52 protein-coding genes and 1 other annotated feature (2 of these 53 running past the window's edge) are annotated in these 57,671 nt (G+C 38.6%); of the genes, 6 read left to right on the plus strand and 46 right to left on the minus strand.

What is annotated here, in order from left to right; genetic code table 11:
* The 5 genes from IGJ00_RS14535 to yfmF form a co-directional block, all read right to left on the minus strand.
* Positions 1–542 carry the start of a competence/damage-inducible protein A gene (locus tag IGJ00_RS14535; protein ID WP_071866531.1) on the minus strand. The gene continues 703 nt to the left of window position 1, outside the view, so 542 of the gene's 1,245 nt are visible here — the first part of the coding sequence; its start codon is at positions 540–542; the stop codon falls past the left edge of the window.
* Between the two features lie 226 nt (positions 543–768).
* Complete coding sequence (gene pgsA / locus IGJ00_RS14540) at positions 769–1,347, minus strand: CDP-diacylglycerol--glycerol-3-phosphate 3-phosphatidyltransferase (protein ID WP_019723896.1); 579 nt, start codon at positions 1,345–1,347, stop codon at positions 769–771.
* Positions 1,348–1,518: 171 nt separating this feature from the next.
* Positions 1,519–2,409 carry a helix-turn-helix domain-containing protein gene (locus tag IGJ00_RS14545; protein WP_438844560.1) on the minus strand — a complete coding sequence of 297 codons (891 nt, stop codon included), beginning with the start codon at positions 2,407–2,409 and terminating at the stop codon, positions 1,519–1,521.
* 294 nt (positions 2,410–2,703) lie between these two features.
* Positions 2,704–3,993 carry an EF-P 5-aminopentanol modification-associated protein YfmH gene (gene yfmH, locus IGJ00_RS14550; protein ID WP_142433066.1) on the minus strand — a complete coding sequence of 430 codons (1,290 nt, stop codon included), beginning with the start codon at positions 3,991–3,993 and terminating at the stop codon, positions 2,704–2,706.
* The gene (yfmF, locus tag IGJ00_RS14555) at positions 3,986–5,254 is read right to left on the minus strand and encodes an EF-P 5-aminopentanol modification-associated protein YfmF (RefSeq protein WP_071866528.1); all 1,269 of its coding nucleotides are present in this window, start codon (positions 5,252–5,254) and stop codon (positions 3,986–3,988) included. The genes yfmH and yfmF overlap by 8 nt, the downstream gene beginning before the upstream one ends.
* 222 nt (positions 5,255–5,476) lie before the next feature.
* On the opposite strand from yfmF, the gene mscL reads away from it, so the two are divergent.
* The gene (mscL, locus tag IGJ00_RS14560) at positions 5,477–5,941 is read left to right on the plus strand and encodes a large conductance mechanosensitive channel protein MscL (protein ID WP_010734070.1); all 465 of its coding nucleotides are present in this window, start codon (positions 5,477–5,479) and stop codon (positions 5,939–5,941) included.
* Between the two features lie 35 nt (positions 5,942–5,976).
* On the opposite strand, the gene IGJ00_RS14565 is transcribed toward mscL, so the two are convergent.
* From IGJ00_RS14565 to IGJ00_RS14620, 12 genes are all read right to left on the minus strand, one after another.
* The gene (locus IGJ00_RS14565; protein ID WP_023520523.1) at positions 5,977–6,414 is read right to left on the minus strand and encodes a GNAT family N-acetyltransferase; all 438 of its coding nucleotides are present in this window, start codon (positions 6,412–6,414) and stop codon (positions 5,977–5,979) included.
* Positions 6,415–6,507: 93 nt separating this feature from the next.
* Positions 6,508–6,753 carry a Veg family protein gene (locus tag IGJ00_RS14570; RefSeq protein WP_010734068.1) on the minus strand — a complete coding sequence of 82 codons (246 nt, stop codon included), beginning with the start codon at positions 6,751–6,753 and terminating at the stop codon, positions 6,508–6,510.
* A gap of 116 nt (positions 6,754–6,869) precedes the next feature.
* Positions 6,870–7,445, minus strand: a complete 576-nt coding sequence (locus IGJ00_RS14575) for a sigma-70 family RNA polymerase sigma factor (protein ID WP_019724411.1) — start codon at positions 7,443–7,445, stop codon at positions 6,870–6,872.
* Between the two features lie 77 nt (positions 7,446–7,522).
* Positions 7,523–8,053, minus strand: a complete 531-nt coding sequence (locus tag IGJ00_RS14580) for an NYN domain-containing protein (RefSeq protein ID WP_104872235.1) — start codon at positions 8,051–8,053, stop codon at positions 7,523–7,525.
* Complete coding sequence (gene rlmB, locus IGJ00_RS14585) at positions 8,050–8,919, minus strand: 23S rRNA (guanosine(2251)-2'-O)-methyltransferase RlmB (protein ID WP_142433067.1); 870 nt, start codon at positions 8,917–8,919, stop codon at positions 8,050–8,052. Before rlmB ends, IGJ00_RS14580 begins: the two co-directional genes overlap by 4 nt.
* Positions 8,903–9,307 (minus strand): Mini-ribonuclease 3, encoded by a 405-nt coding sequence (locus IGJ00_RS14590; RefSeq protein ID WP_010734064.1) that lies wholly within the window; start codon positions 9,305–9,307, stop codon positions 8,903–8,905. The genes rlmB and IGJ00_RS14590 overlap by 17 nt, the downstream gene beginning before the upstream one ends.
* A complete protein-coding gene (cysS, locus tag IGJ00_RS14595) occupies positions 9,304–10,716 on the minus strand; it encodes a cysteine--tRNA ligase (protein WP_438844561.1) in 1,413 nt (470 codons plus the stop codon). The genes IGJ00_RS14590 and cysS overlap by 4 nt, the downstream gene beginning before the upstream one ends.
* The gene (gene epsC / locus IGJ00_RS14600) at positions 10,700–11,248 is read right to left on the minus strand and encodes a serine O-acetyltransferase EpsC (RefSeq protein ID WP_010734062.1); all 549 of its coding nucleotides are present in this window, start codon (positions 11,246–11,248) and stop codon (positions 10,700–10,702) included. Before epsC ends, cysS begins: the two co-directional genes overlap by 17 nt.
* A gap of 82 nt (positions 11,249–11,330) precedes the next feature.
* Positions 11,331–11,563: a binding site (T-box leader), on the minus strand.
* Positions 11,560–13,020 carry a glutamate--tRNA ligase gene (gltX, locus tag IGJ00_RS14605; protein ID WP_010734061.1) on the minus strand — a complete coding sequence of 487 codons (1,461 nt, stop codon included), beginning with the start codon at positions 13,018–13,020 and terminating at the stop codon, positions 11,560–11,562. (Overlaps the previous feature by 4 nt.)
* A gap of 325 nt (positions 13,021–13,345) precedes the next feature.
* Complete coding sequence (locus IGJ00_RS14610; protein ID WP_019723035.1) at positions 13,346–14,494, minus strand: PIN/TRAM domain-containing protein; 1,149 nt, start codon at positions 14,492–14,494, stop codon at positions 13,346–13,348.
* 26 nt (positions 14,495–14,520) lie between these two features.
* On the minus strand, positions 14,521–15,891 hold the full coding sequence (radA, locus tag IGJ00_RS14615) for a DNA repair protein RadA (protein ID WP_019723034.1): 1,371 nt from the start codon (positions 15,889–15,891) through the stop codon (positions 14,521–14,523).
* Positions 15,892–15,956: 65 nt separating this feature from the next.
* Positions 15,957–16,484, minus strand: a complete 528-nt coding sequence (locus tag IGJ00_RS14620) for a dUTP diphosphatase (protein ID WP_438844562.1) — start codon at positions 16,482–16,484, stop codon at positions 15,957–15,959.
* A 214-nt stretch (positions 16,485–16,698) separates the two neighbouring features.
* Between IGJ00_RS14620 and proB the strand changes: the two genes are divergently transcribed.
* Positions 16,699–17,502 (plus strand): glutamate 5-kinase, encoded by an 804-nt coding sequence (proB, locus tag IGJ00_RS14625; RefSeq protein WP_074801434.1) that lies wholly within the window; start codon positions 16,699–16,701, stop codon positions 17,500–17,502.
* Positions 17,502–18,749, plus strand: a complete 1,248-nt coding sequence (locus IGJ00_RS14630) for a glutamate-5-semialdehyde dehydrogenase (protein ID WP_142433068.1) — start codon at positions 17,502–17,504, stop codon at positions 18,747–18,749. The genes proB and IGJ00_RS14630 overlap by 1 nt, the downstream gene beginning before the upstream one ends.
* Positions 18,750–18,930: 181 nt before the next feature.
* On the opposite strand, the gene IGJ00_RS14635 is transcribed toward IGJ00_RS14630, so the two are convergent.
* Both IGJ00_RS14635 and IGJ00_RS14640 read right to left on the minus strand, forming a co-directional pair.
* Positions 18,931–19,239 (minus strand): hypothetical protein, encoded by a 309-nt coding sequence (locus IGJ00_RS14635; protein ID WP_029594010.1) that lies wholly within the window; start codon positions 19,237–19,239, stop codon positions 18,931–18,933.
* A gap of 84 nt (positions 19,240–19,323) precedes the next feature.
* On the minus strand, positions 19,324–19,764 hold the full coding sequence (locus IGJ00_RS14640) for a DUF2798 domain-containing protein (protein ID WP_019723030.1): 441 nt from the start codon (positions 19,762–19,764) through the stop codon (positions 19,324–19,326).
* Positions 19,765–19,983: 219 nt separating this feature from the next.
* Between IGJ00_RS14640 and IGJ00_RS14645 the strand changes: the two genes are divergently transcribed.
* The gene (locus IGJ00_RS14645) at positions 19,984–23,472 is read left to right on the plus strand and encodes a glucosaminidase domain-containing protein (RefSeq protein WP_142433069.1); all 3,489 of its coding nucleotides are present in this window, start codon (positions 19,984–19,986) and stop codon (positions 23,470–23,472) included.
* A 67-nt stretch (positions 23,473–23,539) separates the two neighbouring features.
* Here IGJ00_RS14645 and IGJ00_RS14650 read toward each other — a convergent pair whose 3' ends face one another.
* Together IGJ00_RS14650 and IGJ00_RS14655 are read right to left on the minus strand one after the other, a co-directional pair.
* Positions 23,540–24,700: a glycoside hydrolase family 73 protein gene (locus IGJ00_RS14650; protein WP_010734052.1), complete on the minus strand. Its 1,161-nt coding sequence runs from the start codon at positions 24,698–24,700 to the stop codon at positions 23,540–23,542.
* Between the two features lie 329 nt (positions 24,701–25,029).
* Positions 25,030–25,875, minus strand: a complete 846-nt coding sequence (locus tag IGJ00_RS14655) for an SDR family oxidoreductase (protein ID WP_142433070.1) — start codon at positions 25,873–25,875, stop codon at positions 25,030–25,032.
* A gap of 121 nt (positions 25,876–25,996) precedes the next feature.
* On the opposite strand from IGJ00_RS14655, the gene IGJ00_RS14660 reads away from it, so the two are divergent.
* Both IGJ00_RS14660 and IGJ00_RS14665 read left to right on the plus strand, forming a co-directional pair.
* On the plus strand, positions 25,997–26,464 hold the full coding sequence (locus tag IGJ00_RS14660) for an Rrf2 family transcriptional regulator (protein WP_019723027.1): 468 nt from the start codon (positions 25,997–25,999) through the stop codon (positions 26,462–26,464).
* Positions 26,465–26,635: 171 nt separating this feature from the next.
* Positions 26,636–28,243 (plus strand): SWIM zinc finger family protein, encoded by a 1,608-nt coding sequence (locus IGJ00_RS14665; RefSeq protein ID WP_142433071.1) that lies wholly within the window; start codon positions 26,636–26,638, stop codon positions 28,241–28,243.
* Positions 28,244–28,417: 174 nt separating this feature from the next.
* Here the strand turns inward: IGJ00_RS14665 and IGJ00_RS14670 are convergent, their stop codons facing one another.
* The 25 genes from IGJ00_RS14670 to IGJ00_RS14790 all read right to left on the minus strand — a co-directional run.
* A complete protein-coding gene (locus IGJ00_RS14670; RefSeq protein ID WP_071866518.1) occupies positions 28,418–28,750 on the minus strand; it encodes a DUF4176 domain-containing protein in 333 nt (110 codons plus the stop codon).
* Positions 28,743–29,636, minus strand: a complete 894-nt coding sequence (locus tag IGJ00_RS14675; protein ID WP_142433072.1) for a DUF4176 domain-containing protein — start codon at positions 29,634–29,636, stop codon at positions 28,743–28,745. The genes IGJ00_RS14670 and IGJ00_RS14675 overlap by 8 nt, the downstream gene beginning before the upstream one ends.
* A gap of 35 nt (positions 29,637–29,671) precedes the next feature.
* Positions 29,672–30,580 (minus strand): hypothetical protein, encoded by a 909-nt coding sequence (locus IGJ00_RS14680; RefSeq protein WP_071866516.1) that lies wholly within the window; start codon positions 30,578–30,580, stop codon positions 29,672–29,674.
* Between the two features lie 5 nt (positions 30,581–30,585).
* Complete coding sequence (locus IGJ00_RS14685) at positions 30,586–32,178, minus strand: hypothetical protein (protein ID WP_375148286.1); 1,593 nt, start codon at positions 32,176–32,178, stop codon at positions 30,586–30,588.
* The gene (locus IGJ00_RS14690) at positions 32,169–32,519 is read right to left on the minus strand and encodes a hypothetical protein (RefSeq protein ID WP_142433074.1); all 351 of its coding nucleotides are present in this window, start codon (positions 32,517–32,519) and stop codon (positions 32,169–32,171) included. The genes IGJ00_RS14685 and IGJ00_RS14690 overlap by 10 nt, the downstream gene beginning before the upstream one ends.
* Before the next feature lie 9 nt (positions 32,520–32,528).
* A complete protein-coding gene (locus IGJ00_RS14695; RefSeq protein WP_071866513.1) occupies positions 32,529–32,783 on the minus strand; it encodes a hypothetical protein in 255 nt (84 codons plus the stop codon).
* A gap of 11 nt (positions 32,784–32,794) precedes the next feature.
* Entirely contained in the window at positions 32,795–33,196 is a 402-nt protein-coding gene (locus IGJ00_RS14700; RefSeq protein WP_108173512.1) for a DUF4176 domain-containing protein, read from the minus strand.
* Positions 33,193–37,602 (minus strand): type VII secretion protein EssC, encoded by a 4,410-nt coding sequence (essC, locus tag IGJ00_RS14705; protein ID WP_142433076.1) that lies wholly within the window; start codon positions 37,600–37,602, stop codon positions 33,193–33,195. Before essC ends, IGJ00_RS14700 begins: the two co-directional genes overlap by 4 nt.
* A complete protein-coding gene (essB, locus tag IGJ00_RS14710) occupies positions 37,589–38,761 on the minus strand; it encodes a type VII secretion protein EssB (protein WP_086335481.1) in 1,173 nt (390 codons plus the stop codon). Before essB ends, essC begins: the two co-directional genes overlap by 14 nt.
* The gene (locus IGJ00_RS14715) at positions 38,758–39,033 is read right to left on the minus strand and encodes a type VII secretion protein, YukD family (protein ID WP_142433077.1); all 276 of its coding nucleotides are present in this window, start codon (positions 39,031–39,033) and stop codon (positions 38,758–38,760) included. The genes essB and IGJ00_RS14715 overlap by 4 nt, the downstream gene beginning before the upstream one ends.
* 13 nt (positions 39,034–39,046) lie before the next feature.
* Complete coding sequence (locus IGJ00_RS14720) at positions 39,047–39,532, minus strand: hypothetical protein (RefSeq protein ID WP_142433078.1); 486 nt, start codon at positions 39,530–39,532, stop codon at positions 39,047–39,049.
* 13 nt (positions 39,533–39,545) lie between these two features.
* Positions 39,546–42,944 carry a type VII secretion protein EsaA gene (esaA, locus tag IGJ00_RS14725; RefSeq protein ID WP_142433079.1) on the minus strand — a complete coding sequence of 1,133 codons (3,399 nt, stop codon included), beginning with the start codon at positions 42,942–42,944 and terminating at the stop codon, positions 39,546–39,548.
* 247 nt (positions 42,945–43,191) lie between these two features.
* A complete protein-coding gene (locus tag IGJ00_RS14730; RefSeq protein WP_019722716.1) occupies positions 43,192–43,485 on the minus strand; it encodes a WXG100 family type VII secretion target in 294 nt (97 codons plus the stop codon).
* 148 nt (positions 43,486–43,633) lie between these two features.
* A complete protein-coding gene (locus IGJ00_RS14735) occupies positions 43,634–44,518 on the minus strand; it encodes an Rgg/GadR/MutR family transcriptional regulator (RefSeq protein ID WP_115358384.1) in 885 nt (294 codons plus the stop codon).
* A gap of 364 nt (positions 44,519–44,882) precedes the next feature.
* Positions 44,883–45,779 (minus strand): phytoene/squalene synthase family protein, encoded by an 897-nt coding sequence (locus IGJ00_RS14740; protein ID WP_142433080.1) that lies wholly within the window; start codon positions 45,777–45,779, stop codon positions 44,883–44,885.
* Positions 45,766–47,256, minus strand: coding sequence for a phytoene desaturase family protein (locus IGJ00_RS14745; RefSeq protein ID WP_074801476.1), 1,491 nt, complete (start codon positions 47,254–47,256; stop codon positions 45,766–45,768). The genes IGJ00_RS14740 and IGJ00_RS14745 overlap by 14 nt, the downstream gene beginning before the upstream one ends.
* 338 nt (positions 47,257–47,594) lie before the next feature.
* Complete coding sequence (locus IGJ00_RS14750; RefSeq protein WP_086335475.1) at positions 47,595–48,560, minus strand: tRNA dihydrouridine synthase; 966 nt, start codon at positions 48,558–48,560, stop codon at positions 47,595–47,597.
* 319 nt (positions 48,561–48,879) lie between these two features.
* Positions 48,880–49,650, minus strand: coding sequence for an ABC transporter permease (locus IGJ00_RS14755; protein ID WP_071866502.1), 771 nt, complete (start codon positions 49,648–49,650; stop codon positions 48,880–48,882).
* A complete protein-coding gene (locus IGJ00_RS14760; RefSeq protein WP_034688663.1) occupies positions 49,643–50,584 on the minus strand; it encodes an ABC transporter ATP-binding protein in 942 nt (313 codons plus the stop codon). Before IGJ00_RS14760 ends, IGJ00_RS14755 begins: the two co-directional genes overlap by 8 nt.
* Positions 50,585–50,900: 316 nt before the next feature.
* Positions 50,901–52,550 carry a MutS-related protein gene (locus tag IGJ00_RS14765; RefSeq protein ID WP_142433081.1) on the minus strand — a complete coding sequence of 550 codons (1,650 nt, stop codon included), beginning with the start codon at positions 52,548–52,550 and terminating at the stop codon, positions 50,901–50,903.
* Between the two features lie 93 nt (positions 52,551–52,643).
* Positions 52,644–53,258, minus strand: coding sequence for a ThuA domain-containing protein (locus IGJ00_RS14770; RefSeq protein WP_256209303.1), 615 nt, complete (start codon positions 53,256–53,258; stop codon positions 52,644–52,646).
* 44 nt (positions 53,259–53,302) lie between these two features.
* The gene (xylB, locus tag IGJ00_RS14775; protein ID WP_438844563.1) at positions 53,303–54,838 is read right to left on the minus strand and encodes a xylulokinase; all 1,536 of its coding nucleotides are present in this window, start codon (positions 54,836–54,838) and stop codon (positions 53,303–53,305) included.
* A 41-nt stretch (positions 54,839–54,879) separates the two neighbouring features.
* Positions 54,880–55,929, minus strand: coding sequence for a sugar ABC transporter substrate-binding protein (locus IGJ00_RS14780; RefSeq protein WP_438844564.1), 1,050 nt, complete (start codon positions 55,927–55,929; stop codon positions 54,880–54,882).
* A gap of 25 nt (positions 55,930–55,954) precedes the next feature.
* A complete protein-coding gene (locus IGJ00_RS14785; RefSeq protein WP_023520548.1) occupies positions 55,955–56,920 on the minus strand; it encodes an ABC transporter permease in 966 nt (321 codons plus the stop codon).
* Positions 56,921–56,961: 41 nt separating this feature from the next.
* On the minus strand, positions 56,962–57,671 hold the 3' end of the coding sequence (locus IGJ00_RS14790) for a sugar ABC transporter ATP-binding protein (protein WP_071866497.1). 802 nt of this gene lie beyond the right edge of the window; 710 of the gene's 1,512 nt are visible here — the last part of the coding sequence; the start codon falls outside the window, past its right edge; it ends in the stop codon at positions 56,962–56,964.

Below are 57,671 nucleotides of genomic sequence, written 5' to 3' on the forward strand. Positions count from 1 at the left end.
TTTGAAATCAGTTTTTCTTCTGAAGGGAATTGTTGTTCTAACAGTGGTCGCACTTGTTCTACAAACATCGGCTTCAACTCACTTGGTGGCCCAGGAAGTAAAAGATAAGCATTGCTTTTCGTTTGATAAAACGTGCCTAACGCTAAGCCAGTTCGATTAGGTAATGGTGTGCCCCCTTCAATGATCTGAGATTGTTGTAAATTGTTCTCTGTCATTTTTCTTTTTGTCGTTTCGAAAAATGCCAGCAGTTTCTTGTACCCTTCTGTGTTTTGGATCAACTCTTTGCCGAGGTGTTGAGCGACAACTTCTTTTGTTAAGTCATCTTCTGTTGGTCCTAGTCCACCACATAAAATGATTAGTTCACTTCTCGATTCAGCTAACTGGAGTAACTCCTCCAAACGAGTCGGATTATCCCCGACAACTGTGTGATAATAGACATCGATTCCTAGATCTGCTAACTGTTCTGATAAAAATGTCGCATTCGTATTCACGACTTGTCCAAGTAATAATTCTGTTCCTACTGCTATGATTTCAGATTTCATATTTGATCGCTTCCTTTAGTTGAGGTTGCTTTTGCAACATCTCTATTTATCTGTAAATCAGTCTTTTTTCGACTAATTGTCTCTACCAAATAGTATACGCTATTTGCTGATAGAATCATTTCTCCTTGCTCAATTTGTTCTTGTGATTGCGTCTATGTCAAAAAAATAAAAATCAGACCGGGAATGACCGATCTGATTGCAAGGGTAATTAAGTGACTCTATGATTTTACATGGATCCTTTGAATACGCCACGATTTTTGATAAAGTAATCGACACCTGAATAGATGGTAAAAATCAGACAAGCGTATAACATGATTTGATCGAGGGGTACATTGATCAAGTTGAATGGGATATTATTGATAAATAATAAAATAATCGCAATCATTTGCGTAGCTGTTTTTACTTTTCCAGGCCAAGCAGCTGCCATGACTTCCCCATCCTCGACAAGCAATAATCGTAACCCTGTTACAGCCAACTCACGACAAACGATGATCGCAATCACCCATGCTGGCGCTTTCCCTTGACCTACCAACATGATAAAAGCTGTCATAACTAACATTTTGTCTGCTAATGGATCAGCAAATTTTCCGAAGTTCGTCACTAATCCTCTGGACCGAGCAATTTTCCCATCTAGCCAATCCGTCACACTTGCTAAAGCAAAAATGATGGCTCCTACTAGTTGCGTGATCGCTAATGACGTTGTTCCTACCGTTAATTGCCCCCAATCTAACGGGAGACCGACTACTAAAATAAACACCGGAATCATACAGATTCTAAGTACAGTTAATTGATTTGGTAAATTCACAAGAACGACTCCTTTCTTTCCTATTTTACGTCAGTCCAGCAAAAGTTTCCACCAATAGTCTCTCAATTGCTCAACAAATCTTTCACTACTTTATAACCTACTATCCAAACAAGAAAAGAGAGCCCAAGACGAGATTCCGGCTCTCTTTTACACGGTTGTTTTTTAAACTAATTATTCTGCATACTGCAAGGAAAGCGAAATATTCTTCAGACTTGTATTGTTTGGTCCTACGTTGATAGGCAGTTCTTCGCCATTTAATTTGACCGTTGCATTACTCGCTGCCCCAAGTGTGATCATCGCATTTGTCGTATTTTCTGGAAGCTCTGTTGTTTTTGTATCATTGGCAACCAAGGTTTCTTGATAATGATAGTCAAACGTATTGTTCAATTGGACACCGATCCAGACACGTTCACTTGCTGTGAATTCCAATGTGATCGGTTTTTTCGCATCTTTCACCTCGATCGAAAGCGCACTTCCTGTGTCTTGCCCCGGTGTGATGGTCATTTTTTTCTCTTCTTCTGTTGATTTTGTTGTCGATTCCACGGTCGATTCAACCGTCGATTCACTTGTCTCCGGTTCTTCTTCCGTGATCGAACCATCGACAGATACCGTTGAAGCTGTTCCACCAATGATCGGCTCAGATTGACGGTCTTGCCATGACATATAGGCCACTACTGTGATGATTGCTACAGCGACTAATCCTAATAAAATTACTGGCAGACTTGTCCAGAATTTTGTTAGATTCTTTTCTTCTTCGTGCATAGCTTTTCTTGAACCACTCACTGTTTCTGGTTCTGGTCGTTTTTTGATGGTTTCATCTGCGAAAGATTTTTTTCCATCAAAAACATCCACTAAATAATCACCATCTTCACCAACAGCTTCTGCATATTGACGAATAAATGCACGAACATAAAATTTACCTGGCAATTGATCAAATTCGTTTTGATCGATTGATTCCAAGTAACGTTTTTGGATCTTCGTCATTTGTTGTAATTCATCTAATGATATTTTTTTGTTTAAACGGGCTTGCCGTAATTTTTCCCCGATGGTTTCAAAAGCCACTCGTTCATCTTCTCCAGTCTGTGTATTCTAGTCAGAAGGTGTTTTCTCTACTGAGGATCGACCATTTATTCTGACTGCTTCTCATTGAATTTTTGCTTTATTCATGCTCAATGTATAGTGTTTCCTCTATATTGATCAATCTTGCACTCAATCTACTTAAGAATACCACAAAGCGAACTTACTTTGGATAACATTTCATCTGTTTTAAACTGAAATTTAAGACTTTCTTTTATTCTTACAAAAAGTATGACGAATCAGCGAGTATGTCCAAAAAAATCAGAATTTTTTACTGTTTCATTTTTTTGGCTGCATATAAAATTCACTAAACACGTCAGCATTGATAAAAGAGCGTCCTACTTGAAGAAGATCCGTCATCTGGATTGATTCAATGATTTCTGGCAGATCAAATAATGTTTGGTCACCAAATAGACTTTGTGTAAATTGATTGGCGATGTATTCGATGGAGTTCAATGATTGGAAATACTGCCCTAACATTTTCTTTTTCAATAAGTTCAAGTTTTCTTCTGTGATTCCTTCGTCATGTTCAAAGTTCAAAAGAATCTCTTTTATTTTTTGTACTGCTAGTTTTGGTTGGTCCGAATCGCCACTGAAGTCAGCAAAATGAAATTCACGATCTAAACTAAACTCAAAGCCAAAACTATCATCAATAATTCCTTCGTTGTAAAGGGCTAAATAGTTTTGTGCAGTTGGGCCTAAAAGTAATTGTAGTAACAAACGAATCGCTGTTTTATATCTAAGCAATTCTCTCCCATTTTCAGGTAACGCATCGATTCCTTTGATCCCTAATACAAATTTTTCTCGTGTGATCGCTGCTTCTAAGGTACTTATCGGCAGAACATCCGCTTGATTTTCGGAAAAGAATCGTTCGATTTTTTGAGCGGGTGGAAATTCTTTGGTAGCTTGATTGTGGCGAATTTGCTCCATCAACTGTTCTGGTTCCAAATTGCCAACTACAAATAACACCATATTGCTTGGTTGATAAAAAGTGCGATAGCAAGTATATAGATCCTCTGCTGTGATGTCAGCAATACTTTCCACCGTTCCTGCAATATCGATGTGTAATGGATGATTGGGATATAGATTGTTTAAGATACCAAAGAATAAGCGCCAATTCGGATCATCTTCATACATCTGGATTTCTTGGCCAATGATTCCTTTTTCTTTATTTACTGTTTCTTCAGTAAAATAAGGTGCTTGAACAAAATCAAGAAGCGTCAAAAGATTTTTTTCTACTTGATCTGTCGTTGAAAACAAATAGCTGGTTTTTGTAAAGCTCGTGAACGCATTCGCTGATGCTCCTTGTTGACCGAACAACTGGAAAACATCGCCTTCTTCTTTTTCAAATAACTTGTGCTCCAAGAAATGTGCGATACCGTCAGGAACTTTCACTTTTTCCGTTGCACCATAGGGAATAAATTCATTGTCGATCGACCCATAGTTCGTACTGAATAAACCGTATGTTTTGTGATAATCGTTTTTTGGTAACAGATAGACCGTCAAACCATTCGGTAAGACTTCGTGATACAGTGTTTCGTTGATTTGACTATACTCTGCTTTATTCATTTTCTTCACCCCCAGCTAAAAAGAAAATTGCTTGTAATTCGATTTGGTTTGCTACTTCTTGAATATCTTCGATCGTTACACGTTCCATGCGAGCCAGCCATTCCTCGTCCGATAGTTCAGTATCAGGAAGCCAGTGTGCTAAATAAGCGGATTCGATTGCAGCTTGTGGCGAATCCAAAGACAACAAATAGTGATTACGTAACATTGCCTTGGTTTGTTCAAGCTCCAATTCAGTGACTTCGCCATTTTGTAAACTTGCCAGTTGTTGATGGATCAAGTGCAAGACTTGATTACGATTTTTGGTCTCAATGCCTGTTTGTACAGTCAATAACCCACGAAAAGTATCAACGTTGCTAGACGCATAATAAGCTAAGCTTTCTTTTTCACGTACATTCATGAAAAGTTTGGAGTGAGGGAAGCCTCCGAATAAGCCATTAAAGACCATCAATGAAAAACGTTCTGGCTGATCGTAATAAACATTGGTTTGATAGGCTAGGTTCAGTTTGGCTTGCACCACTGGTTCTTGGATTTGTCGTTCCTTGATCACGTTGTTTTGTGTTTGTTGATAAAAGATTTCTGGTCGTACCACTTTTCGCTCAGTGAAAGGAAGCTCTTTTAACGCTTCGATTGCCATTGTTTCTTCGATATCACCCACTACAAAAATATCCACTTGGTCTTCTTTGATCATACGTGCATAATATTCTGCTAAGGCACTTGATGTGATATTTTCGAGTTCTTCAACGGACCCCATACTTGGGATTTTTTGTGCATCTGACTGTTCAAAATATAATTCTTGTAATGCTAATGAAGCCATTGTTTGCTTATCTTCATTTAAGCTTTCCAAATATTGCTTTAAGTTATTTTTCTCTAAATCAAATGTTGCTTGATCAAATGTTTGATTTTTGATGTTAGGGAAGAATAATACCTCTTTTAAAAAGGAAACGGCATTCGTCAAAATCGTGCTGTCATTGACATACGCACCATTGACGAAACTGATTCCCGCATTCATCCAATGTAGATTGCCTTTTTTCCGAACAGAAAAACCGAAACCAGCTCCATACAAATCAGCTAATTTTGCACTTAATTGTGTCTGATCCGGATAGTTCAAGCTATTCGTCTCTAATAAACTACTCAGTAATGAACGTTTGGTGACGATGTCTTTTTCTAAGGCTGTGGTGAACCGTACAAAAATACGGATCGTTTTAAATTGTTTGGTTGGTAGCACATGAAGGTTGACACCTTCTGTCAATTGATAGGCCATAAATAACTACTCCTTTTTGTCATGATCCTTGGATCTCTTAGCGATGATCGTTGTTGTTTCAACGACATAAAAGTTCTCTTTTTTTGTCCAATTTTTTTAAAAGTCACTTTCTAGTATAGCATACAAGTGATTGAACGAACGTGTGGGGATATTATTAAGCGTGTTGTTTTTACATTTTTTTATTCTTCGATATACTAGGATTAACAAGAAAGGAGAAAAACAATGATCAAAGAATTTAAAGAATTTATCATGCGAGGCGATGTGCTAGATCTAGCTGTCGGTGTAGTGATCGGTAGTGCTTTTACGGGCATTGTGAATCAAATCGTTCAAGGTCTGATTACTCCCTTAATTGGTTGGGTCGTTGCAATGATCACAGGTACCTCTGATTTGGATGGTGCATTGTCTGTTCTTGATTGGTCACCTGCGAAAGGGGTCACCTTTTCTTTTGGGAATGTTATTAGTGCAATTATTACATTTGTCATTACTGGTTTTGTTCTATTCCTAGTGGTCAAAGCAGCCAATCATGCGAAAAACTTACGTCCAAAAGAAGAAGAAGTGGTGGAAGACAAACCCACTGCGGAAGATTATCTTAGTGATATTCGCGATCTATTGGCACAACAAACAGCTGAAAATAATGCACGCCCAACTGCCCAAGCAACTTCTGAGAGCACGGATCCTAAAGCGTGAGATAAAAAAAACAGAAGGAAATTCTTCTGTTTTTTTTATGCTTGTTTTCTCATGTCTAAGTGGGGGATTCCATCTTCTAAATATACTTCTGAGATTGCCTGAAAACCAAAGGATTCATAAAATGATTGTAGATATTCTTGTGCCCCGATCACGATCGGACGTCCAGGTGCATTGGCTTCAATCGCCGCTAATGTTTGTGCCACGATTTTTTGTCCTAACCCTGACTTGCGATGCGCCTGATTGACCAAGACTCGTCCAAAATGAACTGTGTCTTCTTCTGCATAAATACGTGTATATGCCAAAATCGTACCATCTTCATCTTTAAAATAAGTATGCCATGCGATTTCATCGATCTCATCGACTTCTTGGTAAGGACAATTTTGTTCAACAACAAATACGGCGATTCGCTCTTTCACGATTGCATAAAATTCTGCTGTTGTTAGTTCTGCAAATTTTTTTACATAATGCTTCATCATCAGGACCTCCGTTCTTTCTTGCTAATAGCATAACGAGTTAGATACAAAAAAGCAAACGAACCTCATATATAATCTAGGTCCGCTTGCTTTTTAAACTGCTTCAGTTAAAAATTCGATCTCAACTGTTCGAGTAAGTACATCTGAATAACTGTAAGATACTCGTTCAAATGAATTTTCTTCAGGATCTAAGTCTACGACAAATACTGAAGGATAGGTTTCTGTTAAAACGCCTCGGCGTTCCGTTTGACGCTTTCTTCCGGTCTGTGCAACCAACATGATTTGGCTGCCGATACGACCTTCTAAATCTTTTTTGATTGTAGCTAAAGTTAGTGGCATACAATTCACCTCAATTACTATCATACCATATATAGTAAAATTTTTCAAGTTTACCATATCAAAAAAAGAAATGCAATAGAAATAAGTAAGAAAAACATTAGTAATGCTATAAAAAATCACTCATTATAATCTTTCAGATGTTTTTTTATCTTATATTTCACTCGACCGTAAGCGCTTTTTATTTGCTTCAGATCCATTGATAATTCTCTCTCCATCTCGCTAAAATCATTGCCTTGCATGTAATGTTGAAAGATTTTTGCCTCTTTTGATGAGAATTTGATATCGCAGTCCTCGAAAGCTTCTTTTAATAGTAATTGTTGCATCGCAACAGGTTCTTGGATGGTGATCTCGGCTAAAAAATCTGGTCCTTCTGTCGCTATTTTTTGTTCAATAGAAATTTCATTTTTTTGGTCTCGACGTTTTAGCGCGTTTTGCTTACGCAATAAAGAGTAGATTTGGTTACTGATAATGCTTTTGTAATAACTCCCAAAACTGACACCTTTATTATTTTCGTACGTTTTAAGTGCTTGATATAGAGCAATCCTCGCTTCTTGTTCCCAATCTTCACTTACATAATTCCTAAGATAATAAATATTTTTCAACCGTAATAATAACGGGAAATATTTTTGATACAGCATAGAAAATGCTTCTTCATCTCCATTACGGGCGGCGCACAATAACTCCTCGGACATAAAATAATTCCTCCATAACTTTCGATTATGGAGGAATCTTACCATCAAATCATTGAATAACTAATCGTATCTGGCTGTTATTTTTCTTTTCTCATTAAATCGTCCAATTTTTGGGACAATTTTTCTAATTGTTCTTCATTCCACGGAGAATTTCGTCGAAAATCAATAAAACGCATATTTATATTATCTTGGGTAATATTTTTTTCTGTTTTTTTAATTGTTTTATATAATTCGTACGCGGAAGTTCGTAAAGCACCTTGCGAAAAAATCATCCATTGTTCTGCTAAGTCACTCGTTGCGACAGTCACTTGTGTCAAACGAGTATTCAACTCTCCAGCGATGCGCTCGATATACGTATCTGCGGTTTCATCCTCTTTGGTGAACACGACTTCTAATTGGTATTTCCGATAATTTTGCTGGATACCTGGAACTAATTGCGCATCAAAGACGACGATTACTTCAATACCTTCATATTTTGCATAATTCGATAAACGATGTAACAACGCTTCTCTGGCATCAGCCATTTTATCTTGATTTTTTAGTGCGACTAATTCTGGCCAAGAACCAATCATATTATAGCCATCGACGATCAACAGCTGCTTCTTCATGCCTTATTCCCCTGACGCTGAGAAAAAGCCTGATACATCAAAAGTCCGGCAGCAACACTCGCGTTCAAGCTTTGAACATGACCGACCATAGGGATCGTCAATAGCTCATCCATTTCTTTCTTTAAGCCTGCACTCATGCCGCGACCTTCATTACCGATCACTAACGCAATTGCTCCTTTGGCATTCCAAGATTGGAAATTCGTTCCTTCCATATCCGTTCCGAATACCCAAAATTGCTGCTCTTTTAACTGCTGAACAGTCTGAACTAAGTTCGTCACACGAGCCACTGGCACGTGCTCAACGGCGCCTGTCGATGTTTTCGTCACGATGGGTGTGATTCCGACTGCGCGATGTTTAGGGATGATGACACCATCTACCCCACTAGCATCTGCTGTTCGTAAAATCGAACCAAAATTATGAGGATCTTCGATGCTATCCAAGATCAAGAAAAATGGTGCTTCTGTTTTACTCTTCGCCTGTTCCAATAGTTGATCCAACGTTAGATATTCATAAGGCGTGATGGCCAATACCACCCCTTGATGAACGCCACGATCGCTGAGTAGGTCTAATTTTTGCTTAGGAACCCACTTGACTGGTACCGATTGTTCTCGAGCAATATTTTTCAACTCTTCGACCTTGTCTCCCCGTGAATCTTCTTGAAGGAACAATTTATTTCCACGACCTTGTTGCAAAGCTTCGACTGTCGCATGATGACCAAATACAAAATTGTCTTCACTCGTTGTGTCCTCTTGACCAACATAAACTGTTTCCTTCTTGGCACTACGTTTCTCATTGCCTTTTGTAAAACGTTGAGAATCTTTTTTGTTTCGTTTTTGATAATTACGTTCTTTATTTTCTTTCCTCATGGGTTTCACCTACTTTCTCAATACACCAATTGATCAATTCTTCCATACGTTCGGTTTGTTTTGTTAGATGTAAGTAGCCCATCAAGGCTTCAAACCCTGTTGCAACGCGATAAGTGGTAATATCCGCATTTTTTGCACTCGTATGGCTTTTGGCATTTCTACCCCTGCGATAGTAAAGTTCTTCATTTTCTGTTAACAGGTTTTCTTGCAACATTTGTTGGATCAAAAAAGCTTGTGCCTTTGCCGAAACATAGTGTGTCGCTGCTCGGTGCAGTTTATTCGGCTTTGTTTCACCTTTTTCAATCAAGTAATCTCGAATATAGATTTCGTAGATAGCATCTCCAACATAAGCAAGTGCTAAACCATTTAGTTGTGTATGATCTCTCATGCTTCTCTTCTCCAACGAGTACCTTGTGGAGTGTCATCTAACAAGATACCTTTTTCTTTTAATTGGTCCCGAATTTCATCACTACGAGCGAAATCTCGGTTTTTTCTGGCTTGTGTTCGTTCTTCGATCAGTTGCTCGATTTCTTCATCCAACATTTCTGCTGTCGTAAATAAGATACCAAAGATCGACAACCATTGGGTAAATAGTGCCTCACTTTTGGATAGGATCGTTTTGGAGACAGTCGGTTGTTCCAAATACGTATTGATCCATTTTGCTAATTCATAGACAACTGTGATGCCGTTAGCCGCATTGAAATCATCGTCCATTTCTTTGATGAATCGTGTTTCTAATTGTTCCAGTTCTGTTACCTGTCTCTCATCTTCCGACTGGGCTTCTACCGCATTTTCAAAACGGAAGTTTAGATTATCAAACGTATTTTTCAAGCGTTGTAAATTTGTCGCTGCTTCTTTCATCGTTGCTTCACTATAGCGGATCGGTCGACGATATTGTGTGGTTGCCATAAAGAAGCGTAACACTTGTGGGTCTACCTCTTGGATCATTTCGTGGACAGTGATAAAGTTCCCTAAAGATTTACTCATTTTTTGATCGTCTTCACCAATCGTCACATAGCCATTGTGCATCCAATAGTTCGCAAATTTTTTGCCTGTTTTCGCTTCACTTTGGGCAATCTCGTTCTCATGATGAGGAAACTCCAAATCTTGGCCACCGCCGTGGATATCAATAGTCTCACCTAAATGTTTCGTTGCCATCACGGAACATTCGATATGCCACCCTGGACGTCCTTCTCCCCATGGCGATTCCCATGAAATCTCTCCTGGTTTTGCTTTTTTCCACAAGGCAAAGTCTAAAGGATCTTCTTTTTGTTGCTGTTCTGCGCCAGTACGTTGACTTGCACCAATCTCTAACTCGTCGATCGATTGATCACTCAATTGACCATAATCAGTAAATTTTCGCGTACGATAATAAACATCGCCATTCGATTCATAAGCAAAACCTTTGTCGATCAATGTTTGGATGAATACGCGAATATCTTCCATATTGTCCATTACTCTTGGATGGCTCGTTGCTGGCTGCACATTCAATGCTTTCGTATCTTCTTCAAAAGCTTTGATAAAACGATCAGCAACTTCAGGCGCTGTGATCCCAAGCTCATTGGCAGCCTTGATGATTTTATCGTCCACATCTGTAAAGTTCGATACGTAGTTCACTTGGTATCCACGGTATTCCAAATAACGTCGAATCGTGTCAAACGCAATCGTACTTCGTGCATTGCCAATGTGGATATAATTATAAACAGTTGGTCCGCAAACATACATTGAAACTTGTCCTTCTTTTAAAGGAATAAAAGTCTCTTTTTCTCTTGATAGCGTATTATAGATTTTTATCATTCTCATCCCCTACTTTCTCTCCATTGATTCGGACAACTTTTGCTGGTATCCCTACTGCTGTTGCCCCATCAGGTATATCTTTTAAGACGACTGCGCCTGCGCCGATTTTCGCATCTTTTCCTATGGTGATCGGTCCTAGGATTTGGGCATTGGCGGACAACATTGCACCTTTTTTGACGGTTGGATGTCTTTTCCCCGTTTCTTTTCCCGTCCCACCTAAAGTGACACCATGAAACAAGACCACATCATCTTCAATTTCTGCTGTTTCTCCAATGACGATCCCCATACCATGATCGATAAACACACCCGTTCCGATCGTCGCTCCTGGATGTATCTCTATTCCCGTAATGAATCGCCAAAATTGGGCATTCATTTTGGCAATCAAATAGAGACGATGGCGATATAAATAATGGGAGAAACGATGCCAAAATAACGCATGTAGCCCAGGATAGGTCAAAATGACCTCTGCTGTAGTACGCGCTGCTGGATCATTTTTCTTTACGGCAATGACAGCTCGTTTGAACCATTCCATCAACTTCCTCTCCTTTCTTTTTTCGACTGTATGTATGAACAACGAAAGACAACTAAAAAACGTCTTTTAATAAGTTTCCTTATTAAAAGACGCTATGAGGCGTGGTTCCACTTTTTTTCATAATCAAATGATTATCTCTAACAGGTAACGTCTGCTATTCGTTCTTCGCTACTTTCAAGGATTGATATTGATCAACCCCTCTTCGCAAAGACCACTCCCAGAGGCATTTCAAAAAAGAACAATTGACAACTTACACCACCCGTTGACTCTCTTGAAACCATTCTTTTTTTACTTCTTTCTGTTCATCGTGTTTAGTTCAATACTTGATTTAAATGTGCTAAAGATTTTTCTTTCCCTAACAATTCGATTGTTTCTGGTAATTCAGGTCCATGCATTTGTCCTGAAACAGCGACACGGATCGGCATAAATAGGTTCTTTCCTTTTACCCCTGTTTCTTTTTGTACTGCTTTGATTGCTGCTTTGACTGTGGGTGCATCTACAACTTCCATTTGAGTAAGTTGTTCTTTGAAAGCTTTCAACACAGTCGGAACCGTTTCACCCGCTAATACTTCTTTGGCTGCTTCATCTAATACAGGATGTTCGTTAAAGAATAATGTTGATACCTCAACGATTTCCGCTGCATAACTCATTTGTGGTTGATACAGACGAACGATTTTTTTCACCCATTCGATTGTTTGTGCATCTGGATTTTCTTGCACACGACCATCAGCGATCAAATAAGGTAAACACATTTCTGTCAATGCATCTAGATCCATTTCTTTGATGTAATGGTTGTTCACCCATTGTAATTTTTTCGCGTCAAATGCAGCTGGTGATTTGCTCAAGCGCTGTGGATCAAACATTTTGATCAATTCTTCTTGACTGAACAATTCATCTTCACCGACAGGAGACCAGCCTAGTAAAGCAATAAAATTGAACATCGCTTCTGGTAGGTAGCCTAATTCACGGTATTGTTCGATAAATTGTAAAATCGATTCATCACGTTTACTTAATTTTTTGCCCGTTTCAGAATTGATGATCAAGGTCATATGCCCAAATGTTGGCGCAGTCCAACCAAACGCTTCATAGATCATTAATTGTTTTGGCGTATTCGCAATATGGTCATCCCCACGTAACACGTGAGTGATCTTCATTAAATGATCGTCAACAGCTACCGCAAAGTTATAGGTTGGCATACCATCACGTTTTTGGATGACATAATCCCCACCGATATTGTCTGATTCAAAGGTGATGTCTCCTTTGACCATGTCGGTAAACGCATATTCTGTATTGCGAGGCACACGGAAACGAATCACCGGTACAATGCCTTCTGCTTCTTTTTTCGCTTGTTCTTCAGGTGACAAGTTCGCACAAGTCCCAGCGTAGTGAGGCATTTCGCCACGGGCACGTTGCGCTTCACGTTCTGCTTCTAATTCTTCTTCTGAACAATAGCATTTGTAAGCACGATTACTTGCTAATAACTGATCGATCCATGGTTGGTAGATTTCTTTTCTTTCAGATTGACGGTAAGGACCGTATTCACCTGGATTTTCAGGTGATTCATCCCATTCCATCCCTAACCATGCAAGATTCTCTAATTGGCTTTTTTCGCCATCTTCAATGTTTCGTTTTTGGTCAGTGTCCTCAATGCGGATAATGAAATCTCCATCATTGTGACGGGCAAATAAATAATTGAATAATGCAGTTCGTGCATTCCCAATATGCAAATGCCCTGTTGGACTTGGTGCATAACGTACGCGTACTTTCGTCATTTTCTTCCTCTTCTTTCAAACTAGTCTTTGAGACGCCCAAAACAACTGACAATACAACATCTGATCAGATTTTTTTGGGTTGGATCTCCTTTAGCGATAAATGTTGAAATTTAAAGCTACTCAGCACAAATTTTACCTTTTATACGTTAAATAGTAAAGAGATTATGAAAAAGTCATTCAAATCTACGTAAGAAGGCGGGAATCGAAAAAATAGTTTGGCCTACTTTTCAATCCTCGCCTGCTCTAGCTAAACTGAGGAAGCAAAAACCATCTCTCAAAAAAATCTTACGATGTCTAACTGCCTCATATTTACCATATTACGTTTTTATTTCGCTTTTTTCTCATTTTCACGCTTGTTATCGATTCCTCTACCCGCATGAGCAGGTTTTGCAAAGATCATTCGGCCGGCAGCTGTTTGTAGTGCACTCGTTACTACAACTTCGATCCGTTCATTCATGTAATGTTGTCCATCTTCAACAACCACCATTGTGCCGTCATCTAGATAAGCAACCCCTTGTTGACGTTCTGTACCTGCTTTGACCACTAGTACATTCATATTCTCACCGGGAATAACGACTGGCTTCACTGCGTTAGCAAGTGCATTGATGTTGAGAACTGGTACATTTTGAAATTCAGAAACTTTGTTAAGATTATAATCATTGGTCACGATGACACCATCTAATAGTTTTGCCAATTTGATCAGCTTACTATCTACTTCACTGATGTCTTCAAAATCGCCATCATACATCTCAACTGAAATACCTTCTTCTTTTTGTAACGCGTTCAAAATATCTAGTCCGCGACGCCCACGTACCCGTTTCAAGCTATCGCCAGAATCAGCGATATATTGTAATTCATATAGAACGAAATTTGGGATCATCAACGTTCCTTCTAGAAATCCCGTTTTTGTGATGTCGTAAATACGTCCATCAATAATGACGCTTGTATCTAAAATTTTATATTTATGAAAATGATCATCTAGTTTGCGTTCTAATAACTGGCTTTCCACCTGACTAGGTGTTTCTTGTTCGACCTTTTTACTTCTTGGTCCAAATATTTTCTTCCATTCTTCGATGCGGGTCGTTCCCATTCGCAAGCCCAAATAGCCAAGGATCACCATCAATAAGATGGGTAAAACACTGTTTACAAAAGGTATTTCAATATTGTAAAGCGGTGTTGAAATCACAACCCCCAACGTTAGGCCAATAATTGCTCCGATTGCGCCAAATAAGAGATACGTCAAGCTGACCTCACTTAATTTTTCTTCAATTTGCTTGATGACTGCTGTTATATGTTTTGCCAATAGCAAAGATAATAGAAAGAAAATAAGTGCACCTAACAAGCTATTGGTAAAGGTGTTATTCAGCCATCCATTCGTCTGTTGACCGATCGCCTGCCAAGCTGTAGGTAAAAAAGAAATCCCTAAGCTGGCACCAACGATGATCATCAGTAAGGTGATGACACGTTTTTGCATCCTGTTTCCTCCATTTCATTTTGATTTTATCGAAATACTCGTCTAAGAGTTTCATCAAGTGTAGCAACACCTACGACTTCGATACCCTCTGGAATATTCCAACCACCTAAATTATTTTTAGGTAAATATACTTTTGTAAAACCTAATTTTTGTACTTCTTTTACTCGTTGTTCAATTTGGTTGACTCTTCTGATTTCACCAGTCAGACCGATTTCTCCAATAAAACACTCCGTTGGTTGTGTTCCTTTTTCTTTGTAACTAGACGCAATACTGACTGCAATTGCTAAATCGATCGCAGGTTCATTTAATTTTACCCCACCAGCTGCTTTTAAGTAAGCATCTTGATTTTGCAACAATAATCCTGCCCGTTTTTCTAAGACTGCCATGATCAATGACACCCGATTAAAGTCTAAACCAGTCGTTGTTCGTTTGGCATTTCCGAACATCGTGGGTGTGACTAAAGCTTGGATCTCTACTAAGATCGGGCGTGTTCCTTCCATGGCGACAACGATCGCTGAACCTGTCGCTCCATCCAATCGTTCTTCTAAGAAAATCTGTGAAGGATTCGCTACTTCTTCAAGCCCATGGGCGTGCATCTCAAAAATACCGATCTCATTGGTGGAACCAAACCGATTTTTGACGGCACGTAAAATACGAAAACTATGATGTTGCTCACCTTCAAAATACAAGACCGTATCAACCATGTGCTCTAACATGCGCGGACCTGCAATCGAGCCTTCTTTCGTGACATGACCTACTATAAATATGGCAATACCGTTTGTTTTTGCGATTTTCAATAGCTCAGCTGTGGTTTCTCGCACTTGACTAACACTACCAGCGACACTCGTAATATCAGGTTGAGTCATTGTTTGGATCGAATCGATAATGACATAATCAGGTGAAATTTGTTCGATGGCTCGACTGATTTCATTCATATCTGTCTCTGCATACAAGTAAAACTCTGTGTCGATCGAACCTAATCGTTCTGCACGCAACTTGATTTGGTCCGCACTCTCTTCTCCCGATACGTAAAGGACTTTTCCACCAATAGCAGCCAGTTGCTGTGATACTTGCAAGAGTAGGGTGGATTTTCCGATACCAGGATCGCCACCGATCAAAACCATCGAGCCAGGAACCACACCACCGCCTAAAACACGGTTCAATTCTTCTAGCTTCGTCTTTACTCGTGGTTCTTTCTTAGGAACCACCTCAGCGATTTTTGTTGGCTTGGCTTTTTCTCCGGTCAAACTCGTTCGTACTCTGCGGTCCGTTGTATCTTGTTCGATTTCTTCAACCATGGTATTCCATTTGCCACAATTTGGGCAACGTCCTAAAAATTTAGGCGACACATAGCCACAATTTTGACAAACAAATTGAACTTTTGCTTTTTTGGCCATTTCGGTGTACCACCTGTCTTTCATTTTACTTTTCTTGAGTTAAAGATAACTTAAATCTACTTTGCTTATTGGTTGGATGAACCAAATCCACCTTGACGAGCATTAGCGGTTTGATCTTGGTCCGCTTTTAAGAACGGTAGGAAGATTCCTTGCCCAATTCTTTCCCCTTTTTTGATCACTACATCTTTGAAACCAAAATTCGTGAATTGGAACATGATATGCCCTTCATTTGCTTCGTTATTATAATAGTCACTGTCGATCACGCCGACACCATTCGTCAAAATCAAAAAACGTTTTAATGGATTGCTTGAACGATTGGCTAATTGTAAGAATTCATCCTCACCCATATACGCTTTGATTCCTGTAGGCACTAAAACGGGTTTGATTTTCTTTTCCTCTGCTGACATTTCAGAGATCAGCGCATCTGATACAGCTGTTAGTCCTTGCTTGAACCCGGCTTTCCAAACACTTGGAATCACCACATCTTCTGCTGCTTCAAAATCATAACCGGCAGCGTGATGAGTCGCTCTTTGCGGCAATTGGATCTGTTGATCCTGATAACATGTAATTACTTCAAAACCTCTTTTATTCACCGAATCCCTCCCAGAGTAAACTAGTTCTATTTTAACATACCAAGCGACTGAATACCCAAAGTTAACGAATTCTTCATGAAATTCCTTTCTCTATTTAAGAAACAAATTTATTGATTTTTTGAAAAAAAGTTTATTAAAACATGACTTTATGATTGAAAACAAGTAGAATAGAGCAAAATCATTTCTGTGTAAAAAAGATTAGTTGAGGTGCTCCATGCGAAAAGAAATAATAGAAGCAAAACGAATCATTATAAAAGTAGGAACAAGTACGTTGATCTATCCAAATGGCAACATCAATTTGGGCGCAATCGATCAACTCGCTTTTGTTCTCTCTGACCTTCGTAATCAAGGCAAAGAAATCGTCTTAGTCTCTTCCGGTGCAGTAGGTGTTGGGATGCACAAGATGAATTTAGCAAAGCGTCCTAATACGATCCCAGAACAACAGGCGATTGCAGCAATTGGACAAGCTGAATTGATGAATATCTATAATCAACGGTTCAGTGCGTATGGTCAACAAACTGCCCAAATCTTAGTGACGCGAGATGTTATCGATTACCCTGAAAGCCGAAAAAATGTTGTCAATACGTTAGAACAGCTACTAGCAATGGGAACCATTCCGATCGTCAATGAAAATGACACCGTCGCAGTTGATGAATTAGATCACTCCACCAAATTTGGCGACAACGATCAGTTATCTGCGATCGTTACCAAACTGATTGCCGCTGATCTACTCATCATTCTTTCAGATATCGACGGTTTTTATTCGGATAATCCAACCATCAATCCTGACGCTGAAATGTATCAAACAGTTACCGCAATCGATGATGAACTGATGGCCCAAGCAGGTGGTGCTGGTAGCACCTACGGAACTGGTGGGATGGCAAGCAAACTAAAAGCAGCTTTAAGGATCTTTGAAGCAAATCGCCCAATGATCTTAGCAAATGGAAAAAATCCAGCAATCATTTTTGATATTTTGGCTGGAAAAGAAATCGGAACATTATTTAAGGAGGTTTTATAATGACTGATCTTATCCAACTTGGGAAACAAGCAAAAAAAGGCGCACACGAACTTGCTTTGATGCCGACTAAACAAAAAAATGACTTATTGTTGCAAATGGCACAAACAATCAAGAGAAATCAACTAGCCATTCTTGAAGCCAATCAAAAAGACTTAGATCAAGCGACAGAAAATAATATTAGCGAAACAATGCAAGATCGTTTACGGCTAACACCAGAACGTATCCATACAATGGCGGAAGAAATCATTAAAGTGGCGCAACTAGACGATCCAATTGGAAAAGTCGATCACATGTGGCAAAACGAAGACGGTTTATTGATTGGCAAGAAGCGTGTCCCTCTAGGGGTCATCGGCATGATCTACGAATCACGTCCGAATGTGACAACTGATGCGGCAAGTCTCGCATTTAAATCAGGAAATGCAGTGATTTTACGTGGTGGAAAAGAAGCCTTCCATTCCAATCAACTGTTGGTTGAATTACTTCAAGAAACATTGGGAAATGCTGAAGTTTCGCCTTACGCGATCCAATTCGTGGATGATACCTCTCATGAGACCGCTGCGGAATTGATGCGTTTAACAGATTATTTAGACGTATTGATCCCTCGAGGTGGTGCTTCGTTGATCAAACGTGTGAAAGAGCAAGCCACTGTCCCAATCATTGAAACAGGCACCGGCAACAACCATATCTATATCGATAAAGAAGCACAATTAGCCATGGCAGTGGATATCATTGTGAACGCCAAAACATCTCGCCCTTCTGTCTGTAACGCTGCCGAGACTTTGCTGATCCATTCAGAGATCGCACCTTTCTTCTTGCCATCTATTGAGCAAGCACTGGTTGAACATGGTGTCTCTCTACATGCAGATGCTCGCGCGTTAGATTATTTAGAGACCGCAACCTTAGCAGACGAAACCGATTGGGATACAGAATATTTGGATTATATTTTAGCGATTAAGATCGTTGATTCTTTGGACGAAGCAATTGAACATATCAACCGTCACAATACACAACATTCCGAAGCTATCGTGACGGACAGTTACACAGCAAGCCAACGCTTTTTAAATGAAGTTGATGCAGCTGCTGTTTACGTCAATGCGTCCACTCGCTTCACGGATGGTTCAGTTTTTGGCTTTGGTGCAGAAATCGGTATCTCTACACAAAAACTTCATGCTAGAGGTCCAATGGGTTTGAATGAATTGACGACGACAAAATATATCATCTACGGAGACGGACAAATTCGTGAATAATGTTTCACGGGAAACATTTTATGTGCGAGTTGTCTTTCATAATAAAGTTACGTAAAAATCAGATTATTCTTTATTAAAAGAAAAAAAATAAGACGACATCCACAAAATTTTAAAATAAATTTCGTGGGTGTCGTCTTGTTTCTAAAGAGTGAACACTATTAGTACATTCTCCCTTGATAGACTATTCTTCCGTTAATTGATCAAATAAAGAAAAGCCATCAAACGTTTCTCCATCGTAATAGCGCAATAATTGTTCACTCGTCAGATTTGTGGTAGTTTCTTTTTCCTCTTCTGATTCAAGAAGAAGTTGTTCACGATAGATTCGGTAGGTCTCTGCTAATTGTTGTTGCATTTTTGCCCTTGAATTAGCCTCCGCATTGATCGTCGGAAGCTCCTTGATCAACCCCCGATAAATCAACTGTTCATCTACCCATTCAACAGGTAGTTCTACCATCGTCAAACCTACCTCTTTAAAATATTCTTCGATCATCATCTAAGCCTCACATTTATGTCTTGCTTGCATTTTAGCTTATCTAACTGAAAGTTGCTAGCGACAACATAGAGACTTCTTTATTTATTTTTGGATCGTCGCCAAAACTGCACGTGAAACTGGACCGACAAATAATAACTGTAATGGCAACGCCATGATCACATTCATTTTCCAAGCTGTAAGATAGGCAGAAAGAAATTGTTCTGGAATTCCTTGTTCAATAACAATACCGAATAATGACATACATGTCACCATACCTAAAACCATGAGACATGAAATCGTAAGGATCATTTGCATTTTATTTTGTTTATTTATAGGTAATTTGAAAGCAATCTTTTTCGCGACTACTCCTACGATAAAAACATCTAAGATAAATGCCACGATAAATCCTGGTATAAGGCCTACGAATAAGTTTGATACATGCAACGCATTATGTAACCATAGATTATAGATACTCATCCCTAAAACCATTAGAAAACACATCATTGTTGTAAAAATAATTCCTTCTTTTTTGTTTGTTGGCACTTCAATCACTCCTTTTCATGAAAAACAGCATAGCATAAATGAAAATTTTTCGTAAGTTTTTATTTTATTTTTTCATTGAGCCACATTTCTTGACTTAATTTAGAAAATATATTGGAAAATAATTAAATTTACGATAGAATAATATTAGTAACACCGAAATAAAAATAACATTTTCTTATCAATCAAATAAAGAAAAGATTATAATTAGGAGGATATTTGATGAAAGTAAGGATTTTGCTTGCATCGATAATGTTATTAAACGCATCATTGTCGCCATGTATTGCTTTAGCAGAAACAGTAACAAACAATAATCAGCAAACCGAAACCACCTCAAGTTCAATCACCGAAGAAAAAACAACGAATGTAATATCTCCAACTACCATTTCAACCACAAATGAAGAGATACCCCCACCCAGCACTGACACACCAACTATAATAGGAACTCCCCAATTAATAGGAGAAAGCTATAAGGATGGTGTCAGTAAACCGAAACGAATCAACTTATCAGCGACTGAAACTATGCAACAAACATTTATTGAAGATGAGGAAAACAAAAAAACAACACACAGCTACATTGGTGAAAACACAATCTATGAAATCAATTCCACAGATGTGCAAGTCCCTAACCCCCGAACTACTGATCCATCCACGATCCAGTTAGCTGTCTACACTGGAGATGTCTCACAAACCAAACAAACTTTAGCTTATTATCTTGCACAACAGTTTAAAACTTATCAACTCTCACTCGAGAATCTCACAGATATTCTTTCAATTGATCCAACTTTAGCGATCAATGAAGATAGTTTGTTTGCTTTGATCAAAGAGTATTATCCGCAGGTCACAGAAAAAACCACTATTCGAGAAATAGAAGATTTAACTGATCAATATGGGAGTGTGCAACAACAATCACTAACTGATACATTTAATCAACAATCTAATGAAAAATTATTCTCTGGAAACATTCTTTTGAGTCGAAAAATCGTATTATCCAATCAGGAAACATTCTTTTTTGTCGAAAGCGCTACGCAGTCCGGTTGGATTTTTGCAGAAAATTTAACTTATCATGCTTCTAAAATAATAAACCTTTCTGAAAAAGGAAAATTAACAGAAAATCATGCAAAAATTTATTCCACTTTAGATGATGCATGGCTTGAAAAATCTGCAATGCAAGCTGATCTTGAAACACTTTATGAAATAAATCAACAAATACAAATCAATAACCGTTCATTTTATAAAATATCCCATGACAATGTTGTGGTGGGGTATGTTGATCAGAACGACTTCAACAAATTGGGACAAGGTGATCCAGACACAACTGAAACAGAAAATATTACACCTACTATACCTTCGAATAGTAGTGTCAATGATACAAATCATTCACCTAGCGAAAGAAGAACAGAAACTTCAATTAGTTACTCAACACATGTGCGTGGACATGGGTGGATGCCCACCTCAAAAAATGGTGAGTTGTCTGGCACAGAAGGACAAGGACTACGCATTGAAGCAATACGTGCCAATCTTACTTCTTCCCTTTCTGGTTCGATTGAGTATAGTTCCTATGTTGAAGGAACTGGCTGGCAAGACTGGGTATCAAATGGAGCAATATCAGGAACGGAGGGGCAAGGTCTTCAAATAGAAGGAATTAATATGCGACTCACAGGAGAATTGGCTGAAAATTATAACCTTTATTACCGAGTTCATGTTCAAAAACTTGGTTGGCTACCTTGGGCAAAAAATGGAAATCCTTCTGGAACATCCAGTTTTGGTTTCCGAATCGAAGCCATCGAAATTCAATTAATTAGCCGCTCCCAACAAGGTCCTGAACTTGGAGATTCTTACGTCCAAAGAGCATCTATAAATTATTCTACGCATGTACGCGGGCAAGGTTGGCTTCCTGAATCTTCGAATGGGGAAATTTCTGGAACAGAAGGACAAGGGTTACGTATTGAAGCGTTACGTGTCAATCTCTCTTCTGCCTTTTCTGGATCAATCGAATATACTTCCTATATTGAAAATCATGGTTGGCAAAATTGGGTATCAAATGGAGGGATATCGGGAACAGAAGGACAAGGTCGTCAGATTGAAGGAATCAGGATACGACTGACAGACGAACTTGCAACACATTACAATATTTATTACCGAATCCATGCTCAAAATCTAGGCTGGTTACCTTGGGCAGAAAATGGAAATAGTGCTGGTACATTGGGGTACGGTTATCGTATTGAAGCAATTGAAATACGTCTGCTACCCAAAGAGCAAAATGGGCCACCAACGGGTGAATCTTATGTTGAAAAAACCCCTTCTGTCTTAGCGAACGCTCACGTAGCTTCTAGAGGATGGCTACCAGAACAAACAGCCGAGACACAAGTTGGAACGGTCGGACAAGGACTTAGCTTACAGGCACTTCAATTAAAATTAACGGAAAATAGTTATGAAGGTGGTATCGTTTACCAATCCCACCTGGCACATCGTGGTTGGGAAACTTCATGGATTCAGGAAGGACAAACTTCAGGGACCGTTGGACAAAGCTTAGCATTACAAGCTGTCCGAATTAATTTGACCGGTGATATCAGTCACCACTATGATATTTATTACCGTGTCCACTCCCAACACTTCGGCTGGTTAGACTGGGCAAAAAATGGAGAATCAGCTGGCACACAAGGTTACTCATATCGTGCAGAGAGCTTACAAATAAAACTAGTCGAAAAAGGGCAAGCTCCCCCAGGTCAAACTGCTCGTGCCTTTCGAATTGCGCCACCTAAGGTTTCCTTTGATGGTCATGTGTCTGGTATTGGTTGGGTCAATCGCAATGGTCTAAGTAATTCAATCAATCATGCGAATCAAGGGCGGCAATTTGAAGCAATTCGTGCACAATTAGAACAAAGTGATTACTCTGGTGGAATTAGATATGATTCACATATTTCAACAAGTGGATGGACAAATCCTGTTGAGAATGGAGCAATATCAGGTTCGGTCGGACATAGTCGTGCACTCCAGGCCTTCTCTTTTCAACTAACAGGTGAATTATCTGAAAAATACGATATTTACTATCGTTCATTCGTCCGTTCACGCGGTTGGTTAGGTTGGGCTTCAAATGGTCAAAAAGCAGGCTCAGTTGGAATGAGTCTACCTGTCGAAGCAATTGAAGTCACGATTGTAGAAAATGATCGAAAACCAGCGGGTTACCAAGCAAATCAACTGACCATATTAGGTCAAATTGACACTTCAACACCAGAAGGAAGATTTGTCAATTCTATTACACAAAGTGCAAATCGAGTTGCTCCAGCATATGGATTGTACACTTCTGTCATGCTTGCTCAAGCAATTCTAGAGACCGGCTATGGCACTAGCTTCTTGGCACGCAATGCGAACAATTTCTTTGGAATGAAGTTCAAAGATGGGGAAGATGAAGGGAAATATGATTACGTTTGGCATGTATCCAATGAAGTTGTCAACGGGATCACGATACCTGTCAATTCTAAATTCCGCGTCTATCAAAGTACCGATGAATCTTTCATCGACAATGCTGTGAAACTGAAATATGGCGTACCTTGGGACCCTGTTCGCTATCGTGGAACTTGGAAAGTTAATACACGTTCTTATCGAGATGCGACCCAAGCCTTAACTGGAACATATGCAACTGATCCAAATTATGGAACAAAATTAAACAACATCATTGAACGTTGGCGTTTGGATCAGTTTGATTGATCTGATCTTTTATAAAAAATATCTACCTGACATTATTTGAAAATGCCAAGTAGATATTTTTTATTTATTAATTCGCGTAAAAGCCGATTCCTTCATATCTCCAACCTAATGGTGTCAAAGAATCTCTTTCTACTGAACTTAATGTGTAATGATGTGTTCCGATAGTTTCATTTGGGTTAAATAGTCGATAAATTGGTTTAGAACCTCCAGAATAAAAACTTAGCCCTTCATATCTCCAGCCTAGTGGTGTAAGGAAGTTGATTTCTGACTGAGCCATTGTATAATGATGATCCCCATTATTTGGATTATACAGACGATACACCGGTTGACCACTATTTGGTGCTTGCCATGCAATTCCTTCGTATTTCCAACCAACTGTTGATAAATAGTTTTTCTCTCCCGCATTTAATGTGTACAAATGTTGCCCTGTACTTTTATTATATAAGCGATACATCGGTGAAGAACTAGAGTTTGGCGTATCATATTGTGTCAAATTATAGGTTTCAATAATACTATTCAATGTTGAACCATAGTTTGGTGCTGTCGCGTAACGCCCTGTTAACCATGCTGTGGCATCTTTATACGAAGAGGTATTACTTTTCCAAGCACCTGAGTAATAATACACACCCGATTGGAACGAAGTTGTTTTAAGAACAGTTACATTATCCTGTAAAGATTCTGCGTACGAAGGATATTTACGAAAAGCGGCATTTACAGTGATCCATTGCCCATTTACAAACTCAGAAGTTGGCATTGTTACGGATTGCCCATTATAACTTCCCTTTATTCCAAATAAATTGTAGTTAGGTGCCGAAGCTAGCGTACTTTTCCCCCAGCCACTTTCAACAATCGCTTGAGCGATCATAACTGAAGCATATAAGTCATTCGCGCTTGCTAAGGTCTGTGCACTTGCAGCAATGCTATCAATGAACGCTTGTTGCGCATTTGAAGAAGCACGTGCTGAAAATGCTGCTATGCCAGGATTTTCAAATTGTGATAAATCCGCTTGATGTGTGTGTGTTAGTTCTTCCCCATTTGTCAGAGGATTCGTAATAGATTCAGTTTGTTCCACATTTTCCGTAGGCTGTTCTGTCACATCGTCTGCTTGTGTCGAAACGGTGGTTTCAACAGAATTATTTGTCCCTACTTCTTCTGCAAGTACAGTAAGGTTGGTAGTCACAAGACTACTCAGAACAATTGCACTAAATAATAAATTTTTTGCTTTCATTACTTCTCCTTTATTCTTAAAAATAAAATAATTTAATGTGTTGCATATGATAACAGAAATATACACTCTCTTTAAACATCATACACTTTTTAATTATACATAGATTTCAACATTTTTCAGTATATAAATTCTTAAGATTTAGAGGAGTCTTTATGCCATTTTGTAACTTTCTATTTTTGAAGTCGATGATTATTGGCTCAAATCAAAAAATAAAAAATCTTAGAGGCTTGCCGGCATAGCTTAGAAATACATCTGCTATTTCCAAACCCGTACGCGTGCTCTAAGAGTAACATTCCTATTAAATTTGGTAGAAAAAACTAGTCCTTAATTTAGATACCTAACTCCCTTAACCCATCCTCTATCGAAGTCAATTCGCGTCCTAATACTTTTGCAAAATCATCAGAAGTTACATCTAACTGATTATTGCGAATATCATTTTGGATTGCGGTCGTCATTTCTGCGCCACCTTGAGAAAATCCCGACGCTGTTAGTTTGTCTGTAAATTCATCTGGAGCCAATGAAAGGATGTCTAAAGATTTCCCACTTACTTTAGCCACTTGTTCTGCCAAGGCTTGATAGGTGATTGGTTTTCCAGATAATTCTAAGACCTCAGGATAATCCATTCCTGCTAACACTTTTGCAGCTACTTCTGCATACTCTCTCTTTAACGCCCAACCGGTTTTCCCTTCGCCAGCTGCATAAACAAACTGACCAGTTTTCAATGCTACTCCAATCAATGGCATCTCATTTTCTAAGTACCAGTTATTTCGTAAAAAGGTATGTTTAATACCCGATTCTTTGATGATTTTTTCTGTAAATTGATGGTCTGGAGCCAGGATACTAGTCGAATGATCTGCATCCGCAAAACTAGTATAGGCAATAAAAGAAACCCCTGTTTCTTTTGCTGCTTCTACAACATGTTGATGTTCAGCTTGTCGGTTTCCCGGTACACCTGATACAAATAATAGACGATCGATGCCTTGTAGCGCCTGTACCATCGTCTCGCGATCAGCATAATCGCCGATGCGAACTTGAAGACCTGCTTCAATTAATTTCTGTGCCTTTTCTTCATTACGAGCAAGGACATAGATTTCCTCCAATGGAACCAGCTTCTTTAATTCTTCTAAAGCGTAGTGTCCAAATCCTCCAGTTGCTCCTGTTACTAAATAAGTCATATTCCCACTCCCTATTGATTGATTATTTTTGTCCATATAGCTGTACATTTTTAAAATACACCATTATCATAAAGAGTATGCTAAGATAAGTCAAGAAATCAAGTTGAAAGGATGGATTTTAATGAAATATTCTCTACAATTAAGCGATGCGATCCACATCTTAGCTTATATCCACATATTTCAAGGAACTGATTTACTTTCAAGCGACATGATTGCAAGTAGCATTGAAACGAATCCAACAAATGTTCGAAAAATCATGAGTCAATTAAAAAAAGCAGATCTTATCCATACAACAAGTGGGAAACCAACACCCGTACTTGCGAAAGCTCCCGAAAATATCAATTTATTGGAAATTTATCGAAGTATTGAAGGCAACACAAATTTGATCCAAGTAGATCCAAAAACAAATCCGAATTGCGTGGTAGGCGCTAATATCCAAGAAGTCTTGGCTGCAACTTATTCTCGATTACAAAAAAAAGTGGAAGAAGAAATGGCAGTAATCACTTTAGATGGACTCATTAAACAGATTGCATTATCAGAAAAAGAGAAACGTCCAGAAAACCAGCCGCTCGTGGAAAAATTTCTTTAGTTTGATGTAAATCAGAGTCACTTTTAGTTATCTAAAAATTAAAATAACAGTTTTATATTATTATTACTTTTATAATAGATTAAATAATCTTCGTACTGGAAAAAAATTGCTGTTTTCTTTTTATTTATTCGGTAAAATTAAACTATGAAGATAACTAAAGGAGGAAATTTTATGAAAGATTGGAAAAACGATTTTTGGGAATCTGATTTAGATCATGGCTATGAAATGTTTATTGAAAAACGCGTTCATGGATGTTTGTTTACACAAGAAAAAATCATCGCAAAAGTCACAGAAGAAAACAAGAAGGAGTATGACATACTTATCCAGTTAACAGATGACAACCAATTCTATGGTCTGTCTTGCAGTTGCTCCCACGAAGACACAGGTCATTGTCCTCATGTCGTGGCTACCTTGTTCAAATATGAACAAGAAAAAGAGCAGAGAAAAGCAAATGAACTGGTCAAGTTGATTTCATATGCAAATGAGCAAGATATTCAAGACTTTCTATTAATTATTTTAAAAGAGAACCAAGAACTAGCTCAACGATTCCAAGAACATACTGCAATCAAAAATATGGACGATTACGATAAAATGATTGTTATTTTAGAAAAACATACCCATTATTCTGGAAGCAATATTCATGATCGTACACTTCAAAACATCAATAAAGAACTGTCTGAATTTTTAAACAGTCTTATTGATACATCCATCGCAAAAAAGCAGATCCTTCATGCATTCGAATTAATGAACAGAATAGTTGAACACTTTGACTTAGCAAAGGTACATAATGTAGAAAATGATATCAGCCTTATCATGCATCAATGTTACTCTCTATGGAAAAAATTACTTAGACATGCGTCTGAGCAAGAAAAACAACGAATATATTCTAAACTTTCAGCTAAAATAAATAACGCAAGCCAGTCTAGTTTTTATATCCAACAAATTTTACATGAAGAATTCCCCGAACAGTTCTCTGATCAGGATCAGCAAAAACTTAATCAAACATCTGAAAATAACGGACACTTAAACTATAAAAACAAACGACTGCTATCCATTCGCCAAATGGAAAATTTGAATTATACAGACAACCAAATTCATCAACGTGCACGTGAAAGCTGGCAATCTCCAACTATACGTTCACAATATATCGACTATCTGATGCAAAAGAGAGCTTATGAAGAAGCAATTACTGTTTTGAATGAAAGTATTGTATTAGATCAACACTCTTCTGATATGGTCACCTTGCATCGCTATGCATTAAAAAACCTCTATCATAAGTTAGGAAAAAAAGAGCTTTATGCGGAACAAATTTTACATCTCCTATTAGAAGGAGAGACCGTCGATATGAATTTGATTCATCAATTGAAAAAAACATATTCGATTGATCAGTGGGAAGAAGTACGAGAAAACTTATTTGAAAAATTAAAGTATCGTACAGACGTTGGATTGTTCTATTCGAAAGAAAGACGATACGATCTATTGTTGGATTATGTTCTCAAGTCACCTGGACTGGAAGAAGCCAGCCGCTATTTTTCTTTCTTAAGAAAGCAGTTCCCAGAAGCACTCCTTCAAAAATATGAATATGAATTACGCCGGATGGCTGCTGAGACGACTACACGTTTACGGTATCATAAAATGGCTTTGCTGATCGCCGAAATGGCCACCCTCCCTAGTAGCACGATCTCTGTTCAATTACTGATCAAAGAACTAAAAGAAAAGTACCCGCGCAGAAAAGCAATGCTAGAAGAACTAAAAAAGTTAGAAAAAACATATAAATAATCTAGCGATAGCGACCCTATTCACAGTCATTATTTCGAAAAGCCGAATCAATAGCATTGCTTGTTGATTCGGCTTTTTGTATAGACGCTTATAAATAAATTCGTTGATTTCCTATATTTTCCTAAAAAAGAAAAAGCATTTCAACCACTTTTAAATAACATGCCGGTTCATCTGTCAATCAAATCCAACCGGAATTGATTGGGCTGGTTTACTGGTTGCTTGCTTCACGTCAGTCTCCCACTTGCTATAGATATCTAAAAATCTCACTTCTTCTTCATCACTATATCCTTCAAAAACAACTTTATCGATATTTCCATGATCAAAAAAAATCGTTGTTTCAGGATTTAATCCTGAGGGGTAAAGCACTGCCATATAGTCTGCAAACGTATCTTTTTTCGACTGTTGATCTGTATATACAGCACCTCTTCCAACGATGACTAATTTTTGTAACCCTTCCTCAAGCAACACGACACTTCCTAATGGTAATAACTTTTTCCCCTCATTCATTATATATTTCCTCCTTGTCAGTTCCTTTGATATGTTTGTTAAAATATTTCTCTCCGTACCATTCTAATTGTGTTTTCCCTTCAAAATTGCGGTATTCTTCTGAGTATTTGTGTTTATAATAACCGTGTAATAGATACGGGAAGAATAGATAGGCTTCGGCGATCATAAATCCTATATCAAACGCTAACCACATCACTAAAATATTTATAAAACCTACCATATCTGTTCGAGGTGTATCTCCATCTGGAAAAATAAAATTCCAAATTATAACTATTATGACCACTATCCAGCCGTAATTCAGTACCATTTGAATGATTTTTTCTATAAAATCATCGACTTTATTTTTTTCTTTATCTTTTATATTAAGCATTTTTATATTTAAGGAATTACATTTACTTCTAATAACGATATAACCTACTATGGTTAATAAAATCAAAACGATTATCATCCCAATAGAAGTTAATAGTTTCAGAAACATAGTAATAAAAAATAAATTTACTGTCAGTATTAACCAAATAATGTAATTGTTACAGGTGTTCATTGTAATAAAAATTCTTGTACTACTATTATTCTTATTTTTATATCTTGTATATAACCAGATAAATAAATACATAAAAAGAAATATCCAAAAAAAACTTTCTGTCAAAAAATTTATATCTGGTTCAGGAACAAGGCTATTTCTATCAGGATCTTTCATCCCTAATTCAGTAAATTTAACAAAACCATATTGTGCCATTATTAAAATTATTGATATAGATATTAATAAAAAACGCTTTTTCCCATTATATAATCCTCTTTTTTCAGTATCTTTTATCATATAATCGACTAAACGATCATCCAACAAGTTTAAGCTTTGTTCAAACGTCGCATTGAATAATTTTTTCATATTCTTCACCAATTAGAGTTAATCTCTTCTAATTTTTAAATATCTACTCCTTGTGTTTTTGTTGTTTCTTCTCTATCAGTTCCTTTGATGTGCTTATTAAAATGCTTCTCTCCGTACCATTCTAGCTGACTCTTCTTTTCCCAATTGCGGTATTGTTCTGTGTATTTTTGCTTATAATACCCCTGTAATAGATAGGGGAAATATAGATAGGCTTCTGCAAAAATTATTGCAATATCCATAGCTATCCACATACCTAACATACCTATGAATCCAACAAAATCTGTTCGTACTTCATCACTATTTGGAAATATGAACTTCCATATCATGACGATAATCACAACCATCCAGCCATATTTCATTGCTAATTTCATTACGTTATCTACCAGTATATCTACCCTGTCTTTTTTTCTCTCAACTTCATATAACACATATTCAATCGTACGTTTTTTACTCCTAAACACGACATAGCCTACTAGCCCGATTGAGCCTAGCACGAACAACATACCTAAAATGGTAAGGGGGTTAAAAAATACAGTTATGAATAAAAGATTCATCTCTATCACTAACCAAATGATATATAAGTTTAAGTTGAATTGACCTCTTATTCTTGTAAGGTAATACTCCCCTTTATCCCTAAAAATGAAAACTAAAATTAGCCAGATACAAAATAATAAATAAAACGACCACATTGGTAAAAAATTGATCTCTGGTGTAGGAACTGTACTGGGTCCTAGTTCTCCTTTACTAATTTTCGTGGATATTACGGCGATCAAATAATTGATTCCGATTAAAAAGACAAGCAATAGTACTCCTATCACTCTAGCAACTACCTTACCGCCTGTTGGATCCGGCAATTGATTAACATCTTTATTCATAAAAGTAACAAATGTATCATCACATAAATTTAAACTTTCCTCGAATGTTGCATTGAATAGCTGCTTCATTATTTTTATCCATTAACGCTAACCCCTAATAGTTTTACTGAAGATAGCACCTTTCCTATTGATTTTCCCACTACCTGAATATTACTGAACACACGTTTTACTGTGCTTATATTTTGTGTCACTGATTTCCCCATCTTTTTTGTGACATCACTTATAGCTTCAGACGCCTTATCGTGCAAACTATAAGCTCCATCTTTTGCACTATCATAGATATCTGGTTTAACAAATTGCACTAACTTGTTTATTCCACCTATAGCTCCACCAATTAGTGCACCTCCTACAGCTCCCGAAACTGTTCCCAAAAACGGAATAGGAATTGCGGTACCAATAGCCCCTCCTATTGCACTACCAATCGTCATTCCCTCTAACGGTCCAATACTCTTCACCATCTCTATTCCACCACCTATTATTCCTTTACCAACACTTCCTGTTTTTCCATATTCATTCACAGCATTGGCGGCGAAAGTGACGCCTAATTGCGCGTAAGTAGCTACTTGTCCTGCCGTTCCTAATCCTTTGGCAACACCCCAATTTTTAGCTCCTTGTATAAAGCGGGAGTTCTTTAAGCCTTCACTGACGTAGGTTTTTACAGGAGAGGTAAATTTAGTGAAATGTTGATATGCCTTGCCTATCGTATCGATTTTAGGAATCCATTTTCCTTGAGCAACAGCTTTACCGAACATTTCATATTTTGCAAGACCGCTAAATAATTTATTTTTCATACCTGATGGTAGATGATTAGCAAGCATCAAAAATTCATCGTTGGATGCCAACTTGTTTACCAATGCATCAGGATAATTGCTGAGCAACATTTCAAGTCGTCTGATTGTATCGGTTTTCCCATCTTTCAGGGGTTGGACCAATTTTTCGATCTCCGCATACAGTTCTAAGTAAGCATTGTTTGAAGATTCTTCTAACAATGCTTGTCCGTTTGGTTTGTACTTCTCAAACCAACTCCCATCCACTCCTTTCGGCAATACATAACTACCGTCTGTCTTGATGGTTGTTTGATTCAAGACTAATACGCTTTGCATGGCGAGTTTCAATTCCAGCAGACTGTTATTGAACAGTCCACTGGTTTGGGTGTTAAAGGCATGCAGTTTTTGTTGTTTGCGTTGCAACTTGTAGATATCTTCTTGCAGGCTGTCCGCCATTCGCATCAAGTTTCGATGAAAATCACTGAGCATTTCTGTAATACCTGGTAATATGCTTGTATTAGCGATCTGCCTAACCGTCTGCGCGTGGTTATCGATCGATTGTTTAGCGAATGTTTTGGCACGAATCTGTCCGCTTAAATTCTCTTCGTCCAAGTATTCTTCACTGGCAATCATTTGATGTGCGGAAGAGTAAAGATTCAAGTCTGACTGAATCCCTTGTACCGCAGTGTTTACCCGATTGATCGTAGGTATGATCAACTCAGAAAACAATCCTTTACCGGCTTGATAAGCCGCTCCGGAGAGTTTTTTGCCATCAACCGCTTGAACAACTTGTTGACTACCTGTTCGTAGTTGGGTGATCGTTGTACGAGCAAGCGATAAATTAGTGGTCAGATTGCTCATTAAATTAGAAGACTCTGTGGCTGAATAGATTAGTCCCATCGTTTATTCCTTTCTTTCTGAAGTTCCGTACGTTCTTCTTCAAGTTTTATCAAACCTTTTAAGTATTCTTGATCTAGTTGATGCTGTTGGGTTTCTACCAACTGCGTGAAGTAAGTTGATTTCCCTTCATTCTCATTTTGCTCCCAACGAGCAACTTGGCTTCCTTGAGATACTAATTCTTCTGTGAATTGTTGGATTTCTCGAAAGCTTTTTCGCATATCCATCTCTAAATAATGCATACATTGTTTTAACTGCTGTTTTTCTTTACTCAGACGCTCCAATCGTTGTTCATTGTTGCTGATTTTACGATCATATTCAGCGAGCAACTCTTCCTTTTCCATACTGACTCCTTACTTGAATCTTGATTGACTGTCTCTGACTGCGATTGCTTGAGCAAGCTGGGGAAATTTGTTTGCCTGTTCATTGACACAAGTAACTAGATTTGAAATATCGGTGAGTAGGTTGTTACTGACCTCTACGCCTGTTTTCATACTGCTGATCGTGCTCTTGCTTAAAGAACTTGTTTTGCTACTACTAACAGAAACATTTTTTATTCCTGATACGGCTGCTGTTGCAGTTGATTCCTGAGAAGCGATTTTCGTCATCTATTTTCTCCTTATCTGAATTGATAGAATGGGTCTTCTTTTAATCTCTCTTCTTCATTAATTTTTATGGTTTCTACAATCGGTACAGGTTGCTCCTCTTGCACGAGTAGTGGTCTAGTTGGCGCATCCTTAAGTTGTCTCAATAAATCGTCTAAAAATTCTTCATCAGCTTGGTTTTGGAAGCCTTCGAATAACACTTCTGTGATTTGATCCGCATGGATAGAAAAGACTTCTTGGCTTGGCACATCGCCAAACGGATGAGGGGCTACTCGATATCTCGATATCACTTTTTCTTCTTCATTTTTGGCGATGGCACGAGCAACGACAAAATAGAGCAGTTGGTCATCCTCTGTCCCTACCAGTCTTAAGATACTGCCTAGTGGCAAAAAAGGTGTGATCATTTCTTCTCTCATGCTTCTTCCTCCGTAGGAAACACCAAAGCTTCCAATTGTTCATCCTTCAAACTGTGTAGGACGTTTTTAGCAACTATTGCGTTTTTTTCTTGATAAGAAAGATTTTCAATAAATAATTGATTTTGTAAGCTTCCACCAAATAAAATATGGTCGATATTTTCTTTTACGAACATAGTGATTCCGCCAAAGGTATTGCCCACTTTCGTCATATGATCGAGAAAAACAAATTGTAAATGGTCGTTTCCGCCACTTAGCAGAGCGGTAACTTCCTCAGGGTTCAATGTTAATTTATCGATCAAGTCTGCAATACCATTGATAATGATGATCCTCTTGCCAGTTTCATTTGTTAAGAGAGCTTCTAGAGCCGTTTTTAGAGCTGTTGGTTCTTCCGTGAGGCATGAACGGTCCAAGTATAGTGAAACTTTCGGCTTTGCTGGTTCGAGTGTTCCATTTGCATCGATCAACACCACTTCTTCTTGTCTTTCTTGACAAATTTGTTGAAGTAGCCAAGGCATCATCGCACGAAGTTGCTTATTGGATTTGAAAAAGATCCCTAATCTCATTCGCTGGAACAAGTCGAATGATTCTACTGAAGAAGTGGCTTTGTTTAATCCCAAATACAGTGTGTGGTCGTCTTGTTCAAGGTAAGAAGCAAAACTTTTTTGCGTTAGGTTTTCTGGTACCATTGGAATTTTATCTGGGCGTTCGCCTGTCCAAGCTTGATTGATTTCTATAATTTCTTCTTCCAGATTTTGGAGTAATTCAGCATCATTTTTCCCATTAATCGGCAGATAAACCTGAATGGTAGTTGGCGTAGAAAGTAAGACTTGTCCGCGCCCATTGATTGCTTCAGGTGACAAAGCATTTCTGCCCATGACCATGTTTATTTCATTTTCATCGTTTAAATATAGCGTGATCTTAGTGGCAATATTGCTCATCATGTTCGTCCGAATACTTCCTGCACGATTCGTGGTCATCACAAGAAAGATACCCAAACTGGCCCCATCTCTTAGTAATTGAAGAAGCACTTCGTCGATTCTATCTTTGCGCTTATCTTCCAAGCTCAGGCCATCATAACTATCAAGAATGATTCCTAAGATCGGCAATTTTTCTCTTGTTCTTGTTTCGTATTGCGTTAGATTCGCGACACCAGCTTGCTTGAACAAATTTTTGCGCTCTGCCAATAATTTTTCGATGCGATCAAGCATTTTTTGCAGTTTTTCATCTTCTTCCAAAGTCGCTATATCCGCAATATGGGGTAATTCCTTGAGTACTAATAAGCCATTATTCCCAAAATCGATTAAATGAAACTGAATCGTTGCAGGAGTATTTTGACGGGCAAGGTTCATTACAAGTGTTTGCAACACTGTTGACTTCCCATAGCCTGGACTAGCTACGATCAATGTGTGACTCGCTTCTTCGAGATTGAAGGTATAATTCATTTGTTTTTGTTCAGAAGGAATATCTAAACAACCAAATGGGATAGCTAGATTACGAACTTCTGACTGTTTTATTTTTGGCGTCATAATCTGCTTATCTAAGTTCGGTAGCCACGGCTTATCCGGCAATTTGTAGGTAGAATCGGCAAAGGTTGTCTTGATCTTATCAATCACTGCTTCTAATTGTGTTGGCAAATCTCGTGTATCTTTTCCTTGAATGATTTCGATATCTGGATCATAAAGCAATTCTAACTGGCCCAATTCATTGATTTTGAATACCCGTTCATCGATCACTTCTTCGATCAATTGTTCTGGATCATATGGAACCCCCGCATAACCACTTTGAAATAATTCATACACCTCATTTTCGCCAACTTTCAAATAGCCTCGTCCAGGATTCGTGATTTGTGCGGCATCTGGCGTTTTGAGTAACTCATTCGAGTCTTGGACACTCGCCATTTTCAAGGCAATTTTACTCGTACTATTGGCTTCGATCTGATCATTGACTACCCCAGAAGGTTTTTGGGTGGCTAAAATCAAATGGACACCTAATGAACGTCCGATTCGGGCAACAGAAGTGAGCTCATCTAAGAATTCTGGAACATTGGCTTTAAGCTCCGCAAATTCATCCGAAACTAAAATCAAATGAGGCAAAGGTTTTTGCGGATAAACAACGTCTGGTTTTGGAGTCTTTCTTTGTTTATACAAGGTCATGTAGCCGTTGATATTATTTACGCCATATTTGGCAAACTCTCTTTGACGTTTCGCTAGCTCTGCTTTGATGCTTGCTAAGGCTCGCGCAGTTCCAGCACCATCCAAATTAGTGATTGCACCCATAAAATGGGGCAAATGATCTAAGGTATTGGCTATTCCGCCACCTTTCCAGTCAATAATCAACATGCCGATATCTTCGGGCGAAAAATTGATTGCTAAGCCGATCAAATAAGTCGTTAAAAATTCAGATTTCCCTGAACCAGTCGTACCACCAACTAAGGCGTGTGGTCCATGGACTCGTTCATGTAGATCCCAATAAGCCAAATCTTTTTTTCCACGCCAACCGATTAATGAGCGAATCGATTTATTAGGTTCAGCAGTAGCCCAGCGATTTGAAATCGCTAGTTCTTCAACTGTCTTGACCTCATATTGTTCCAATAGACTCAAGCTGTCAGGTACGGCATTTTTCTCTACTTCCACATGATGGAGATTCGCCAAACGCCGAATGGCTTTTTCGATTGGATAGGTTGTCGGCAAATGATTGGGAATAAAACGCTGGTTCACATATTCATTGTTCTGATTGATCAACGTTGCTGCCTCATTGCTTTGATATTCAATTAAAGTAGTCGTTGTTTCGGGCAACATATTCAACGTTTCTTTTCCCCAAATGACCGTAATTCCATAGTCTCCTAAGTTTTCGGCTAAAAACTCGTTCAATCCATGACCTGCCAACCAACTTTCATCCAAAATCGAAAAAACATACTGTGGCTGAAAGTGTACCTTTTCATTACCCGCTTCACGTGCTTGTTGTTTTCTTTTTGCCACTATTTGATAAAAAGAATTCAAGATCATGTCTCGACTTTGGGGGGTATGCACCATTCCTCTTAGATTTAAAGAACGGATTTTATTATGAGGTAACCAACGCCATTCTCGCCAATGTTGTTCGTACTCTTCCGACGGGATCAGTGTAATGAATTCGACGTCTCGATAAGAATGCAACACACATAACTGAAATAATAGGAGTTGTAATGCTGTTCGCAAAATACTAGGTGTTCCTGCTAAGCCAACCGTCTGTTCCAAAAGTGAAACGATGATCGGGGCATCTCCAAGTTGTTTGTAGGGGCTATTAAGATGCTCAAACGCTTCATTACTCAGTTCATCCTCTTCTACCGGCTGGAAGTTTGTTTGAAAACTAGCATTGATTTCGCCGATTCCTAAGCGGACAGTCAAAAAATCTTCGTTCACTGTCATGCGTTCATAAATCCTCGCATGATAATCTTTAGCCATCAATGCTAATTCATTCAGTGCGGGATTCATATATTCTAATGCTGTTTTTTGTGTTTGCTGTAAGACAGTAAGCTCTGACTTTTTTTTGATCATATACTGACGGAAATGCTCTTCTCTCATGTGATTTTTTCTGTTGATTTCTTTTTTGTTTGTAAAATAACTCGATACAGAAAAACCGGTTGTAAGTAAACTAGCGCCTCCCATACTGATCAACATAACTGGATTGCCTCCGCTCAAAAAACTTGTAGCTCCGCTCAAAACAACCATACCTAACGGTGGAACGATGGTTTTCAACCACTCATTCTTCCCTTCATTAGATTTCTGCTTAGGTGATTGGATCTCTATTTTTTCTTTTGGCTCTTTTAAATGGATTCTTGGACTACGCCTAAATGCTGGAAAATTTTCTGGATACTCGGGAATGTAGGGTTCTTCGAGCAACTGCCAGGGGTCCAACTGTAGCTGATTTTTTAAATCTGAGATCTTTAATTGTTTCTCGCGCATCTCAATCATGAGATAATCAATGATCAATTGATCGCCTACAGAAAATGGAAATACACCTTTTTCTACACGTTGGTGATTGTAATAAATCTTGGCTTTACTAGGATAGATTTTTACTTGATAGTCATCAGTATTATTACGATTAATAAAAATCAAGGCATCCGAATCAATACGGATTGCCGAATCTTGTGCATTTGATAGATAGACGCTTTCCCTTGGCTTATTGACGATCACCGTTTTCAAATTTTCATGATGAACGAGGAGAAACTTTTCATCCTTGACTACTTCTCCTCCACAAAAAAGCTGTCCGTCTTCACAGTAAAGCGTTTGATTGTCCAGTATTACTTGATTATTTTTTTCTGTTATTTGTTTATGAATAAACGTCGAACCAAAGTAAAAAAGGTCATAAAGAACTGAAACGGAATGTTGGATTTGATCAGTTATTGAAATTGGCTTAGTTTGCTTCATTACTATCCGTCTCGCTTTCTAAGATTTCTAGGTACTTATTGATTTCTTCCTCATAACTCGTTAATAACTCTTGCTTCTTCTGACCACTCATTTTGTTGTTTGCTCGCGTCGCATCGTATAGTTTGGTATAGGCATGTAAAATGTATTGATGATCGCCGAGGTTTTGTGCGATATCTAGTGATCGATCAAAATTTCCCCGTCCGATATAGATCCAGTAAAGCAACGTATTCTCATTTGATTTTTGGGAAATATTATTTAAGATCGCTGTCTTTTGCTCATTCGACAAATTATCCAGCTGTACAGCGCTGACTGCAGCAACATATTGAGCGCCAGAAGGGAGATCTTCGGGTTTATCATCTTTTAATGTGGTTAAAACACCAGCGTAATTATTAGCAATATATTGCGTTTCAGCAGAACTGATCCGTTCTTGTGCGGGAAGTTTATCAAACGCATAGATGCCTGTCGTAAGCGCTAAACCTATTGTTGAAATGCTTAATAAAAGCGTGCCCCACTTAAACATAAAATAGCTTTTTTTGTTCACCATTTGAATTTCTGATGCACGTTTCGTTTTCTGCTGTACGACTTGTTCGCCAATCATGCGGTCGATTTCTGCGACACTGTTTGCTCTTTGGATTCGTTTAGAAAACTCGTCCTTCAATGTGCCATTTCCTTCAATCAGTTGCTCATAATCGAACTTAGGATGTAAAATTGTCAGGATCAATGCACGATATTGCTTCAAAAATTCTTCTTCGGTTATTTCATAAGGAATAATTGAATGCGCAAAACCTCTATGTGCTATGATGATTTCTTCTCCAAATAGAAATAGATTGGCTGGATGGATGAAAGGCTGGATTGGGCTACTCAAAAACTCGGATAAGAAATTGATTTTTTGTGCAAGTAATAATCGTTGAAAAAGTTCTGTTCGTTTAAGGTACTCTTGCAAAGAATAGATTTGTTTACTTTTCTGGTATTGAATGACGAGTTTTTCCTCTGAAGATTCTACGATCTGTCCAGAGAGTAAGTGCTTTTTCTGTGTTAAGAATAGTTGATACTGTTCTAAACGATCGAGTTGGTATTGCTTAGCATTCAGTGTCACTTTGACAGCATCAGTTGATGTCTCAATCATGATCGTTTCAGAAATATCTTTTATGTGGGTCACGTTCGTTCCTCCGATTTTTGTTGAGATTCATGGATCAGTAAATGATCGCCTTCACTTAATGGATAATCTGCCACATATGCCTCTTCCTTTAAGCGGATCGGTTTATTTAATACCACTAAGTCGAACGCATCTGGCAAGGACGAACCATTTTGTATGAAAGATTCCTTTAATAATTCTTTTAATCGTGTAATCGTTACTTGGATCGGGATCTGTAAGTCAATGATTTCTTCTTTGACTTGTAAACTTATCCCAATTGCTTGATTTTTTTCCAACTACAACAGTCCTTTAATCATTTTTGTATTTCTGCTGTGAAAACTTTTTACCAAGATAATTGCCTCCAATAGTCAGTAAAATACTTCCTAGTAGAAGTAAGATCCACAAAACAATCCTTCCCTGGATAGCTGTGTGATTGGGGTTAGCTGACGACTGATGTCCTACAGACATTTGCCCTTCTTTGAATAATTGGGGTGTAATTGTTTGTTCAAAGACCTGTGGCTGTGAAGTTGCTTCCGACACAAAGACGAGGTTCTGAGCAGTGGAAATCTGTTGTCTTTGTTGTTGGACACGTTCTTGGTCTAATTTTGTTTTATCTTCTAAAAATAAATCGTGTACTATAAATGTTGTTTCATGATCTTCGATGCCTTCCCTTTCTTGGTAGATCACATGGTTATTGATAGTGAGTGTACTTGCCAAAACTGTGACATTCGGGTGACTTAAAAATAGTGAAACTACCAACAAAAAGAAAAGCCCCCCTATTTTTTTCTGAACCATTTTATACCTCCGTTTATTCATTTGACCGTTCTTTCTTCTCTTCTGGCCGGACAATAAAATTCAATATCACTCCAAATATCAGGAATAGAACGAGCAATAGATAACTTCCCCAACCGATGAGACCCTCATTCATCAACACAGTAAAACCGTTTTGAATATTCTGTAAAGGTGATAGACGATAGAGCCATTCTGTCAACGAGCCATTTTTGATTGCTACGCCCAACAAAGGAGTCAACATGAAGAACAAGCCAAAAATCCCACCACATAAATACAACGTGATTTTTTTGAATTGGCGCATGAACCCTAAAAGAATCAATTGACCACTAGCAAAGACTAAAAATGCATAAACGAACCAAACAAAAGAATGGGCGGCTCCTGATACTGTGGTCGTTAAAACGCTGTAAATAAGTGACAGAACTAACGTTACGCTGAGTACCGCCACCATATTAGGCACGTTTTTCCATATACGGTTCGGTGTGACTAACAAATCGACAGAAGTCACTACACGTTTTTTCATCACGCTAGATAATTGAAAGGATACTAACAGAATCATAAAGCCTCCAATCAATGTCACGTAGTAAGGAGTCAGTGAGCTTTGTCTTGTTTGACCAAAGCTTCCTTGTCCTAAAATCGGACTTGCTAGAAAATTAAAGACCTGGGGATTATCTGCCCCTCCATTCCTTGTATTCGAAAGGACTTCACTAAATGATTCGGCATATGTTTGATTTTCAGAAACAGTCTGTGCCGATTCATCAAGAGAGGTACTTAGATTACTTAAAATAGTGGTAGCATTCTCTTGTACTTCGATGGTCGATTCTTTTAGCTGATCGATCGTAGGTGTGATATCAGCTACTTCTGCCGCAGATTGACCGGTAACTTCAGCTGCTGCTTTTGAACTTGCCATCAATCCTTGCATCGTTTGGATCAGACTGGCTGTTTGAGCTTCAATCAGGGCGTATTCATTTTCTTTGGGATGTGGATTTTCTTCTGAGATGACGGATTCCGCTTCTGTTTGTGCCGTTTGCTGCCAACTGTCGTATACTGCATGGATTTGTTGATTCGCAGAGGCGAACCAGTGGTTTAATTTGTCCGCTTCTTCCATAAATGTTTGTGGCAATGTCATTAGTTGCAAGGTACCGTACAAGGTTGGTTTTAGTTTTTCAGGTTCTCTAGTCCCTGGAGAACCAATGACTGCTTGTAATGCAATGATTTGATTCTCGGTATCGCTATACAACTGATCCCCTGTTTTTTTGTATTCCTGATACAGTTGTTCGCTGATCATCGAAGGTTTGTCACTTTCCTGAAGATTGTTATATAGCCAGTAGATTGAACGAGAATCAGCTAATTCAATAAGAGATCTCCCCGTATTTTCTGGTTGATCGATCATCTGTCGGTATGCGGGTATCGTTATAGAATGGTGCGGTGCACCAAATAGCGTGACAATTTGTTGCGCAGTCGTACTTAATAGTTGAAACTGTGCCAAGATTTGTGGCACATCGTCGATCAATGGCTGATCCATCGGAAGATAGACTGAGAATTCCCTCGTTTGTTGTACGTGTCCATTGATTATCCATGTGTAAAACACTTGATTGTATGAAGTAGTCTGTTGTTCTGGAGTCAACTGCCACTTTAAAGGAATGCTTACTTCAAAGTTCAATTTATCTGGTAGCGAAGGATATTCTATACGCTGGTGCTCTTCTTCCGTTTCTTCTTCCGTTTCCTCCTCCGGTTCAATCGTCCAAGGTTGTACGATTGTTAATGAATAATCTGTATCTACTCGGATCGCTGTTTCATAGTTGTAGGGTGCCAGTAACTGATTCAATTGATTTTCCATTTCTGTAACATCATATGTTGGATCAAAAAAGAGCATCCCTTGCTGCTCTTCTTCTGTTTGTATCGAGAGGACCGTGTCTTGTTTTAACTCAATTGACATCTGTTGATTGGTGGTGGGTAAAGAAATCGTTGCATCATGTTGCGCTTTCGGTTCAAGATAAGCAAAAGAAGCTTCACTTCCGATTGGTCGGTCAAAATCGTGGGCATAACGTGTAACAATCGCTAGCTCATCATTGAAAATAGCGGCCTGATCCTGACTGATCACTGCTTGATTTTGTAATTCAGTTAATAATTGAGCTAAACTATCCACCGAGATCTGGGGCAAAGTCTCCTCGATAACTGATTGATATGCCCCATCTAATTTGGGTCCATTACTTTGATTTGTCATCAATTTGATAATCGCATTTTTAACTTGATCTTCTGTCGCAGTTACAGGTGTACTTGTCGGATCATTATAATACGCATTGGCAATTTGACCTTTTAAGCGTTCTAGCTGTGCTACCTGACTCTCCAACTCAGTAATTTGTTGTTGGATCTCTTCAATGCGTGTTTGTTGATTGGTTTGAAACGCCGTTGCCTGGGTTAAGAAATCCCAATAGATACCGAAACTATTTTGTTCATTTTGAGTATAAAAATTGCTAAACTGAGCTGAAATTGCATCATTGAACAAGTCGTATTGATTTCTATAGTCAACTGTTGCGTTCTCCCACTGAGTGGTTAATTGATTTTTTTGTAAGGTGACTTGTTGATTGAATTGATTGATTGCTTCAGTGATTTTTTCATTCGCTTCTTTTGTATAATCAACAATTGTCTCCTGAACATTTTCTGTCTCTTTGTAGGTCTCTTCTAAACTTGAATTATTGCGCTCCAAAAGAGATTGTACCGAATCGACAAAGGCTTGTTGCTGTGCCTTGAATGCACTATTTGTTGTATCTAAAATACTAGTTGAGTCTAATACACTCGCATAGTTGTCTGGAATATTTTGGAATGGCTGATAGATACTATTTTCTAGATTTTGCTGATAATTGCTATGTGTATTCGTCATTTTATTCACGTTTTGCTGCGCTTCAGAGAGATTTCCTACAATACTGGAAAAATACATTTGCACAACACGCTGATTGAAGTTTGTTAAAATCTGATTCACTTGTTCTTCGATCATTTGGTTGGTTATTTCATTTTGTCCCTCCCGCACTTGATATTCGATGACCGCTTTTTCTGGATTGATGCTTTGTAAAGATAATAGTTTTTCCGAAAAATCTTGGGGAATAATGATTTTTGCATCGAATTGGCCGTTCTCTAGTCCTGTTGTTGCAATATTACGCGTAGTCGTTTCCCAACGATTGGTGGAATCTTTATTGATCAGTGTCACAAAATCGGTTCCTAACAAGTACTGCTGACCTTCAAAATCTGCTCCTCGATCCTCATTCACCAAAACATATTGCATTTTTGTCGTCGGGCTGGCGGTGCTCGTGATGATACTCTTTTCTTTAAAGCCGATATACGCAAAGAAAAGAAGCAAAGATAAACTTGCGATGACCGCAAGGATAAATGGCTGCTTTTGCTTCAAATGGTTTTTCAAGTTGTTCTCCTCCTTCTAAAAGAGCATGGGGTCAGAAGTGACTTTCCTGTATTTCTACCTTTAAAAATAAGCGTCAAAATCCAAAAATAGCTAGCTGATTTCGGATTTTGACGCTTATATCATGGCGATGTGCACTTCTGTCATATCCTCTTTTTAGGCTATAGCTGAGATGCTCTGTTGCACATTGTGTGTTGTTGCACATGTGATTCGTTTAAGAAAACCTAACTGACTTCTGTTTGAAATCAAGTTAAAATCCAAACGAACCTGCATCTTGACGATCGCGTTCTGCAACCGTATCAGCATACTTGTTCAACTGCTGATTGATGCTCTCAAGAAGTTCTTCCATTTGACGGACATTACCTTCTAACTGGTTGTATTGTTCCAAATAAGCTTGAAATGCTTGTCCTTTCCACTGTTGACTGATTTGTTGGTTCATTGAGTTTACTTTACGGATCGCCTCTTGGATCTGAGAGGCTGCTTGTGAATAAACCTGTGCTTGTGACTTCAGTTGTTCGGGTGTGACTGCAATTACTCCTGCCATTTTTGTACCTCCTAAAATTTTTTTGACTAGTTTATCATACTTGATTTTCAACTGGTCAAAATAAAATACGCCGAATAAGGTTGATCTTCGTCGTATACGCACAATTCTTTTCGTATAAGATCAGTTATTTTAAGACAGCATTCAATTACTAGTGGGGGGGAAACTCATTCTTGAGTTCAAAATCAACTTGGTACGCCTGCTCCACGAAGCGTAATAATTCATATTTCTTTTGATATTGTTGCTTTGAATCCAAGTAGCAACTGACTGCTAATGCGTTTTTCACATGAGACTTTCCTTTTTCATTTCCTTTGATCATATACCAGACGCCTTGCAAAAACAGTTGCAAGTTCCGCTCATAGTATAGTTCTTCTTCAAGGAAATACTCCTCTAACTTCGCCCCATATTTCCAAACCAGGCGGAGATCCTGATTTTTAATAAATAGAATGAGACCATTCGCCAACATGCGAAACGTTTCACTTTGTCCACTACGGTTTTCTTCATAGACCGCCAAACTAAGAAACGACTTTTCTAAAATCAAATCAATAAATTTAGGATGGAACGCATACATACAGTTAGTAAACAAAAAAATTTCGTAGCGAGTCCATGTTTGCGCCTTCATTAAATACTGATAAACCTCTGAAGATAGCACATCGATTTTTTCCTCTTTTAATTGAGCGATCATCAAGCGACAAAGACTGATAAGATGGCGTTCTCTTTGGGTACTAGGTTCTTCTGTTTCATACAACATGATAATACTATGTAACTCTAAACTATCTTTTTTTTCAAAAGCGACTACCGCTTCTTGCATCAATCGATTAACCTCGGATAAATCATTTGGAAAATTAAATAACTGCAATTCATCGTAGTCCAAATTTAGTTTTTTTAAAAAATAAGTTAACTTACTGACTGTCGTATCTGCTTTATTTTGAATAAAACGTTTATAAACCGAACGACTGGCTTCCTCTCCGCAAAGTTCTGCGATCGTTATTCCTTTTTGCTTTCTGACAAATTCAACGATTTCCCATACTTCCATTTTTTCACTCCTGACCTCTTTCACTGAAATTTGAACTCAATGATTCTTAGAAAGAGCTTCTATGATTGAAATTTGATAAAGCTAAAAATCCCCGTTTATTATAATCTTACCATCATTCTTGTTTGAATATTACATTTATTTATAATAACTACCGTTTTTAAAATATAAAGACTTTAATAACAAATAAAAAAAATGTAACAAAAAAATATTGATGTTATTTATAAATGTGATAATAAGGGAATAAACAATATATTTTCCGTTCAACATGTCATATTATAAAAAAGAATGAGCGCTCGCAACGGTACCTTCTGCGAGTGCTCATTCCTTTTGATGATGCATCAGATTATCAATGCTATCATACCAATTATAATGTTGATTGTTGTGGGCTATTAAGTAGGGTTTCTACATATTTTTTTGCTTTTCTTAGTAGCTGGATTTTTCTTATCTGACTGACATAGTTTTTACGGTCTAACATTAAATATTTATTTTCTCTGATTACGCTTAATTGCTCTTTATAGATCATAGCGGCAGCAGTTAATGCGAGTTGACAATTCCGATCAATAAACGGCAGCATCGTAAAAGAAGTTTCATATTTTTTCTCTGCTTCATTGGCTACCGCTTCCCATAGATCAATCAACGGCTTCGCAGGTTCATCTGCTTGTAACATGGCTTCAGTCACACCATGGGCACGCATCATTTCCTTTGGTAAATAAATCCGTCCCATTTTATTATCTTCACCGATATCTCGTAAAATGTTTGTGAGTTGCATCGCTTCACCCAGTCGTTTTGCCTGTGACTGGATTTTTTCTGCTTGGTCAGATAATAAAGGTAACAACATCAAGCCAACACTACCTGCGACATAGTAACAATAGTCTTCTAAGTCAGCAAATGTTTTTGGCTGTGTAAAGACTAAATCTTGCTTTTGACCTGCGATCATGTCGTAGAACGGAGACAAGGTCATGGGATAAACGGAAAAAACAACCGACAAGGCACGCCAAATAGGTTGATCAGGAATTTTACCCATGGAGAAAGCATCTAGTTGGTGTTTTAATGCCAACAATTCTTCCTCACTATGCGCTAAGTCAACGGTATCATCTGCCAAGCGACAAAAAGCATAAATGGCATAGACACTTTTTGCTTTTTCTTCAGGAAGTTGAGAAAACGCTGCGTAAAACGATTTTGAATATTTTTTTATCACAGTTTCACAATAGGAAAAATCGTCTGCGTGTTTTTCAAACAGTTCCTGATTAGTTTTTGTCATCTTTAACCAACTCCTCTACCGCAAGCTTAGCACTTTGCATCACGATTGGTACACCAGCTCCGGGATGTGTACTGCTACCACAGAAATAAAGATTCTCAGCAGAAGCAAATTTATTGTGAGGTCGATAATAGTTACTTTGTTTTAAGGTTGGTTTCAACCCAAATGTTGCACCATTATAGGCATTGAAGTTTTTTTCAAAGTCTTTTGGTGTATAAAAACTTTCTGAAACGATATGCTCTTCAATATCAGTAAAGTCCGTCTTTTCTTTTAATAACGTCAATACTTTTTGACGGTATTCTTGGACTTTCGCCTCTGACCAATCTTCATATTTTGAAAGTTCTGGAACTGGTACTAATACATATAAGCCTTCATGGTTTTCTGGGGCTAATGATTCATCCATGATCGTAGGTCGGTATAAATAAAAGGATGGATCTTCCGGTAAACGACCATCTTCAAATAAATCATCCACATTTCGTTTGAAGTCATCTGCGAAGTAGATGCTGTGGAGATAGTCCCCCGGATATTTTTTATCTAGACCTAAGTATAGTAAGAAACAAGAACAAGAGTATTCCATCTTATCGATTTTCTTATCCGTATATTTCCCACGATTCTTTTCATCAGGAATCAACTCTTTCATTGCATAAGGGAAATCAGCACCACAAACGACCGCATCTGCTTCTATTCGTTCCTGTCCGATTCGAACACCTTTTGCCACTTTATCTTCAATGATCAATTCATCAACGGGTGTATTGTAATGGATCGTTCCACCTAATTCTTCTAATAAATTAGCTAGTGAGGTTGCTAAAGTATACATACCTCCCTTAATAAAATGAACTCCGTAGAAGAGTTCGATCATGGGGATGATCGTATATAACGACGGACCTTGGTATGGGGAAACACCGATGTATAAGGTTTGGAACGCCAATGATTTTCGCAACCGTTCATCTTTGACAAATTTAGCAATCGATGAATACGCATCACTAAAGGTTCTTAGACGAATCCCTGCCCATAGTGATTTAGGGTTATAGAAATCCCAAAAACCACGAAAGGATTTAGTAATAAATGCTTCTTTGGCTATGTTATAACGCTTGTAGATATCCGCTAGAAACGCATAATAGCCTTGTGCATCTTCTTGGGAAATCGCTTCGAGCGTTTTGGTCAATTCGATAAGATCATTTGAAAATTCGATTGGTTCTTCTTTATTGAAATAGAGCTTCAACATAGGATCGACTTTTTCCATCGGAATGTAGTCATCCGGATCTTTCCCACAAAATTCAAATACTTCGCGATAGATTTCAGGCATCATCACGATCGTTGGCCCCACATCAAACGTGAACCCATCTTTTTTGATTTGGTTCATCTTACCACCAGGACCACTTTCTTTTTCGTACAATGTTACTTCATAGCCTAATTTTTGCAAGCGTACAGCTGCACTTAATCCCGCAACTCCTGCACCTGTTACAATGACTTTTTTCATGACATCCACCTACTCAATTCTTGTTCTATAAATTTTTATCATCTGATAAATTTTAGGATATCATTAAATTTGTTATATCATAAAATAAAACGCTCAAATAACATATGTTACATTAAATTTTCTTCATTTTTCTTTGTTTTTAATTTATTTTTTATCATTTTTCACTCAGTATTATTTACGCGTGAAATATACGATCTAGATAGCCATTGTCAGCTAACCCCGAATAAACAGCCTTCAAAAGCCAATTCATTAAAAAAGCTATGACATCCGAAAATATTTTCATATTTTTAGATGTCACAGCTTTTTTGGTTGATTACTTTTATCACAACCTCAACTGTTTATTCAGTTTTATGTTGAAATTCATCTAATCGTGCACGAACTTCATCCGTAGATTTCGTGTTCATCAATTGCACACGTAAATCGTTGGCTCCTGGAAATCCTTTGACGTAGATTTTGAAGAAACGATGTAAGCCTGTGATCGAACGTGGGATCTCTTGTGCATAATGGTCTTGTAAATCTAGTTGTAAGCGCAGTAAGTCAATAAGTTCTTCTGCTGAATGCTCTCTTGGTTCTTTTTCAAAGGCAAATGGATTTTTAAAAATACCTCGGCCGATCATGATGCCATCTACACCATATTTTTCCGCTAATTCAAGCCCTGTTTGGCGGTCAGGGATGTCACCATTGATCGTCAACTTCGTTTGTGGGGCAATTTGATCACGCAAGGCAACGACTTCAGGAATCAGTTCCCAATGTGCCGCAACTTTACTCATTTCTTTGCGTGTTCGCAAATGAACAGAAAGATTCGCGATATCTTGCTTTAGTAAATGACTGATCCAATCAACCATTTCAGCTTGCTCTGTGTACCCAATACGTGTTTTTACACTTACAGGTAAACCTCCAGCTTTTGCAGCTTCGATCAATTCTGCAGCAACTTCAGGTCGTAGGATCAAACCACTACCTTTTCCACGCTCTGCCACATTCGGTACCGGACAACCCATATTGAGGTCTATTCCTTTAAAACCCATGTCAGCTAGTTGAATACTCATCTCTCTGAAAAATTCCGGTTTATCCCCCCAGATATGTGCCACCATCGGCTGTTCATCTTCAGTAAATGTCAAACGTCCTTTAACACTCTCTTTGCCATCTGGATGACAAAAACTATCTGAATTAGTAAATTCGGTGAAATACACATCCGGCGCGCCGGCTTTTTGGACAACATGGCGAAAAACCACATCTGTCACATCTTCCATCGGTGCTAATACAAAAAAGGGCGTAGGTAGTTCAGCCCAAAAATTATTCTTCATCAAGTACACTCCATTTCGCTATATACAAAGTTCCATCAAAAACATTGTTGCCATTATACAAGGAAAAAGAAAAAGAAGCAAAGTAGAGGTTGTGAAAGGAGCGATCAGCACTAAGGCATAAGACAGGAAAATCGAAAATGGTTGTTTCATTTTTGATTTTTCTGGCTTATGTCCGAAGTGTTGCTCCTTGAACACCGTTTATCATAGGTTGTGAAAAAAGCGTTTTGACCTGAACAGTAAGATAGAAAATTGTAAAATAGCTTTTCATATTTTTTCAATTTTCGCCTTACTATTCAAGGAGTTGGCTTACCTCGTTCGTTTAGCTTCTTAACCCTCTACCTTTATTGATCAAGTACCAACACGTTGAATACAGCACTACGATGAACAGTACAAGGATCGCAATCGAAATGACGATTGGCACATCTGTGGTGCCTAAGAAACCATAACGGAAACTTGAGATCATATAAACAATTGGATTTACTTTCGAGATGGCTTGCCAAATCGGTGGCAACATCGAAATTGAATAAAACACCCCGCCAAGATAAGTCAAAGGTTGTAACACAAACGTTGGTACAATGGACACATCATCATAAGATTGGGCGAAAATCCCATTGATCAAACCAGCAAGCGAGAATAAGATAGCGGTCATCAATAGTGTTAATACAACGATCGTCCATGAATAGACATGTAATGGTACAAAAAATAGAGAAATCATTGTGACTAATGCACCGACCAAGACACTCCGTCCCAACCCACCGATCACAAATCCCCAGATGATGACATGTGTTGGGACAGGGGCAACTAAAATCTCTTCGATATTCTTTTGGAATTTTTGTGAAAAGAACGAAGAAGAAACATTTGAATAAGAGCTTGTGATGGCGGACATCATGATCAATCCTGGAACAATAAATTCCATGTAGGAGAAACCACCCATATCACCGATTCGGCCTCCGATCATTTTCCCAAAGATGATAAAATACAAAGACGTAGTGATCACTGGTGGTACTAGCGTTTGTACCCAGATACGCATATAGCGATTGGTTTCTTTGATTGCTAAACTTTTTAATGCAGTAAAATAAAGATTAAACATTTTTCTTCGTTGCCTCCATATGATAAGTTTCTTCCGTAATTTTCAAGAAAAGTTCTTCTAAGCGATTGGATTTATTGCGCATAGACAGGACTTTGATCCCTTGCGCACTTAACTGTTCAAAGATCCCATTCACTCCTTGATCACGCTCCACTTCAACCGCAAGTGTGCGTTCATCTTCTAAGATACTTGTATAGCCAATGATCTCTGGCTTTTTATCATAAGGTGCTAAGTCAAAGATAAACGTTTCAAATTGTAATTTGGAAAGCAAGGCTTTCATAGAGGTATTCTCAATCAGTTCACCCGATTGGATGATTCCAATATTTCGACAAAGCATTTCTGCTTCTTCCAAATAATGAGTCGTCAAAATGATCGTTGTTCCTGCGTTATTCAATTCACGTAGAAATTCCCACATTTCTCGTCTTAATTCAATATCGACACCCGCTGTGGGTTCATCTAGAATCAATAATTTGGGTTCGTGCATCAATGCACGGGCAATCATCAATCGTCGTTTCATCCCACCTGAAAGCATCCGCGCACGAACATTGCGTTTCTCCCACAAATTAGATTGTTTAAGGTATTTTTCACTACGTTTCAATGCTTCATTACGGGATACACCATAGTAACCCGCCTGATTCACGACGATTTGTTGCACCGTTTCAAACGGATTGAAATTGAATTCTTGGGGCACTAAGCCGATTTGTTGTTTTGCTCGTACTAAATCTGTATCCAGATCATAGCCAAATACTTTCACTTTTCCCGATGTCTTATTCACTAATGAAGTGATAATCCCGATCGTTGTTGATTTCCCTGCGCCATTTGGTCCCAGTAGTGCATAAAAATCGCCTTCTTCAACCGTCAGATCGATGCCTCGGAGTGCTTCCACACCTGTCCCATATATTTTTCTTAACTCATTTATCTCAAGAGCATATGTCATTTTTTACTAACTCTCCTTATTTTGTCTGATTTACTATTTTAGCATGTAAAGAGGTTGTGAGAAAGCCGTTAAGCTCCGAATAGTAAGGCGGAAATTGAGAAAATAGTTTCTCATATTTTTTCAATTTTTGACTTACTATTGAAGGAGTTGGCTTTCGAACACCGTTTATCTAGGTTGTGAGAAAGCCGTTAAGCTCCATGCAATAAGATGAAAATGAAAAAACCACAAGTCCTTCCAGAAAATAATTCTGTCGTCTCTGTGGTTTTCACTATCAATGATGGTTTTTAACTAAATACTTTCAGTTTGGGCTTATTTCTTACTCCACTACCCGCCATTGACGATGTTGATCAAAAAAGGCAGCTTCTGCTTGAGCCTCTTTCACGATTGCTGTAGGATACTTCAACACATCTAACAAGGCGATGGCATTTCTTGTCTTTGCAGGCCCTTGTTTTAATTTAAAGTCAAAGCTGATTCCTTTTTCAGGAGTTACTTGCTCTTCAAAATGGACATTGGCACAATCTTTTTTCAAGATCTCAGTCAGTTCGATATCGTGTGTTGCGACAAAGGCTAAAGAAGGGTAGTCGCTCAACCAATTCACGATAGCTGCCGAAGACGCGATCCGTTCAATGGTGTTTGTCCCTTTCAAGATCTCATCGACAAAGCAATAGCAACGTTCTTTGGTTTCCACTTGCTGTAATAAGCGCTTGATCGATTTGATTTCTGAAACAAAGTAACTATCGCCTTCAAATAAATTATCTTCGATCGCCATCGAGGTCAAGACATGACCGGGTTGGATCGTGAAAGATTCGGCTAAAGTAGTTTGGATCGTTTGCGCTAAGATACAGTTGATGGCAATACTTTTGACGTACGTCGATTTTCCTGAAGCATTCGAGCCAGTGACCAATGTGTTCTGTTGCCAATCGATTGGATTGACGACTGCCTCTGCAATCAGAGGATGATACGTATCCTCTGCCATGATCCCGCCTTCTGCAAAGACTGGTTGACAAGAATAGGGCATGTAAGTGCGATAATTCAACACTGCCGCAGCTACTTCTAACTCTCCGAGTAATTGCCATAATTCGATCGCTTGTTCCGTTTTCTTTTCCAATCGACTAATGACAAAATGATATGAAATAAATGGTAACATGAACATCATATTCAAGTAGTCAAAAAACAACTCCGCTTCTGAGCCATTTTTCACTCGAAATGAAAAACCGAACTTTGGGATTTCTTTTAAAGGCTGAACATTTTTTTGTAACTCTGCTTGTAACGGTGTGGCAAACGTGGCTATTTTTTTCGCCGCAGAAATCGTAGAAACAAGATAGCCCATACTATTGAGTTCTGTTTCGAGCGTTTGCTTTTTTATCAAGTAATAAACCGTATTGAATAACACACTAATGATCGTGATATAAATGCCGATCACTTGTCCAAGTAAAAACAAGCCTAAACCAATGAGTGGTAACATGCCTAAAAAGGCAAATAGCCCAATATGACCAATTCTTTTGCTTTTGCCATCTGCTAAGTATTGTTTGGCAAAATTCCGGTCTTTTTTTCCAAGTCGTGCAAATTGATATTGGATTTCTTCTCTCAACTTAGGATTTTCTTGGTAGAAAGTAATCAACTTTTCTAGACGCTGATCTTGTCCAAAATCAAAATTACGCAGTCGCTGATAAAGCGCTTCTGAACCCACACTTGAATACGTATGATTGACCGTTTCGAATACTTCAAACATATCTAGGTCATACCAAGTCAAGTCATCGACTTCACTGTCCCACGTGCGAAACTTTTTTTCTGTCTGCCAAGCTTCTTTTAAGCTCTCCTCCTTATCAAATCGTACTTGATAGGGAAGCTTCCCCCATTTGTAACGGACATCTGCTCTTAATTTTTTTCGCGAATTGATTTCTAAGACAATTAAGATTCCAATGATGCCGACGATCAGGAGCATGATAAATTCTGTTTGACTCATAAATTTTCTCCAATCTATTGAATACTTTAAGTATAGCACTGATTGGAAACATAAATGGAGTTATAAAAAAACTATCCTTCTTTTTCGCCGTATTCATGTTGATTCTAGACACCAACTGATTCCATCGAAAAGTACCTTTTGATTTCCTTCATGTTGCAATCCTTCTGAAAAATGTGCAGGAGTCATACAAAAAACTTTACCTTTGCCATACAGATGTCGCCAAGCGGCGATTGATTCACCATAGTGAGAATAGCTGTGCATCAGAACTTCCGTTTCTCCTATAGCTACTTCAGTGAAATAGTGTTCGTCCCATATTTTGTAAGACTTACCGTTTGGTTCTCGATAGGTTACTTCTGTAGGTTTGGGATGATGAAGGAAGCGCCCCCGCAACATCTCACTAAAAGCAGAGTGGATCGGGTAGCTAGAAAGTCCTGAATGATAGGCAATCAGGCTTCCGCCACTCGCTACATACTCGGTGATCAACTGATCATATGTTTCATTTAACCAAAAAGCGTCATTTGTTTCGGGTGCTAACCGATTTTCCTTTGAAAGGAGGAATAAATCAGGTTGCTCATGTAATGCTTTGGTTAGTTGCTCGATCGTCCGATCAGTCATCTTTAGTTCTTGTGGGAAGTGCTTAGAGATCCCCTGAAAATAGTTGGCTAACGGATCATGCGGATGGTAAGAATCGCCTAACAACGTGATCATTTTTTTCACTAGGAACACACTCCTTTCACTTAGGTACTCGTTTATTATTTTTCATACATGTGACAAATTTCCTTTGTACATTCGTATACTTTACGATAACGCGCATACACCTTTTGGTAAACTTCCACTTGCTGCGGGTTCGGTTGCACAGGGGATTGGTAGGAAACAAAAACACTTGCACATTCGTTCAAATCAGTAAACCAGCCACAGCCTACTGCTGCTAACATAGCGGCACCAAGCCCAGGTCCTTGTTCGGTGGTTAAAGTAACGATTGGTCGATTGAAAATGTCCGCTTGCATTTGGAGCCACGTCTGATTTTTTGCGCCGCCACCGACTGATACGATTGTTTCGATTTTTTGTTGTGTCATCTCTTCCATGATCTCTTGGGAGTCCTTTAGAGAGAAGGTGATCCCTTCTAGCACGCTACGGGTAAAATGTTTCAACTCGTGTTGCGTATCTATCCCAATAAAGCTTCCTCTGATTTGGCTATCACTGTAAGGCGTCCGTTCCCCTACGATATAAGGAGTGAACAATAAGCCATTACTGCCTGCATCAACGCTTCCGATTTCTGATAGCAACTCGCTGAATGAACGATCAGGAGCAAAGCGCTGTTTGAACCAACTCAAGCTGTCGCCAGCTGCTAAGGTCACACCCATGGAATACGCGGCGCCTGAGGCATGTTGGAAGAGATGAAGCTTTCCTTGATAGTCTCTGTCCACATTCTTTTCGTATCGTAGGAATACTCCGCTTGTACCGATGGAACATAGTCCCAGACCTTCTTCTAAAATACCAGCGCCAACAGCGCCACAGGCATTGTCGGCACCGCCTGCGATTACTTTGACTGGCTTGGTAAAGCCGTATCTTTCTTTTAATTCCTCTCTCAATGTCCCCACCACTTCAGTAGAAGCCACTAAAGAAGGTAAGATGGCTGAGTCGATCCCAAATACTTCTAAGATTTCTTCGTCCCACTGCTTCGTTTCTTGATTCAGCAGTAGTGTTCCAGCCGCATCTGAATCGTCCATATGATACGAACCGGTCAACCAGAAACGCAAATAATCTTTCGGTAATTGTATGTGTTTAACCTTTTCCCAACTCGCTGGTTCGTGTTCTTGAACCCATAAGATTTTCGGTAGTGTAAATCCTTCTAAGGCTTTGTTTTTCGTGTGCTGTAACAACTTATCCCCCATTATTTCAGTGATTCGTTGACATTGTGCTGTCGTACGAACATCATTCCATAAAATAGCTGGTCTTACAACTTGATCTGCTTCATCCAAAAGAACTAAGCTGTGCATCTGTCCAGAAAAACTGATGCCTGCCAATTCCTCTTTAAGATCAGTCACTTCCTCTAATAATTCTTTCAATATTTGATCTGCTGCTTTGAGCCAATCCGCCGGTTGTTGCTCGCTATACCCCATCTGCGGATTGCTCATAGGGTAAGAAGCAACTGCTTCTGCCACTAACTTTCCTTTTCGATCAAACACTAGGCCCTTCAAGGCACTTGTTCCTAGATCTAAACCTAATACATACATGAATCGTTCCCCTTTCCGACAAAAACAAGCGAAAGAAACAGTCCGTTCCATCAAGACACCGCCTGTTCCTTTCCACTGATTACATACGCTTTTTATTCTGTTTCTTCTGTACTTTCTACCGAAGAATCTTCTACTGAGTCTGTTTTCACTTTACTTTTTTCTTTTCCATACTCTTCTAACTCTTCCGCTAACACATAGTTGACATCGATCGGAATCGTTGCGTCAATTGTTTCACCGTCGATTGCTTTCACTAAATTCTCGATCACTTGATAACCGATTTGGTACGCATCTTGGTCAACAATCGCTGTGATTCGTTCGTCCGCTACTCCGCTTAACCAAGTGTCCGTATAATCAAATCCATAATGAAGCACTTGTCCTGCTTTTCCTTGAGATTCTAACGCACTCATCACACCAACATTCGGCCCTTCTGAACCTAATGAAAAGACAGTGACTAAGTCTCTATTCGCCGCAATGTAGCCTTCTAATTGTTTTTTAGATTCTGATGGTTGATCATTGTCTTGAATCGTCGCTAAAAACTTAAAGTTCTCAGCATCTTTTCCATAGATCTCTGCAAAACCTTCTTTCAGTCCTTTTTCACGATCGATCATAGTTGGTTGTGCGACGTCCACACAAACGATTGCGATCGAACCGCCGGTAATGCCTTTTGCCTTCATTTCTTCAGCAGCACGTAACCCTAATTCTTTTCCAGCTGAGATATTGTCTGTACCGACGTAAGCTGTCCGATCTTCTGGATTTTCTAAATCGGCATCAAAGGTGATGACTGGAATATTTTTATCCATGGCTGCTTTGATTGGATCAACAAACGCTTTTTTCTCAATCGGTGCAATGGCGATTCCTGCTACGTTTTTGGCAACTGCTTCTCTGATAAAGCCGATATGTTTCTCTTTCTTACTTGGTTCAGCAGAAGGAGATGTTTTCGTGACCAATGTATAGCCCAATTCTTGTGCCGCATCTTCTGCTCCTTTTTTCATGGGGTTCCAATAAGCTCCGGTGTCTACGATTGGAATGAAATACAAGGTCTTTTCACTATCTGCATCCGCAGAATCACTCGTACTACATCCTGTACCAACTAATAATAACGCAACGAACATACTGATGACCCAAAATGATTTTTTTAACATGGTCTTTTCACTCCTTAGGTTGTAATTATGACTGACGACTTGCTCGACGTTTCAAATAATCAATGATGATTGCTAAAATAATGACTAGACCGGTCACTGTATCTTGTAAAAATGAATTTACCCCCATCAATGTCAAGCCATTTTTAAATACTTGTAAGGTTAAGATACCTGCTACCGCTCCACCAATCGTGCCGATGCCACCGCTAAATGATGTACCACCCATGATAGCTGCCGCCATTGCGAACAAGTCTAAGCCATTCGCATCTTTGGAAGCGCCACCATTTAAATTTGAAACAATTAACAAACCAGCAATGGCTGCTAACATTCCTTCAATCATAAACATCTTGATGATATGTTTATCCGTATCGATACCGGATAATCTGGCTGCTTCTTGATTTGACCCTACCACATAGGTATATCTTCCTAGACGCGTATTTTTCATTATAAAAGCAAATACAATAATGATAATTAAAAAAATCAAGGCATTGCTTTTGAACATATCCGTACCGATCGGCGTTTTCGCTAACCGATTGAACCACTCGTTTTCGGAACCGATAAATTGTTCGTCCGTGAAAAAGCCGAGCATCCCTTTGATGACATAACTTGTTCCTAACGTTAAAATAAACGAAGGCAAATCAAATTTCTTGATCAACAAAGCGTTCACCGCGCCTAACATTGCCCCTGTCAATAATGCTAGAAGCACAACGACTGGCGCAGGCATTCCTTGATTTGCCGCATATAAACCGAGCATTCCTGATGCCATTCCGACATAACCAATTGATAGATCCACATAGCCGCAAATCAAAATCATCGCATAAGCAACAGTTAAAATGCCTACCGGTGGAATTTGTTGGAAGAAATTTTCAATATTGAATGTGCTTAAAAAATTCGCATTTGCAATTGAAAAATATAGGACTAAAGCAATTAACACTAAATAAACAGAGTAGTTCATAAAAAGTGACTTGATCGTTAACTTGTTTCGTTTTTCCATCGTTCTCTCCTTTGTTTACATATCCTCTAACTGAAGAATCGTTAATGCTCATTAAGCGTAGCATAGGTCATAATCAATTCTTGCGCCTCATCTTTTCTGCCCTGATACTCAGCGACGACGACTTCTCCTGTAATCTCACCTTCACGAAAAACATGGATTCGATCGCAGATCCCTAATAATTCAGGGATTTCTGAAGAGACGATCAAAATCGTTTTCCCTTGGCGTGCCAACTCATTGATGATCGTATAGATTTCTGATTTTGCCCCCACATCAATACCTTTTGTCGGTTCATCAAAAATATATACTTGATTTGTGGTATTCAACCATTTTGCTAAAACGACTTTTTGCTGATTCCCACCAGAGAGACTGGCAACTGGACGCGCAATATCGCTGATCTTGATCTTCACGTCTTGTACAAACTGATGAGCCGTTTGATTAAGTGATTCATGTTTTAATACAAATCCACCTAGATTCGTTATCGTGATATTGTCTTGGATCGAGAGACCAAGAAACAAGCCTTGATGTTTACGGTCTTCCGTTAGTAGTCCAATTCCTTGACGAATCGCATCCACCGGTGACTTGATCACTACCGGCTGGTTCGCCAATTTGATTTCACCAGATTTTGCTCGATCTGCACCGAAAATCAATCGCATCGTTTCGGTTCGACCACTTCCTACTAACCCCGCAAAGCCCAATACTTCCCCTCGTCTTGCCTGGAAGCTAACATTTTTCACCCGCCCAAAAGAATCAG

This window comes from Enterococcus sp. AZ062, from assembly GCF_051715065.1.
In the GTDB taxonomy this organism is placed as follows: domain Bacteria; phylum Bacillota; class Bacilli; order Lactobacillales; family Enterococcaceae; genus Enterococcus_B; species Enterococcus_B mundtii.

Bases quoted from the DNA above. Each gene is read 5' to 3' on its own strand.
- rlmB (WP_142433067.1), bottom strand. From the start codon at position 8,919: ATGAGGAAAGAAAATAAAGAACGTAATTATCAAAAACGAAACAAAAAA.
- IGJ00_RS14680 (WP_071866516.1), bottom strand. From the start codon at position 30,580: ATGAAGCAGCTATTCAATGCAACATTCGAGGAAAGTTTAAATTTATGT.
- IGJ00_RS14735 (WP_115358384.1), bottom strand. From the start codon at position 44,518: ATGGAAGTATGGGAAATCGTTGAATTTGTCAGAAAGCAAAAAGGAATA.
- IGJ00_RS14665 (WP_142433071.1), top strand. From the start codon at position 26,636: ATGAAAGATTGGAAAAACGATTTTTGGGAATCTGATTTAGATCATGGC.
- IGJ00_RS14750 (WP_086335475.1), bottom strand. From the start codon at position 48,560: ATGAAGAATAATTTTTGGGCTGAACTACCTACGCCCTTTTTTGTATTA.
- radA (WP_019723034.1), bottom strand. From the start codon at position 15,891: ATGGCCAAAAAAGCAAAAGTTCAATTTGTTTGTCAAAATTGTGGCTAT.
- IGJ00_RS14785 (WP_023520548.1), bottom strand. From the start codon at position 56,920: ATGGAAAAACGAAACAAGTTAACGATCAAGTCACTTTTTATGAACTAC.
- IGJ00_RS14770 (WP_256209303.1), bottom strand. From the start codon at position 53,258: ATGATCACGTTGTTAGGCGATTCTTACCATCCGCATGATCCGTTAGCC.
- IGJ00_RS14650 (WP_010734052.1), bottom strand. From the start codon at position 24,700: ATGAAAGCAAAAAATTTATTATTTAGTGCAATTGTTCTGAGTAGTCTT.
- IGJ00_RS14700 (WP_108173512.1), bottom strand. From the start codon at position 33,196: ATGAGAGAAGAAATGATCACACCTTTTTTGCCACTAGGCAGTATCTTA.
- mscL (WP_010734070.1), top strand. From the start codon at position 5,477: ATGATCAAAGAATTTAAAGAATTTATCATGCGAGGCGATGTGCTAGAT.
- IGJ00_RS14745 (WP_074801476.1), bottom strand. From the start codon at position 47,256: ATGAAAAAAGTCATTGTAACAGGTGCAGGAGTTGCGGGATTAAGTGCA.
- IGJ00_RS14590 (WP_010734064.1), bottom strand. From the start codon at position 9,307: ATGAGAGATCATACACAACTAAATGGTTTAGCACTTGCTTATGTTGGA.
- IGJ00_RS14630 (WP_142433068.1), top strand. From the start codon at position 17,502: ATGACTGATCTTATCCAACTTGGGAAACAAGCAAAAAAAGGCGCACAC.
- IGJ00_RS14755 (WP_071866502.1), bottom strand. From the start codon at position 49,650: ATGTTTAATCTTTATTTTACTGCATTAAAAAGTTTAGCAATCAAAGAA.
- yfmF (WP_071866528.1), bottom strand. From the start codon at position 5,254: ATGGCCTATCAATTGACAGAAGGTGTCAACCTTCATGTGCTACCAACC.
- IGJ00_RS14670 (WP_071866518.1), bottom strand. From the start codon at position 28,750: ATGAATGAGGGGAAAAAGTTATTACCATTAGGAAGTGTCGTGTTGCTT.
- IGJ00_RS14740 (WP_142433080.1), bottom strand. From the start codon at position 45,779: ATGACAAAAACTAATCAGGAACTGTTTGAAAAACACGCAGACGATTTT.
- IGJ00_RS14635 (WP_029594010.1), bottom strand. From the start codon at position 19,239: ATGATCGAAGAATATTTTAAAGAGGTAGGTTTGACGATGGTAGAACTA.
- IGJ00_RS14765 (WP_142433081.1), bottom strand. From the start codon at position 52,550: ATGAGTCAAACAGAATTTATCATGCTCCTGATCGTCGGCATCATTGGA.
- IGJ00_RS14675 (WP_142433072.1), bottom strand. From the start codon at position 29,636: ATGAAAAAATTATTCAATGCGACGTTTGAACAAAGCTTAAACTTGTTG.
- IGJ00_RS14645 (WP_142433069.1), top strand. From the start codon at position 19,984: ATGAAAGTAAGGATTTTGCTTGCATCGATAATGTTATTAAACGCATCA.
- IGJ00_RS14565 (WP_023520523.1), bottom strand. From the start codon at position 6,414: ATGAAGCATTATGTAAAAAAATTTGCAGAACTAACAACAGCAGAATTT.
- cysS (WP_438844561.1), bottom strand. From the start codon at position 10,716: ATGATAAAAATCTATAATACGCTATCAAGAGAAAAAGAGACTTTTATT.
- IGJ00_RS14780 (WP_438844564.1), bottom strand. From the start codon at position 55,929: ATGTTAAAAAAATCATTTTGGGTCATCAGTATGTTCGTTGCGTTATTA.
- IGJ00_RS14685 (WP_375148286.1), bottom strand. From the start codon at position 32,178: ATGGGACTAATCTATTCAGCCACAGAGTCTTCTAATTTAATGAGCAAT.
- IGJ00_RS14660 (WP_019723027.1), top strand. From the start codon at position 25,997: ATGAAATATTCTCTACAATTAAGCGATGCGATCCACATCTTAGCTTAT.
- IGJ00_RS14655 (WP_142433070.1), bottom strand. From the start codon at position 25,875: ATGACTTATTTAGTAACAGGAGCAACTGGAGGATTTGGACACTACGCT.
- yfmH (WP_142433066.1), bottom strand. From the start codon at position 3,993: ATGAATAAAGCAGAGTATAGTCAAATCAACGAAACACTGTATCACGAA.
- IGJ00_RS14610 (WP_019723035.1), bottom strand. From the start codon at position 14,494: ATGCAAAAACGTGTCATCACCTTACTGATGATCATCGTTGGTGCCAGC.
- essC (WP_142433076.1), bottom strand. From the start codon at position 37,602: ATGAAGCAAACTAAGCCAATTTCAATAACTGATCAAATCCAACATTCC.
- xylB (WP_438844563.1), bottom strand. From the start codon at position 54,838: ATGGAACGGACTGTTTCTTTCGCTTGTTTTTGTCGGAAAGGGGAACGA.
- IGJ00_RS14690 (WP_142433074.1), bottom strand. From the start codon at position 32,519: ATGGAAAAGGAAGAGTTGCTCGCTGAATATGATCGTAAAATCAGCAAC.
- IGJ00_RS14580 (WP_104872235.1), bottom strand. From the start codon at position 8,053: ATGAAGAAGCAGCTGTTGATCGTCGATGGCTATAATATGATTGGTTCT.
- IGJ00_RS14720 (WP_142433078.1), bottom strand. From the start codon at position 39,532: ATGGTTCAGAAAAAAATAGGGGGGCTTTTCTTTTTGTTGGTAGTTTCA.
- IGJ00_RS14760 (WP_034688663.1), bottom strand. From the start codon at position 50,584: ATGACATATGCTCTTGAGATAAATGAGTTAAGAAAAATATATGGGACA.
- proB (WP_074801434.1), top strand. From the start codon at position 16,699: ATGCGAAAAGAAATAATAGAAGCAAAACGAATCATTATAAAAGTAGGA.
- IGJ00_RS14575 (WP_019724411.1), bottom strand. From the start codon at position 7,445: ATGTCCGAGGAGTTATTGTGCGCCGCCCGTAATGGAGATGAAGAAGCA.
- IGJ00_RS14730 (WP_019722716.1), bottom strand. From the start codon at position 43,485: ATGGCAGGAGTAATTGCAGTCACACCCGAACAACTGAAGTCACAAGCA.
- epsC (WP_010734062.1), bottom strand. From the start codon at position 11,248: ATGGAATGGTTCAAACGAGCTGTCATTGCCGTAAAGAAAAATGATCCA.
- IGJ00_RS14695 (WP_071866513.1), bottom strand. From the start codon at position 32,783: ATGACGAAAATCGCTTCTCAGGAATCAACTGCAACAGCAGCCGTATCA.
- gltX (WP_010734061.1), bottom strand. From the start codon at position 13,020: ATGACGAAAGTACGCGTACGTTATGCACCAAGTCCAACAGGGCATTTG.
- IGJ00_RS14570 (WP_010734068.1), bottom strand. From the start codon at position 6,753: ATGCCACTAACTTTAGCTACAATCAAAAAAGATTTAGAAGGTCGTATC.